The 47,144-nt window shown below is 61.4% G+C and carries 44 protein-coding genes and 1 tRNA gene (1 of these 45 cut by a window edge); 36 read left to right on the top strand and 9 right to left on the bottom strand.

Translation table 11 applies throughout. From position 1 onward, the window contains the following. The 5 genes from CTR53_RS04590 to CTR53_RS04570 all read left to right on the top strand — a co-directional run. Nucleotides 1–249: Crp/Fnr family transcriptional regulator (locus CTR53_RS04590; protein ID WP_290809619.1), on the top strand; the 249-nt coding region annotated here is incomplete at its 5' end. Then, nucleotides 249–737 (top strand): class I SAM-dependent methyltransferase, encoded by a 489-nt coding sequence (locus CTR53_RS04585; protein ID WP_290809618.1) that lies wholly within the window; start codon nucleotides 249–251, stop codon nucleotides 735–737. The genes CTR53_RS04590 and CTR53_RS04585, both read left to right, overlap by 1 nt. A 79-nt stretch (nucleotides 738–816) precedes the next feature. Continuing rightward, entirely contained in the window at nucleotides 817–2,952 is a 2,136-nt protein-coding gene (locus CTR53_RS04580) for an NAD(P)-binding protein (RefSeq protein ID WP_290809617.1), read from the top strand. Between the two features lie 3 nt (nucleotides 2,953–2,955). Beyond that, nucleotides 2,956–3,999: a P1 family peptidase gene (locus CTR53_RS04575; RefSeq protein ID WP_290809616.1), complete on the top strand. Its 1,044-nt coding sequence runs from the start codon at nucleotides 2,956–2,958 to the stop codon at nucleotides 3,997–3,999. A gap of 12 nt (nucleotides 4,000–4,011) precedes the next feature. Beyond that, a complete protein-coding gene (locus CTR53_RS04570) occupies nucleotides 4,012–5,499 on the top strand; it encodes an ABC transporter substrate-binding protein (protein ID WP_290809615.1) in 1,488 nt (495 codons plus the stop codon). Between the two features lie 76 nt (nucleotides 5,500–5,575). On the opposite strand, the gene CTR53_RS04565 is transcribed toward CTR53_RS04570, so the two are convergent. Further along, nucleotides 5,576–6,781: a hypothetical protein gene (locus CTR53_RS04565; RefSeq protein ID WP_290809614.1), complete on the bottom strand. Its 1,206-nt coding sequence runs from the start codon at nucleotides 6,779–6,781 to the stop codon at nucleotides 5,576–5,578. A 258-nt stretch (nucleotides 6,782–7,039) separates the two neighbouring features. On the opposite strand from CTR53_RS04565, the gene CTR53_RS04560 reads away from it, so the two are divergent. The 4 genes from CTR53_RS04560 (at nucleotide 7,040) to CTR53_RS04545 (ending at nucleotide 12,388) form a co-directional block, all read left to right on the top strand. Further along, nucleotides 7,040–7,116 (top strand) — tRNA-Arg (locus CTR53_RS04560). Between the two features lie 517 nt (nucleotides 7,117–7,633). Further along, nucleotides 7,634–9,727 carry a cyclic nucleotide-binding domain-containing protein gene (locus CTR53_RS04555; protein WP_290809613.1) on the top strand — a complete coding sequence of 698 codons (2,094 nt, stop codon included), beginning with the start codon at nucleotides 7,634–7,636 and terminating at the stop codon, nucleotides 9,725–9,727. A gap of 123 nt (nucleotides 9,728–9,850) precedes the next feature. Then, nucleotides 9,851–10,717, top strand: coding sequence for a hypothetical protein (locus CTR53_RS04550; protein ID WP_290809612.1), 867 nt, complete (start codon nucleotides 9,851–9,853; stop codon nucleotides 10,715–10,717). Nucleotides 10,718–10,726: 9 nt separating this feature from the next. Next, the gene (locus CTR53_RS04545; RefSeq protein WP_290809611.1) at nucleotides 10,727–12,388 is read left to right on the top strand and encodes a hypothetical protein; all 1,662 of its coding nucleotides are present in this window, start codon (nucleotides 10,727–10,729) and stop codon (nucleotides 12,386–12,388) included. 15 nt (nucleotides 12,389–12,403) lie between these two features. Here the strand turns inward: CTR53_RS04545 and CTR53_RS04540 are convergent, their stop codons facing one another. The 4 genes from CTR53_RS04540 to CTR53_RS04525 all read right to left on the bottom strand — a co-directional run bounded on the left by CTR53_RS04540 (nucleotide 12,404) and on the right by CTR53_RS04525 (nucleotide 18,785). After that, entirely contained in the window at nucleotides 12,404–14,098 is a 1,695-nt protein-coding gene (locus CTR53_RS04540) for a hypothetical protein (protein ID WP_290809610.1), read from the bottom strand. A gap of 26 nt (nucleotides 14,099–14,124) precedes the next feature. Then, the gene (locus tag CTR53_RS04535; protein WP_290809609.1) at nucleotides 14,125–15,858 is read right to left on the bottom strand and encodes a multiheme c-type cytochrome; all 1,734 of its coding nucleotides are present in this window, start codon (nucleotides 15,856–15,858) and stop codon (nucleotides 14,125–14,127) included. 10 nt (nucleotides 15,859–15,868) lie between these two features. After that, nucleotides 15,869–17,239 (bottom strand): multiheme c-type cytochrome, encoded by a 1,371-nt coding sequence (locus CTR53_RS04530; protein ID WP_290809608.1) that lies wholly within the window; start codon nucleotides 17,237–17,239, stop codon nucleotides 15,869–15,871. A gap of 502 nt (nucleotides 17,240–17,741) precedes the next feature. Further along, the gene (locus CTR53_RS04525; protein WP_290809607.1) at nucleotides 17,742–18,785 is read right to left on the bottom strand and encodes a TRAP transporter substrate-binding protein; all 1,044 of its coding nucleotides are present in this window, start codon (nucleotides 18,783–18,785) and stop codon (nucleotides 17,742–17,744) included. 251 nt (nucleotides 18,786–19,036) lie between these two features. Between CTR53_RS04525 and CTR53_RS04520 the strand changes: the two genes are divergently transcribed. The 10 genes from CTR53_RS04520 (at nucleotide 19,037) to CTR53_RS04470 (ending at nucleotide 27,452) form a co-directional block, all read left to right on the top strand. Beyond that, nucleotides 19,037–19,423 carry a cupin domain-containing protein gene (locus CTR53_RS04520; RefSeq protein ID WP_290809606.1) on the top strand — a complete coding sequence of 129 codons (387 nt, stop codon included), beginning with the start codon at nucleotides 19,037–19,039 and terminating at the stop codon, nucleotides 19,421–19,423. 719 nt (nucleotides 19,424–20,142) lie between these two features. Then, nucleotides 20,143–20,895, top strand: a complete 753-nt coding sequence (locus tag CTR53_RS04510) for an arylmalonate decarboxylase (protein ID WP_290809604.1) — start codon at nucleotides 20,143–20,145, stop codon at nucleotides 20,893–20,895. Between the two features lie 23 nt (nucleotides 20,896–20,918). After that, nucleotides 20,919–21,623, top strand: a complete 705-nt coding sequence (locus CTR53_RS04505) for a GntR family transcriptional regulator (protein WP_290809603.1) — start codon at nucleotides 20,919–20,921, stop codon at nucleotides 21,621–21,623. A gap of 29 nt (nucleotides 21,624–21,652) precedes the next feature. Next, nucleotides 21,653–22,852, top strand: coding sequence for a CaiB/BaiF CoA-transferase family protein (locus CTR53_RS04500; RefSeq protein ID WP_290809602.1), 1,200 nt, complete (start codon nucleotides 21,653–21,655; stop codon nucleotides 22,850–22,852). Between the two features lie 28 nt (nucleotides 22,853–22,880). Further along, nucleotides 22,881–23,807 (top strand): hydroxymethylglutaryl-CoA lyase, encoded by a 927-nt coding sequence (locus CTR53_RS04495; protein WP_290809601.1) that lies wholly within the window; start codon nucleotides 22,881–22,883, stop codon nucleotides 23,805–23,807. Beyond that, nucleotides 23,804–24,130: an NIPSNAP family protein gene (locus CTR53_RS04490; RefSeq protein ID WP_290809600.1), complete on the top strand. Its 327-nt coding sequence runs from the start codon at nucleotides 23,804–23,806 to the stop codon at nucleotides 24,128–24,130. Before CTR53_RS04495 ends, CTR53_RS04490 begins: the two co-directional genes overlap by 4 nt. Beyond that, nucleotides 24,127–24,954, top strand: a complete 828-nt coding sequence (locus tag CTR53_RS04485) for an aspartate/glutamate racemase family protein (RefSeq protein ID WP_290809599.1) — start codon at nucleotides 24,127–24,129, stop codon at nucleotides 24,952–24,954. Before CTR53_RS04490 ends, CTR53_RS04485 begins: the two co-directional genes overlap by 4 nt. A gap of 89 nt (nucleotides 24,955–25,043) precedes the next feature. Next, complete coding sequence (locus CTR53_RS04480) at nucleotides 25,044–25,535, top strand: TRAP transporter small permease subunit (RefSeq protein WP_290809598.1); 492 nt, start codon at nucleotides 25,044–25,046, stop codon at nucleotides 25,533–25,535. 1 nt (nucleotide 25,536) lies between these two features. Further along, complete coding sequence (locus CTR53_RS04475; RefSeq protein ID WP_290809597.1) at nucleotides 25,537–26,826, top strand: TRAP transporter large permease; 1,290 nt, start codon at nucleotides 25,537–25,539, stop codon at nucleotides 26,824–26,826. Then, nucleotides 26,823–27,452: an N-carbamoylsarcosine amidohydrolase gene (locus tag CTR53_RS04470; protein ID WP_290809596.1), complete on the top strand. Its 630-nt coding sequence runs from the start codon at nucleotides 26,823–26,825 to the stop codon at nucleotides 27,450–27,452. The genes CTR53_RS04475 and CTR53_RS04470 overlap by 4 nt, the downstream gene beginning before the upstream one ends. Nucleotides 27,453–27,776: 324 nt before the next feature. Here CTR53_RS04470 and CTR53_RS04465 read toward each other — a convergent pair whose 3' ends face one another. Continuing rightward, nucleotides 27,777–28,646, bottom strand: coding sequence for a MurR/RpiR family transcriptional regulator (locus CTR53_RS04465; protein WP_290809595.1), 870 nt, complete (start codon nucleotides 28,644–28,646; stop codon nucleotides 27,777–27,779). 172 nt (nucleotides 28,647–28,818) lie between these two features. Between CTR53_RS04465 and CTR53_RS04460 the strand changes: the two genes are divergently transcribed. From CTR53_RS04460 to CTR53_RS04410, 11 genes are all read left to right on the top strand, one after another. Continuing rightward, nucleotides 28,819–30,108, top strand: a complete 1,290-nt coding sequence (locus CTR53_RS04460; protein WP_290809594.1) for an ABC transporter substrate-binding protein — start codon at nucleotides 28,819–28,821, stop codon at nucleotides 30,106–30,108. A gap of 84 nt (nucleotides 30,109–30,192) precedes the next feature. Further along, nucleotides 30,193–31,113 carry a branched-chain amino acid ABC transporter permease gene (locus CTR53_RS04455; RefSeq protein ID WP_290809593.1) on the top strand — a complete coding sequence of 307 codons (921 nt, stop codon included), beginning with the start codon at nucleotides 30,193–30,195 and terminating at the stop codon, nucleotides 31,111–31,113. A 5-nt stretch (nucleotides 31,114–31,118) separates the two neighbouring features. Further along, entirely contained in the window at nucleotides 31,119–32,135 is a 1,017-nt protein-coding gene (locus CTR53_RS04450; RefSeq protein ID WP_290809592.1) for a branched-chain amino acid ABC transporter permease, read from the top strand. Continuing rightward, nucleotides 32,135–32,878 (top strand): ABC transporter ATP-binding protein, encoded by a 744-nt coding sequence (locus tag CTR53_RS04445; RefSeq protein WP_290809591.1) that lies wholly within the window; start codon nucleotides 32,135–32,137, stop codon nucleotides 32,876–32,878. The genes CTR53_RS04450 and CTR53_RS04445 overlap by 1 nt, the downstream gene beginning before the upstream one ends. Next, complete coding sequence (locus CTR53_RS04440) at nucleotides 32,878–33,573, top strand: ABC transporter ATP-binding protein (protein WP_290809590.1); 696 nt, start codon at nucleotides 32,878–32,880, stop codon at nucleotides 33,571–33,573. Before CTR53_RS04445 ends, CTR53_RS04440 begins: the two co-directional genes overlap by 1 nt. A gap of 3 nt (nucleotides 33,574–33,576) precedes the next feature. Continuing rightward, complete coding sequence (locus tag CTR53_RS04435; protein ID WP_290809589.1) at nucleotides 33,577–34,200, top strand: ATP-binding cassette domain-containing protein; 624 nt, start codon at nucleotides 33,577–33,579, stop codon at nucleotides 34,198–34,200. Further along, entirely contained in the window at nucleotides 34,197–34,514 is a 318-nt protein-coding gene (locus CTR53_RS04430; protein ID WP_290809588.1) for a cupin domain-containing protein, read from the top strand. The genes CTR53_RS04435 and CTR53_RS04430 overlap by 4 nt, the downstream gene beginning before the upstream one ends. Continuing rightward, nucleotides 34,507–35,514 (top strand): Gfo/Idh/MocA family oxidoreductase, encoded by a 1,008-nt coding sequence (locus CTR53_RS04425; protein WP_290809587.1) that lies wholly within the window; start codon nucleotides 34,507–34,509, stop codon nucleotides 35,512–35,514. The genes CTR53_RS04430 and CTR53_RS04425 overlap by 8 nt, the downstream gene beginning before the upstream one ends. Then, entirely contained in the window at nucleotides 35,511–36,332 is an 822-nt protein-coding gene (locus tag CTR53_RS04420; RefSeq protein WP_290809586.1) for an SDR family NAD(P)-dependent oxidoreductase, read from the top strand. The genes CTR53_RS04425 and CTR53_RS04420 overlap by 4 nt, the downstream gene beginning before the upstream one ends. A gap of 52 nt (nucleotides 36,333–36,384) precedes the next feature. Further along, nucleotides 36,385–37,824 (top strand): NAD-dependent succinate-semialdehyde dehydrogenase, encoded by a 1,440-nt coding sequence (locus CTR53_RS04415; protein ID WP_290809585.1) that lies wholly within the window; start codon nucleotides 36,385–36,387, stop codon nucleotides 37,822–37,824. 3 nt (nucleotides 37,825–37,827) lie between these two features. After that, the gene (locus CTR53_RS04410) at nucleotides 37,828–38,646 is read left to right on the top strand and encodes an aldolase/citrate lyase family protein (protein ID WP_290809584.1); all 819 of its coding nucleotides are present in this window, start codon (nucleotides 37,828–37,830) and stop codon (nucleotides 38,644–38,646) included. 282 nt (nucleotides 38,647–38,928) lie between these two features. Here the strand turns inward: CTR53_RS04410 and CTR53_RS04405 are convergent, their stop codons facing one another. Then, complete coding sequence (locus CTR53_RS04405) at nucleotides 38,929–39,093, bottom strand: hypothetical protein (RefSeq protein ID WP_290809583.1); 165 nt, start codon at nucleotides 39,091–39,093, stop codon at nucleotides 38,929–38,931. Between the two features lie 119 nt (nucleotides 39,094–39,212). Further along, complete coding sequence (locus CTR53_RS04400; RefSeq protein ID WP_290809582.1) at nucleotides 39,213–40,172, bottom strand: LysR family transcriptional regulator; 960 nt, start codon at nucleotides 40,170–40,172, stop codon at nucleotides 39,213–39,215. A 156-nt stretch (nucleotides 40,173–40,328) separates the two neighbouring features. On the opposite strand from CTR53_RS04400, the gene CTR53_RS04395 reads away from it, so the two are divergent. The 6 genes from CTR53_RS04395 (at nucleotide 40,329) to CTR53_RS04370 (ending at nucleotide 46,078) form a co-directional block, all read left to right on the top strand. Then, nucleotides 40,329–41,552: an MFS transporter gene (locus CTR53_RS04395; protein WP_290809581.1), complete on the top strand. Its 1,224-nt coding sequence runs from the start codon at nucleotides 40,329–40,331 to the stop codon at nucleotides 41,550–41,552. Beyond that, nucleotides 41,549–42,352, top strand: a complete 804-nt coding sequence (locus tag CTR53_RS04390; RefSeq protein WP_290809580.1) for a dihydroorotate dehydrogenase electron transfer subunit — start codon at nucleotides 41,549–41,551, stop codon at nucleotides 42,350–42,352. The genes CTR53_RS04395 and CTR53_RS04390 overlap by 4 nt, the downstream gene beginning before the upstream one ends. Next, on the top strand, nucleotides 42,349–43,296 hold the full coding sequence (locus tag CTR53_RS04385; protein WP_290809579.1) for a dihydroorotate dehydrogenase: 948 nt from the start codon (nucleotides 42,349–42,351) through the stop codon (nucleotides 43,294–43,296). The genes CTR53_RS04390 and CTR53_RS04385 overlap by 4 nt, the downstream gene beginning before the upstream one ends. After that, the gene (locus tag CTR53_RS04380; protein ID WP_290809578.1) at nucleotides 43,293–44,558 is read left to right on the top strand and encodes an allantoate amidohydrolase; all 1,266 of its coding nucleotides are present in this window, start codon (nucleotides 43,293–43,295) and stop codon (nucleotides 44,556–44,558) included. Before CTR53_RS04385 ends, CTR53_RS04380 begins: the two co-directional genes overlap by 4 nt. Further along, nucleotides 44,555–45,613, top strand: coding sequence for a dihydroorotase (gene pyrC, locus CTR53_RS04375; RefSeq protein WP_290809577.1), 1,059 nt, complete (start codon nucleotides 44,555–44,557; stop codon nucleotides 45,611–45,613). The genes CTR53_RS04380 and pyrC overlap by 4 nt, the downstream gene beginning before the upstream one ends. A 75-nt stretch (nucleotides 45,614–45,688) precedes the next feature. After that, nucleotides 45,689–46,078 (top strand): MarR family transcriptional regulator, encoded by a 390-nt coding sequence (locus tag CTR53_RS04370; RefSeq protein WP_290809576.1) that lies wholly within the window; start codon nucleotides 45,689–45,691, stop codon nucleotides 46,076–46,078. Here the strand turns inward: CTR53_RS04370 and CTR53_RS04365 are convergent. Then, nucleotides 46,065–47,144: the 3' portion of an ABC transporter ATP-binding protein gene (locus CTR53_RS04365; protein WP_290809575.1), read on the bottom strand. Its footprint extends 15 nt past the window's final position; only the last 1,080 of its 1,095 coding nucleotides appear in the window; its start codon lies beyond the right edge, outside the window — the gene reads right to left on this strand; the stop codon is at nucleotides 46,065–46,067. The genes CTR53_RS04370 and CTR53_RS04365 overlap by 14 nt on opposite strands.

Raw genomic sequence — 47,144 nt, 5'->3', positions numbered from 1 at the left:
CCGCTGAAGGTGGCGCATCTGCGCCAGAACGATTTCGTCGGCGAAATTGCTATCCTTTGCGATGTACCGCGCACCGCGACAGTGACGGCAACGCAGGAAACCACGGTGCTGCGGATCGAGAAGGATCTGTTTTTCCGCCTGATCGCCGATTTCCCGCAGATCGCCATTGAGATCATGCGTGTCCTCGCCCAGCGTCTGGACCGCACCACAGCCGATCTGCGCGAGCTTTCTGCCAAGCTGAAGACCTGATGAGCCGACTGGATAGTTTCATCGCGCGCCTGTCCGCGCAGCGCGAATTGCTGAACTGGGCGATCGACTGGGTGAAGCATCGGGAGGGACCGGTGCTGGAGATCGGCCTGGGCAACGGCCGCACCTACGATCATCTTCGCACCGGGCTGGGCGCAGACCGTGTCTATGCTTTCGACCGCGCGGTGAATGCCAATCCGCTGTCGATTCCGCCGGCCGACCGGCTCATGCTGGGTGAATTCGGCGACAGTCTGCCGGCTTTCGCTGTGCGTCATCCAGGTGGTGCTGCCATGGTACATAGCGATGTCGGCCTGGGCGATCCGGAGGCCAATGCGCGTCAGGTCGTGCAGATGAGTAATTGGGTGCCGCCGCTGCTGGCGAAGGGTGCGCTGCTGCTCAGCGACCAGAAACTGACGCATCCCGACCTGCTGCTGCAGCCGGTGCCCGTCGCGATTCCCCCGGAGCGTTATTTTGTTTACCTGAAGGCTTGAGCAAACTCCCTGACTACGCGTCAATAGGCGTATGACTGCCGGGGCATGGCGGCAGCGATAACAGGGGGATTGCCGACCGATGTCGGACGCCAGGAAAAAGAAGATTGCCATTCTGGGCGGTGGCGTTGCTGCGCTGACCAGTGCCTTTTATCTCGCCTCGCGGCCCGGCGCCGCCGATACCTACGACATCACCGTCTATTCAATCGGCTGGCGTCTCGGCGGCAAATGTGCCACCGGCCGCAACCCGGATTTCGGGCAGCGCATCGAGGAGCACGGTATCCACGGTTTCCTCGGCTCGTACTACAACACCCTGGCGATGATGACTGAGTGTTACGACATGCTCGGTCGTCCGCCGGGCCAGCCGCTGGCCACCTTCCAGGAGGCATTCTATCCGGTCGACAGCATCCTGTGCTGGGAGTTCCGCAACTATGGCTGGGTGAACTGGCCGCTCCACCTGCCGCGCAATTCGCTGGAGCCGTGGGATCCGACGTCGATGCCGACGCTGGAACACTGGATTACCGCGATCGTCAATTTCCTCAATCATTTCGCCGACCGTCATCCGGCCGGTACGACGTTGATGGAAAATACCCAGCTGAAAGCCGCTGGCGCCATGCTGAAAGGCCTCAGCGCTCATATGGAGGCGATGACGCGCGGCGACGCTGGCCCATTGCAGAAGGCCATCGAGCAGTTCCTCGATGTCTTCAAGAAATCTGTAGAGAATCTGATCGTCAACAACGATCCGCTGCGTCATCTCTACATCACGATCGACTATTTTCTCACCATGCTGCGCGGCGTCCTGGCCGACGATGTGCTCAACAAGGGATTCGACTTCCTGGACGACGAGAATTTCTCGGACTGGTTTGCCCGCCATGGCGGCTCGATGCTGATGATCTCGTCGCCGCTCAGCCTCAACACGCCGAACCTGTCTTATCAGTATCCCGATGGCGACACGACACGGCCGCCCCGGATGGCGGCGGGCGCCTATCTGCACTGGACCCTGCGCGAATTCGCCTATCTCGGTTCCTTTGGCTGGCTGTTCGCCGCCGGCACAGGCGACACCGTGGTGGCGCCGCTGTACCAGGTGCTGAAGCGGCTCGGCGTGAAATTCGAGCTGTTTCACAAGGTGCGCGAAATCACCGCCACGCCGGACGGCAGGAGTGTGGATGAAGTGGTGTTCGATATTCAGGCCACGCTGAAGGATCCGGCCGCAGGCTACGAGCCGCTGATCGATCTGCCGCTCAAGGCCTACGGCGGCAAGACGCTGCCGGTCTGGCCGGACCGCCCGCTCTATGATCAGCTGGTCCAGGGCGAGGCGATGAAGGCCGCCAAGGTGGATATCGAAAGCTACTGGACGCCGTGGCAGCCGGTTGCCGAGAAGCGCCTCAAAGTTGGCAAGGATACTGATACGGTAATCTGCGCCATTTCCATCGGCGCGCTGCCGATCCTGGCGCCACAGCTGATGCAGGCCAATCCGAACTGGCCGCCGATGGTCGATAAGATCAAGACGGTGCAGACCCAGACGCTGCAGATCTGGATGAACCGCACGCTCAAGGATATGGGCCTGCCCTTCGAGTACCAGAACTATGACCGGTTGATCGGCGCCACCTTTGTCAATCCCATTGACGGCGTGGCCGATTTCACCGACCTGATCCCGGTCGAGGACTGGCCGGAAGACCATATGCCGAAGTCGCTGCTGTATTTCTCGGGTGCGGCACCGCAATACGACGCGCAGCCGCCATTCAGCGATCACGATTACCCCGTGCGCGAGAAGGCTCGCGTGAAGGCTCAGGCGCAGCAGTACCTGCAGGCCTGCATGGGCGCACTGTTGCCGAAGTCGACCACCAACGCCGTGAATCCGCCGGGCGATATGATCGGCTTCGATTTCGGCCAGTTGGTCTGCCCCTATGACGATGCCAAGACACTCGGCGTTGCCCGGCTGGGCCAGCAGTTCTGGAAGCCGAATATCGATCCGACCGAACGCTACGTCACCTCACCGCCGGGCAGCACCAAGTATCGCCTCAAGGCCTGGGATTCAGGCTTCGCCAATCTGGTGATCGCCGGCGACTGGATTTACACTGGCCTGAATGTCGGCAGCTTCGAGGGCGCCTGCATGGGTGGCAAGCTTGCGGTGCATGCGGTCGACCCGGCCGCGATGCCGCTCGACAAGGTCTATGGCTACCCGCTCAACATGGGGCCAAAAGCGGAGAATCTGTAATCCATGGGAAAAGCCGGGCCGCTCAATCTTCTGACTGATGTGCCCGGCCTGCTGGTCGGCCATGTTGCCGACGACAGCCGGCGCTCCGGTGTCACGGTCGTGCTGCCGGAGCAGCGCGCGGCCTGTTCGGTCGATGTGCGGGGTGGCGGCTCGGGCACGCGGGAAACCGACCTGCTGCGTCCGGAAGCCACCGTGCAGGCGGTGGATGCAGTCTGCCTCTCCGGCGGTTCGGCCTTCGGCCTCGATGCCGCCTCGGGCGTGATGCACTGGCTGGCCGAGCGCGGGCGCGGCGTGAATGTGCGCGGCCATATCGTGCCGATCGTGCCGGCCGCCATCCTGTTCGATCTCCATAACGGCGGCGACAAGGCCTGGGGGGCCGAGCCGCCGTATCGTGGCCTTGGCCTGCAGGCCTGCGATGCCGCTGCAACCGGCACATTTCCGCTCGGCAATGTCGGTGCCGGTTATGGTGCCACGGCCGGCCTGATCAAAGGCGGGCTGGGCAGTGCATCCTGGGTAGAGCAAGATGGGCTGGTGGTTGCCGCGATGGTGGCTGTCAACGCGGTCGGCAGCGTGCTAACGCCGGGAAATCGCAGCTTCTGGGCCGCACCCTGGGAACAGGACGGCGAATTCGGCGGCGTACCATTTGCTGCCGCCAATACTGCGCATGGAGGTATCGATCTCGGCCTCGCCGCCGAGTCCCGGGTCGCCAGGCCTGCCGAAGGCAGTCATACCTGCATCGGTGTGATTGCCACCAATGCGGTGCTCGACAAAACCAGTTTGCGTCACGTTTTAGCCATGGCGCATGACGGCCTGGCACGCGCCGTTCGACCGGTCCATACGCCGTTCGATGGCGATACGCTCTTTGCCCTCGCTACGGCGACGTGGCAGGATACATCGGGCGCTGACCGGTCCTGGCTGGTTGCCAGGGTAGGCAGCATAGCCGCCGACTGCGTTGCCCGTGCGGTGGCGCGGGGCGTCTGGGCCGCCGAACCGTTGGGGCAGCTTCAATCCGCCCGCACAGTATTGGCGGCGGCAACGAAATTCTGAAGGAGGGAAGTCATGCAGGGTTGGAAACTATTTGCGGTCGCACTGGGTGCGACGGCAGCATCGCTTGTCGGCGGCCAGGCCGTCGCGCAGGGCAAGAATTCACTGGTCATAGCCATGACGCTGGAACCGCCCGGCCTTGATCCGACGATTGCTCCGGCCGCCGCAATCGGCGAGGTGGTGCATTACAACATCTTCGAAGGCCTGACCAAGATTGCCGAGAATGCCGAGGTGCAGCCGCTGCTGGCCGACAGCTGGACGGTGTCGCCGGATATGAAGGTCTTCATCTTCAAGCTGAAGTCGGGCGTGAAGTTCAACGACGGCACGGCGTTCGATTCTGCCGACGTGAAGTTCTCATTCGAGAAGTATGCCGGTGAAAAGAGCACCAACAAGCGCAAGGCGGTATTCACCAATATTGCTTCGATTGCGACCCCCGATGCGCAGACCGTAACGATCACGCTGAAGAAGACCGATCCGACCTTCCTGTTCAGCCTGGGCGAGAACACCGCAGTGATCACTGCGCCGGAATCGAGCGACGGCAATGCCACCAAGCCGGTCGGCACTGGCCCTTACAAGCTGGAAAACTGGGTGAAGGGCGATTCCGTCACCCTGACCGCCACTGACACCTATCGCAATGCATCTGCTGTAAAGATGAAGACGGTGAAGATCCGTTTCATCGCCGATCAGGGCGCCATGGTGGCCGCGATGCGCGCGGGCGATATCGATGCGATCCCGGTCGGCATCACCGGCGAGAACTTCCGTGGCTTCGAGAAGGACAAGCGCTACAAGACGACGGTTGGCTCGACCGAAGGCGAGACCATGCTGATCATCAACAACAAGCGCAAACCCTTCGACGACGTGCGCGTGCGCCGGGCTTTGACCATGGCGATCGATCGTGCGGGCGTGCTGGAAGCGGCATCTGCGGGCTACGGCAAGCTGATCGGCAGCCATTTCCCGCCGCACGATCCTGCTTATGTCGACCTGACCAAGCAGTATCCGTATGACCCAGCCAAGGCCAAGGCACTGCTGAAGGAAGCCGGCGTCAACAACCTGGAAGTCACGCTGCGCCTGCCGCCGCCGGCCTATGCGCGTCAGGCAGGCGAAGTCATCCAGGCCATGCTGAGTCAGGTTGGCATCAACGCCAAGATCGAGAATGTCGAGTGGGCACAGTGGCTGGACGGCACCTTCAAGAACAAGAATTTCGACCTGACGGTGATCAGCCATGTCGAGCCGAACGATTTCGTGAAATACGCGGATCCGGACTATTACTTCCAGTATGACAGCAAGAAAGCGCAGGAACTGATCGCCAAGATCAACTCGACGCTGGACAAGGCCGAGCGGACCAAGGCTCTGCAGGATCTGCAGCACCTGCTGGCTGACGATGCGGTGAATGTCTATCTCTACAACCTGCCGCGCCTGGGCGTGTACAAGCCGGGCCTGACGGGCTTCTGGGTGAATGCGCCGATCTTCGTCAACGACCTGACGGCAGTCTCCTGGCAGTAAAGCCAGGAGGCATCCGCCTCAAAGAAAAAGCCCGGCTGGAAAGCCGGGCTTTTTTATTGTGCTCTGGAAGAGCGGCTTAACGGACGAAGACCTGAACCTCGTTGGCGGCAGCCTGGCCGCTGCTGCCGGCCGAGACATTGACGCGGCTGGTCGGCAGGCCCATATCGGCCAGCGAGCGCACCACGCGGTCGGCGTTGCGGCGAGCCTGGTTCTGGTTGCTGGCCGTCTGTGCCTGCGTGCCGCCGGCAGCGACAGCCACCACGTCGAACACGGCATTCGGCTTGCGGGCCAGCGCCTGCGACACGGCATTGTACAGTGCCTGCTGATAGGGCACGTCGGCGCGGTCGAAGCGGATCACCACCAGCGGCGTACGGCCACCTGCAGTGAACGGAGCAGAAGCGGCATCGGCGGCGGCAAACTGCTGCGCACCGGCATAGAAGTTGGCGCGGTTGCCGAGACCCGGACCGAGCAGCTCGCCCTGCTTGATGGCGGCCGACAGCGTGGTCAGGTTGGCGCGCTCGGCGCCGATATAGTTGGTCTGGCGCGCGACGTCGGTGCTCAGCTCGCCCAGCAGGCGATCAATCAGCACGACGGTCTTCGAGGTTTCGTCTTCCAGCACCGAAAGCTGGCGATGGTCTTCGTCGATGGCGCCCTGCAGGCTGTAGGTCGACTTGATCGACTGCAGCAGGTAGGTCGACATGGCGGAATCGGCGGCGACCTGGTTGGCCAGGTTGCTCAGGTTGCCGGCATCGGCCGCCATGCGGTCGAGATCGGTCTGCGCCTGGGTCCACTGGCTGACCAGAATCGGGTTGCCCGGCGTGGTACCCATCTGCAGGCGGGTCGAGACCGCCGCGACGGTGCCGTGATAGCGCTGCGAATTCTGGGTCGCGTTGGTGCGTACGGCCTGCAGCTGCTGGTTCCGCTGGGTGACCTGCTGCTGGAGCTGCGACAGCTCACCGCGCATCTGCTGCACCTTCTGGCCGACGAGAGTGCCGGTGGAAGTCGCCTGGGTTACGCCCGGGACGACGAAATTGGTGTTGCCCATGGCCGGCTGGGCCTGCGGGCCCGGGCTGAGAGTCGGATTCGGATTGGCCTCGGCGGCCGAAGCCGGGATCTGCTGGCGGGCGACGGGCTCGGTTCCGGCTGGATCGGCGGCAGTCAGCGAAGGCCACAGTTCGTCGTTGACGTATGAGCAGCCTGACAGCATCAGGGCGAGCGTAAGTGTGCTCGCCGAAGCCAGAATTCGGCGCCTTTGCGCCGGATTACGAACTGGATGTGCCATGCCGCGCGGTCTCGTGTTAATTGTTCTGACGTCTGCTGGCCTGGAAGGCCCCCCCCGCTGCATCGATCAGCCTGACGGGAACTGCCGCCGCGGACCTTCTGCAGACTGTGGCATTCTAGGGGTCGGCATACCTGCCCGCAAGCGTCATCTGCCAGTAGAATCCGAGGCTTGCACGGCAGGGCGGTATTCCGGGCTTGGTACTTGCGCGGCCCCGGTGAATTGAGTAGGTTCCGCCCCCGTCGCGGTACCGCGGCTTGCGCGCTCGTAGCTCAGCTGGATAGAGCACCAGACTACGAATCTGGGGGTCAGGAGTTCGAATCTCTTCGAGCGCACCAGTTTTTAAAAGGCCGGTCAGTCACTTAGTGACAGCCGGCCTTTTCATTTTACAGTGCCATAGCCTTTGTCTGGGACTTTTTGAAAATTCCACTCAATTCCTTCACAGGAATTGATCTGATAGCAGGTGTTTCGAGCTTCGGGTGAGGGGCAGGGTCAGTAATTGCGCTCGCTTCCTGCGCGGCAATCCTCAAAGCCTTTGACTCGCCAGTCCTGTTCCGAAGGCCCTTTCCGTTTAGCGTCCGGATTATCGAACTCGCTTTGCCGCGGCGAGAATCCTCGCATTCCATGCCCTTTCCCCTCAACAGCATGTCTTATTGTATGAGGCTGAGCCCTGCGGGCGACCTGCAGCTTCAGCAACCTGTCGCACAGTCCGACCTGAATTTTCCCAACCACCTCCTCAAAGCGTCATAGCCTGCTTGATCTTCAGGCCTTGCGCTTGGACAGGTCGGCCGGCAAATTGACAGTGCACTAACGTAAAACTAGTATGAATCAGCGCGTTGTGCGCGAAGTGGGGGCATGGGGAACCATTATAAAATAGCCGTTATTGGCTCCGGTCCGGCGGGGCTGGCTGCTGCCGCGCGGGCGGCCCGAAGGGGCGTCGCTCATGTGCTGTTGGAACGCGCGGACCATATTGCAGACACGCTATTCCGGTTTCAGAAAGGCAAGACTGTCATGGCAATGCCTGACATCCTGCCGCTGCGTTCGGATATCGCCTTTGGTATGGGCCGGCGCGAGGAAGTTCTCGGCAAGTGGAACGAGCATCTTTCCGATGGCATCAACCTCCGACTCGGAACCGATATTGCCAGTGTAAACGGTCAGCAGGGCGCCTTCCGGCTGACCACATCGGGGGGCGAGGTCGTCGAAGCCGAAACGGTTATTTTGGCCACAGGCCTGCAGGGCAATATCAACCGTTTGTCGGTGCCGGGTGCAGATTCGGCAATTATCCAGTATCAGCTCGACGACCCGAGCGAATACTTCGGCGAGACGATTGTCGTCATCGGCGCCGGAGATGCCGCCATCGAGAATGCAGTTGCGCTGGCGCAGCAGAATACCGTCATCATTGTGAACCGCAGCGGCGAATTCGCCCGCGCAAAGCCAGGTAATCTCGATCTGATCACTGCCGCGATCACGAAGGGGCAGGTCGAGTGCTATTTCAACGCTGCGCCCGTTTCTGTCGGCCCGGACTCGATCACGCTGCAGACGGCGCGCGGCGATGCAGAAATCCGTTGCGACCGCATCATCGCGCGGCTTGGTGCCAGTCCGCCCCGCCGCTTCCTGCAATCCTGCGGCGTAGTCTTTCCGTCAGATAGTGCTTCTGCTCTGCCGGAAGTCAGCAGCACCTACGAATCCAACGTACCTGGCCTGTATATTGTTGGCGCGCTCGGTGGCTATCCGTTGATAAAACAGGCGCTGAACCAGGGTTATGAAGTCGTGGAGCATATCCTCGGCCATCCGGTCGAGCCGGCCGACGAACAGGTTCTGCGCGAGAAATTCGCGGTTCTAGGCAGCATCGATGTCGGTGCAATGATCGACCGCATTCGCGCCCGGGTGCCGATCTTCTCGGGGCTGAATAGCTTGCTGCTGCGTGAATTGTTGCTCGATTCCACGGTTCATGTCCTCGATCCTGGCAGCGTCGTCTTTCGCAGCAATGATTACTCGAACAGCTTCTACACCATCGTCGACGGTACCGTGGACATTCAGGTTGACCCGGCGCGCGCCGTTACGCTTGGAAGCGGTGAGTATTTCGGCGAGATGGGGTTGATATCGGGACGCCGCCGCACGGCGACCGTAGTCGTACGAGACAGGTGCCTGCTCATAGAGACGCAACGGCGCACGATGCTGAAGCTCAGGGCGTCGGTGGACGAAGTCCGTGACGCCATGGATCGCATTGCGGTGATGCGACAGATCAGCAGCTATCTTGCTCCCGGATTGCGCCCCGACAAGCTGCAGCACCTCGCTGCCACGGCGGTCATCCGCCATTTCGGCGCGGGAGAAACCCTGTTCCGACAGGGAGAGGAAGGCGACAGCCTTCACATTATCCGCTCTGGATCCGTCACGGTTTCGGCAGCGATCGGCGGCCGTGAAGTCGTCATGACTTATCTTCCCGCCGGCAACTACGTTGGCGAAATGGCTCTTCTGGCGAATACCCGGCGCACGGCTACGGTGCGTGCGGCGGTGAAGACAGAGACGATCTGCATAGACGGTGCGGCTTTCAAGACGATGATTGCCGATGAGCCGGCTCTGCGTGCTGAGATGGAGCAGAGATTCAGCGAGCGGATCGCCCACAACGAGCGGATGGCCAATTCGCCACAGGCCGGCAGCGTCATAGAATTCCTGGTCGCGCAGGGGCTGGGCGAAGCCACCGATGTGCTGCTGATTGACGAGGCACTTTGTGTCCGGTGCGACAACTGCGAGAAGGCCTGTGCCGAAACGCATGGCGGCGTTTCGCGGCTTGATCGTGAGGCGGGCCCAAGAATGGCATCACTGCACATTCCTACGTCCTGCCGCCATTGCGAACATCCGCATTGCATGACCGAATGTCCGCCAGATGCGATCCGCCGCAGCCCGAATGGTGAGGTCTATATNNCGCAAAACTGCCGTGAAATGTGACATGTGCAAAGACCTGACCGCTGGCCCGGCCTGCGTGCGGGCCTGCCCGACGGGTGCCGCGTTGCGCGCAAGCCCCGAGCAGTTCATGTCACTCGCGGCACTAACGCAGTTCCGGTAAGTCATATGAAACAACCCGGGCAAAAAGTAGGGGTGGGACTCAGTCGCGGCGCAGTGATGGCAGCGCACGACTTCCTGTTTCTGAAAATCAGCTGCGCTGTCACGATCCTGGTTTTGGGGGTCTACGCCTGGCATAACCCGGCTGGCGGACCAAAAGGCGACACCTGGCTGGGATACACGCTCGGCATCGGCTCCGCGCTTGTGGTTTGCTGGCTGGCATATTTCGGCATCCGGAAGCGACGCTATGCCGCCGGCAGTGTCGATTTGCGCACTTGGCTGGCCGCGCATATATATCTTGGCGTCCTGGTAATCATCGTAGCCACGCTGCATAGCGGCTTCAGGCTGGGCCTCAATCTGCATGGGCTCGCATGGCTGCTTCTGGTGCTGACATGTATCAGTGGAGTATTCGGCCTGCAGGCCTACATCCGCTACCCACGGCTCATGGTTGCGAACAGGGGCGGCATCGCATTCGATGCGTTGCTGGGACAAATTGCCGACGCCGATCGTGAGATGCAGGCAACGGCCATGCCGATGGGAGATGATCTCAGTCGATCCGTCCATGCGGCCATCACCGGAACGACACTATCCGGGACGGCCTGGCAGAGACTGAGCGGCCGCTTTGCGGCCTGTCCGACCGCAAAGATGCGACAGACAGTAGAAACCATGTTGCGGTCGCCAAGTGTCGACGAAGTGCCGGCACTGCGTCAGTTGCTGGCGCAGGTGATCCGGAAGGAAGCATTGTTGGCCAGGGTGCGGCGAGAACTGCAGCTCCTTGCCTGGCTGCAGGTGTGGCTGTTCTTCCATATCCCACTAAGCTGCGCGTTGCTCGCGGCGATAACCGCCCATGTGACGGCGGTTATGTTCTTTCTCTGAGGTGCGCTGATGCGCGCGACTCTGATATTTCAAACCCGTCGTGGCGACCATGCAGTGCTGCGCCGCGAGAAAGTGGTCAAAACGGAAATTCTGCGGATCGGTCGTGGTGCGGATTGCGAGTTGTATCTGCCAGACCCCCGGCTTCTGCTGCTGCACGCCACGGTTCATCGGCGCCCCACCGGTTTTTGGATCGAAGCAGCTGGAGAGGCACTGATCGGAATCGGCGATGCCCAGCTGCAAACGGCGGCATTGCAGCCGGGGACTAAAATCAGGGTGGGGCCGTATTCCGTATCGGTGGAGGCGGTTGATGGCGGGAATATCAGCCTGACCGTCGAACTGGTCGACCGGCTCGGAGATGGTCTTGAACGCCTGCGCGGCAGTGCCAGCGCCAGTTTGCCAAAGCTGCTGCTAAGCCGCAGGCAATGGGCATGGGTGGCGACGTGCTGTGTTCTGCTGCTCGGACTGCTTGCGCCGCTGGCGCAATACTACCTTGTCTCATCCAAGACGCCGCCAACCGGGCGCGAACTGGCCCTGCGCCACGGCGTCACGCCTGGCTTCGACAGGCTGTGGCTGACCGGTCCAACCTCGTCTGCCCACAGTCGCTTTATCGGCAATTGTACGGCGTGCCATGCCTCGCCGTTTTCGCCGGTAGCCAATGCGTCGTGTCAGCAGTGCCATGGTGAAGTGCATCAGCATGCCGATCCGGCAATTCATCCGGCGGCCGATCTGGCCCAGCAGTCCTGCACCAGTTGCCATTTCGAGCACAAGGACAATGCCGGGCTCATGGCTGCCGGCAGCGGCACCTGTGTAGCCTGTCATGGCAGCGGAAAGACTGCCGTCACCGACTTCACGTCGGCCCATCCGTCATTCCGGGCCACTGTTCCTGACGGGAAGGGTAATATGGGCACCACGCGCGTGGCGTTGCATGGCGCGGGTCCTGCCCTCGAACATTCAGGTTTGAACTTTCCGCATGATCGGCATCTGAAGCCGAACCTTCGGACCCCTGCAGGAGAGATGGTGAACCTGGAATGCGGGTCGTGCCATCGTCGCGGCGTCGGCGACGCAGGTTTTGCACCGATACGGTTTTCCTCGGATTGCCAGGGATGCCACCAGCTTTCCTTTGATGCCGCTCTGCCACGGCGCAAACTACCGCACGCCGAGCCGGATGCCCTTCGCAGGTTCCTCGAAGACACCTATGTGGCTACCGTCGTAAGTGGCGAATATGCCGGGGCCGACCTGCCGGCGCGGGACGTCCGGCGGATTCCCGGCGGCCCATCTGCTATGGAAGTGCCTGAAAGACTAATGTTGCGGGACTGGGCCGTCGCTCGTGCCAGGGAGACCCTCAATAGCCGGCTGGTGCGAGGCCAGTGCGGCGAATGTCATACCGTAACTGACGCTCCGGCTGGCGCCTTCTCGGTTGCCCCTGTGCAGATGATGGACCGGTTCTTCCCGGCGGCGCGCTTCGACCATGGCCGTCACCGCGGCGTTGCTTGCGAAAGCTGCCACGCCGCCACGCAGTCATTCACGGCACGTGACGTATTGCTGCCGGATGTAGGCACCTGTCGAACCTGCCATGGCGGCGAGTCGTCATCGCAGAAGGTGCCTTCAACATGCTTGAGCTGTCATAGCTTCCACCACCAGTCGGCACCGTTGGCGGCTCAACGGCCCTGATGATGGGCCGATGGGTTAGAATTTGACGCGGATTTCAAACCGGATGCCCGCCGTGTCGGCATCTTCACTGCGCCAGGCCTGAATGACATCGGCCCTGAAGATCGTGGCCATCGACAGCGGAATCTGGTACCGCGCGCCTATGGCGTACTGATCGCCTTTAGCTGTGCGGCCGGGTTTGTTGTTGCCGCCAATGACCTGCGCCGAGGCCACTTCGACAACGACCTGCTGGTCGAGATTGAACAGATACTGAATCCCCACAGCGCCGCCATAGGTGTCGTTGGCGGTATCGTCGAGCTTCGGGAAACCAGTCAGGCCGTCGGTTTCGAAGTTGATGCCGACCGTCTTGAGGATACCGCCGGCGCCAAAATCGCGTGCCAGCGATTGTGGCCGGTCGCGACCGACGAAGAAGTTGGCATAGGGCACAAGAGTCAGCGGTTTGCTGGTGATGAGCGAGTTCTCCATCACCAGCAGATAGCCATCGGCAGTTTGCCGGTGGCCCAGTGCAGGCTTTTGGCCGAAATTCCAGACGCCACGTACGGAATTCGACAACCAACCGCCATAGCGTCGTGTGAATGCCAGCGTGGCATTGTGGTAGTCGAAATCGAAAGCGCTGCCGCGCCTGTCATGGGTGTAGCCGTAGCCGGCCTCCAGATAGCCTTCCTGCAGATCGGCGAAGGCAGCGACGCCGAAGATGCTGGCGCTGTTGTCGTCCTGGATGTTTCTCGCGGTCTCGCGAATAGCCTGAGTGGTGACTTTATCGCTGCCAGCAAAGAAAGTGAGGTCTATATTGCTGATGTCCAGTAACCGGCTGTTCCGTGCCGGAATCGTCATGGCGCCGCCAAGGAAGGCGTCTTCAAGCCACAAACCATTCTGGAAAAGCAGGGGCATCAGACCGAAAGCGATGGGAATATCGTACGCATTGTATTCCCCGGTTAAGCCGGCAGCCAAAGCGCCCAGATCTCCCTCAAAGAACAGCGTTTCTATATTCCCATCAACCTGAAGATCTCCCCGCTTGCGATCGTCACCGAAGAATTCGTAGCGGGTGAACTGTCCTTTGTTGCCCTTGTCGAAAGGACGGACGAACATGTGGATTCGTTCGGTCGACGTGAGCTTGAGGTCAACATCGACATTAAGTCGGGTTGCGACGAGGCCAGTTTCCGTATTGCCGTTGTCGTTCCACGCGACAGCCGTGCGCCAGTCGCCGTAGACCAGCAGTTGCGGTCGGGCGAGGTTCTTTTCGCCGAAGAGGTTAATGGAATCCGGGAGAGGCCCCTCCTGATACATTGGATGGCCGAGTTCCAACGGGGGGCGCGGACCGTTGACCCGGCTTTTGCCGCCGTAGATATCAATCTGGCTTTTGGTATCGTAGGGGCCGGCAGGATAGACGGGGTCACCGCTGAACTTGTCACGCTCGTAAGTTGTCGCCGTGGCTCCGGGTGACATGCTTGGCGGTGCCTGCTTTTCAGGATGATAGGCAGGTGCCCTGGTGGGCTCCGTCGTGGCTGGGTCGACACGACGCAGTGTTGGCGAGCCTCCGGTCTGAGCGATAAGCGGAGGAGTGTCGTGTTCCACCGGCTTTTCCTGCGGCAGGGGTGTGCGTCTCAGCGTCGAGGCGCGATGCCCGTCCAGGGAATCGGCCGCAAATGCAGTGCCAGCCGCAAAGCATGTCGGTGCCAGAAGCAGGCCAACGGCGATGACCGTGCGCCGCATCACACGTCTGGTGCTGTGCCGCATTCTCATTTGATCTCGAATGTCACCGCATAGGGATGAATATCGATCATCCACTCGTTGATACTTTGCTCCATGTCTCGCGTGGCGCCGACGAATTTCATGAAATAGATGGGCTCTGCGCGGCTGCGCATGCGCACCTGGAGCGTATAGCGACCGGGTTTAGTGATCTTGTTCGCGTCGACCTTGTAGCGGGCATCGCGCCAACCCAATGGCGGAAGGGAGCGGGATTCCATGCGAATGAACGGTGGATGATTGAGCACGGTCGTTGGTACGCCGGACGGGCGGATATGCGGAATTTGGTCAATGTCGAAGTTCACCGGAAGGTACATTTCCCTGTCCGTGCCCTTGACATTGGTGGTGAGAAACTTGCTCTGCAGATTGAACAGTTGGTCGTCCAGTTTGATTTTCCCGGCCGCGACCTCGAGCGAGTGAAGGTCTGCCATATCGCCATTTCCGTCGACATAGCCGCTCTCGAAGACACGTTTGCCGTCCGGATCAAGCAGGACGACGTTGAGCCAGATTTCGGGCTGGGCCCCGAGGGAGCCGGATGGAAGATTGTGACCGGTATCGACATTTGTCACGCGGTACCGGAACTTCAGTCTTTCTCCGAGCTTTGGCGGCGAGTCGAAGAACGGACCGTCGATGCGCGATCCATTTTCCATCACAGCGATGCGCGACTGTCGTTTGTCCTCCAACATAGCGACATTCTGATCGAGCACTTCACGCGCGGCAGTGCGGGATTCCTGAGTCTGCCAGGGGGCCGGAAAGGCTGGTGATGCAATTTCGCGACCGGCCAGTTTCTTTTCCCAGTCCGGCTTGCCCCATTCAGACCGGTAATCGAAGGCAAGCCATTCGCGGATTTCCCAGCGCAGGGATTTCGGATTGAACGGAAAGAGCCCAGGATGCGCGATCGGGTAGCCCGGGCCATGGAACATATGGTTCGAATGTTTCTGATCGGTGCTGCCCACGACCTTGCCGTTGACGATGGCAATCGGCCAGGTGTCGAACCCCTTGGCTTCGCCCGGAACCTTACCCATGTGGCATTCCTGGCACGTCACGCCGCTGCGCGCTGCGGGAGAGTCTCGATACTGATCCCAGACCACTTCCAGCTTGATACCAGGATGCACGGCGACCTGGTGGCAGGAGACGCAGAACTCCGACTTGCTGATCTGCTCGAATTTGACCACAGGACCGTGAATCGGACGGCCCGGCTGCCCGGGTTTGGTTGAGACGCCGTATTCATCTGGATCAGCGAGTACATTCGCCAGCTCATTGCCGGTTCCGGCATTGTAGATTGGCTTGTTTATATCGCCAGGAACGATCTGTCGTTCACCATTCACTTTTCCGAATTGGTCTTTCACGCGATGGCAGGTAATACAGGTCACGCCTTCGCGTGCGATGGCGGAGCGCTCCCACAGTGGTGTTTCGCGAGGCTCGCCGCGTTGCGTGCCGACCTGCTGATGGCAGCGGACGCAAAACGAGCCGATAGTACCCGAAGCCAAGGTATTGATGGCTTGCTCGAACTTGTGAAACATCGGCGAGATCGACGCATATGCATGATTTGAGGCAGACCATTCCGAAAACACCTTCGGATGGCAGGCCCCGCATTGCACGGCACTGGGATAGGACGTCGTAGCGAACAGATCGGCATGAGGATCGTCCGCTGCCTTGCCTGCCGTGGTGACGGACAGACAACCAGAAACCACCATTGCCATCACGGCCAGATCGACGTACCTCATCGGCGCCTTCTCAGAGAATGGGAAGCGACTTTTTCAGTTCCTGGATGGCCGAATCGAAAGCGGCAATGCTGTATCGGGCATCGTTCTCGACGCACTTGTAGACGCGTTCGAGCGCCGTTGCGGCCTTCTGATGTTGCGCGTCAGTGACCAGGTTCTGCTGACGCAGATGCGCCAGCATCGAGCCGAACGCCATCGTTACCTGTTCGGCGGTCTCGAAACTCCGGTACCCTGGTTTGCTGGCCAAGGCGAACAGGCGATCAAGCAACTGCTGCACCTGAGCCTTGCTGGGCTCCTGTTGCAGACGCGGTAGAGCACGGTTCACATCGGACCGGAGAGCACGTGCTGCTCCGGCCTGGTTTGAAGTTTGGCTGGCGGTCACTTCATGGAGACGCCCCAGATTCCGGGAGAGCTGGCTTGCCAGATCAGCATCCATGACCTCGGTGGCGATTTGCAGCAGCACCAGGCTGATATCCTGCAGGCGTGGCATACCTGGCGGCACGCTACCGTCCACAGCCCGTTCGAATTTCCGCTCTGTCATCGAGTGGTGGCAGGAATGACAATTGTAGAATACCAGTTCCGGGAACAGTCCTGGTTTATTGCGGCGCGAATCGCTCAGGCCATCCAGGAAGGTCGCAGCGGCAAGGGCCTGGCCAATCATCCATGTCTTGGCTGGACTGGAGACCTGCTTGCGCTTCCTGTAGTCGGCATCGACGCGGAAGTGTGCTGGCTGCGCGGAGGTGAAGGTGTCCAGTTCGAAGCGAAGGCGCGGGTGCCCGGCGCCCATGATGCGATGATCCAGCCAGCGTTCCGAGTTGCCCATATGGCAACTTAGGCAGCGTTCGCCACGGGCAACCGGATCGTCCATCGGGTACATGCCGCTGGCGACATTCTGAGCGTGGCTGCTGGCACCGGAAACATGCAGGCCTAACCACTGCTGCGCTCCACCGTGGCAAGTCTCGCAACTGACGCCGTCGGCGATCGAGAAGGCGCGTCCTCGTTGAGCCAACGGGACATTGTCTGCATGACAGTTCAGGCAGGCGGGCGCTTCGTGGGCATTGGGCAGCCCGAGGTTGCGGGCAATCTGCTTTGCCTGATCGGAAAGCAGGGTCTTGTAGGCATTAGCGTGTGGATCCTGCTTGATCCAGATCAGAAACTCGTTCTGCTGAATGGGCGAGTTGCGCCAGGGCTGGGCCGCCCCATGGCAGACCGAACTGCCGCAGGTTGTCGCGCCCAGATGCCCGGCTGCAGACGCGCCTGTGGTATCAGCCGCAGTCGCTGGGGCTGAACCAAATGAAATCAAGAAGGCAATTGCAACGATGGTTGCAAGCCAAGCCTTAGCGCCACACAGCCACCTCACGGTGAAGCCGGAACGCAATAACATACCCCCGCTCACAACGACGCCCCCCTCGCATCGCAATTCCAGATTGATCGTGAACGGACGCTAATAAAAACACAAGTGCGTTTTGTGATTGACGGTGTTGTTTCGGCAACTAAGCGAGGGGAGTTTGCCAGGCCCGCGGCGTCAGGCCTCGCGTAGACTAGTCTTCAGGCGCAAGTCATCCAAAGCTTCATGCGCTTGATACCTATGATGGCGGCGACGGGAAGCCAGAAGCTGTGAGAACCGGCGCTGCAGTCTTTAAGTATCGCCTCTACGCTCCTTATCGCTAAAGATGATGCGTAATTCTGAGTATGAATAGAATTTAGACTCAGTCGATTTGTCGAGTTTGGTACTGGTGAGGAGACGTTTGGGCCGTGGTCATTCTGGCCGAGATGGGTTCACTGTACCGAATGGCTAAAAGAGGACAGATCCTCGTCTGACGTATAAAAAAGCCCCTGCAAGAGCGTTGTCGCTCTTGCAGGGGCTTTGCTTAGGGAGCTCAGACTTAGTTTGCGGCAGCCGTCAGGTTGACCAACTTCCCCACGCTGTTGTTCCACGCCGTGGCGCACTGCGCGCCACACCGCTTCGCCCAGGCCGGCAGAACCGCCTTCACCATGGCTTCGCGCCGCAGTGCCTCGTCTTCTGCCGTGGGCGTGATCAGCTTCATGCTGCCCGTCTTGCCTTCGCTGCACTCTTTGCCGGTGTTGCAGTCAATGCCGAGCTGATGCTCCTTGTCGTTCAGCGCCCAGATATCATCCTCAAGCTTCTTGATATTGGTAGTGAGGAAGGACTGGACCTTGGGGTCGAGGCCATCCCACTTCTTCTTGTTCATGGTGAAGGCGATGCTGCCCCAGGTGATCGGCAGCGAATACACCGCCTTGGCGCCTTCGCCCCATTTCAGCTGATAGGCGCCGAGCGTGCCGACGATGCCGCAATCGATCACCCCGGTGACCAACGCCTGCTGCGTTTCGCCGATCGGCATCGGTACGCCAGAGCCACCGAAATACGAGACGAAATCAGCCTGCGTCGCGCTTGAGGTGCGGACCTTGCGGCCCTTCAGGCCGGCCAGGCCGCTGATCGGCTCGCGGCAGAACAGAACCTGAGCCTGATACGACCAGACGCCCAGCATCTTGAGGCCAAGTTCCTTGTCGTAATGTTCGGCCAGCACCGGGCGGAATGTGTCCGACACTTTGCGGAACAGCTCGTAGGACGGGCTCAGGCCCGCCAGATCAATGCCTTCGTTGATCGGCACGTCGCCGGCCATATGACCCAGGAACGGCGTGCTGCCATCGGCCACGTCACGCTGCACGAGGCGCAGCACCTCGGGGCCTTTCAGTCCGATTTCGTTGAAGGGTTTGAAATCGACCTTGATCTGGCCGCCGGACAGCTGCGGCACTTTCTCGGTCCAGAAGGGGCGTTCCAGCAGCTTGCTCTGCGTGGTGACGCTCAGGCCACCGATCAGCTTCAGTTGCGTGGCCGGCAGTTGCTGGGCCAAAGCGGGACTCGACAATGCGGCCGTCATAGCCAGGCCGATCAGCAGGTTTCGCATATCCTCTCCTCCATGGTTTAGCGCTCCTGAATCATCGTATACAATCTGAAGCGTGGCCGGCAATCGGAATCCGCTGGTCTGCATGTGCGCGCCTCCGGATTACAAGCATATTTAAGTGTAAACTATTGATTTTGAATAATGTTATTTTGAATAAACATTGGTCGGCAGATTTTCCGGCCGGTCCGTCATTAAGGTGATTGCGCCATTTATTGGATACCAGTATACAATCCTCATCAGCACAGGAGGGAAGCATGACTGCTGCCGACCGTCATTTGGACAAAACGAACCGCTATTTCGTGCGCTCAGCCGACGTGGCGCCCGAGCACATCACCTCTGTGGAAGGCGTGCTGGAGCAGGGCCATCTCGAAGTGCGCAAGATGATGGTGGGAGACGAGATTTTGCTGCTCGAAGTGCAGCGCGGCAAAGGCCTGATCGACCCGGTTCACAAGCACATGGACCATGAATCGATGGGCTATCTCATCAAGGGCCGCCTCAAGCTGGTGATCGGCGGCCAGGAATTCATTGCGGAAGCCGGATCGTCCTGGATGCATCCGGTCGGCGTCGAGCATTACAGCGAGGCGCTCGAAGACTGCCTGCAGATCGAGATCAAGTCGCCGCCGCGCAAGACCTGGAAGTAAGTCCGCCGTTACGCCCGATCCAGCCGGAGTAAATTGATCATGGCATCGTCTGCGACCTGGAAGAAACTCGAAGAAGCCCCCCTGACCGCCGAAAGCCTGCAGGCGGTGCTGAACAATGAGATTCCGGCACTCCGGATTCCGAATTTCGCCACCTCCGAGGAATGCGATGCTTTTGCCGACGCAGTGGAAGCGGTGGGCTACAAATTCTACAGCGTGGCGCGCAAGATCGGTTACATCGGCCTTGCCCAGTATGAATATCGCTGGGATCGCCCCAAGAGCGATTATTTCCGCGATGCCANNGGCCGCTACTATGCCGGCATCGCGCGTGTCGCCGGCGAAGGCGTCGACCTGCATGCCGACTGGGCGCCGCTGAATTCGCCGACCTACGATATCTCGCGCATCGACGGGCAGCTGGGCTGGAATTTCTACGCCCAGGAACTGGTCAGCGGCGGTGAGACGACGGTGCATAACGCGCCCTGGAGCCCGGACTGCGCGCCCGGCGAAATCCCCAAGAGCTACGGGCTCGATGCCGCAATCGTCGAAGGCGCGCCGAAATACACCTTCACGCCCAACAAGGGCGATGTCGTGATCTTCAACACGCGAAATCCCCACGAGATTGCCGGCGGCGTCGGCGGACCGGGACGGAACCGGATATCCATCGGTTCCTTCATCGGCCGGATGCCGAATCGCGACCTCGTCCTGTGGTCGTGAGGCAGATCATGAACAACAGTACCGACAGTCTTGGCTGGCGAGCGAAATTCGGCGTTCTGGTGCCATCGACCAACACCAGCGTGCAGCCGGAATTCGACGGCATGCGGGTTCCCGGCGTCACCAACCATATCAGCCGCATCGCCATCCCGAACATCGCCCTCAACAACGACGACGATTTCAACCGCCTGATCGAGCTGATCGCGGCGGCACAGATCCAGGCCGTCGATTCCGTAATGTCCTGCGAACCGGACCGGATCGTGCTGGGCATTTCGGCGGAGACCTTCTGGGACGGCTATGCCGCCTCGCTGCGGCTGAAGGCCGAGCTGGAGCAGCACACGAAACTGCCGGTGTCGATGGGATCGGATGCCTGCCGCCGTGCGCTGGACCTTTTCAATGCGAAGACCATTGCGGTGATTACGCCCTACCAGCCGGTGGGCGACCGCAATGTCGTGCGCTTCTTCGAGGAATACGGCTACAAGGTGGCCCGCATCGTCGGCTTGAAATGCGAGAGCCCAGTCAAGATCGCCCATGTCAGTGAGGCGCGGCTGAAAGAGGCGATTCTGGAGGTCAACCAGCCCGACGTGGATGCCATCATCCAGGTCGGTACCAACCTGGCGATGGCCCGGCTGGCGGGAATCGCGGAAACCTGGCTGTCGAAGCCGGTTATCGCCATCAATACTGCGATATACTGGGATGCATTGCGTGCCAGTGGAATCGAAGACCGGATCGAAGGCTGGGGCAGCCTGCTGTCACGCTACTAGGGGTGAAGCGGAAGGAATGACGCATGTTCCGACAGGGCGCGCCGCGCATGGCTAGCAGTGCAGTCGAGAAGGCCTATTCGGAAATCCGCGCGCGGATCATCAGTGGCGTGCTGCCGCAGGGCGCCCGGCTGATCGAGGAAGACCTGGCGGTCGATGTCGGGGTCAGCCGCACGCCGGTGCGCGAAGCGGTCCGCCGTCTGGCCCAGGAAGGCATGGTGGAGCTGACTCCCAATATCGGGGCCGTGGTCGCGAAGTGGTCGGTGGACGATCTGGTTCAGTTGTTTGATCTACGCGCGACGCTGGAAAGTTCGGTCGCAGCCCTTGCCGCCGAGCGGATCAGCGATGCCACGGTGGCGACGCTACGCACCTTGGCTAGAACCATGGAAGTGACGCTCAACGAAGGCGGCAGTCAATTCCTCGAGCGCATCGCCCAGCTGAACGACAATTTTCACAAGTCCATTCTCGCCGCGGCCGACAGCCCGCGCCTCAGCCGTCTGATGGGCCAACTGGTCGAACTGCCGATCGTGCTGCGGACCTTCAACTGCTATTCGGAAGATCAGCTGCGGCGCAGCCTGGGCCACCATATCGAACTGGTCGCGGCTTTTGAGGCGCGCGATCCAGCCTGGGCCGAAGCGGTGATGAAGGCGCATGTGCTGTCTGCCAAGCATGCCCTGGTAGCCGCGCAGCGGAAGCGCGAAGACCAGCCGCCGCTGGCAGCGAATGCCTGATGATTTTCAACCTGTGCGTTGAGTGACAAATGAAGCCGCTTTCAGATCTGATCGTTCTCGATTTCACACATATGCTCTCCGGGCCTTACGGCACCATGCTGCTGGCCGATCTGGGAGCGCAGACCATCAAGATCGAGCCTCCGGGCACCGGTGAGGGCACGCGCAAGCTGCTGGCCCGCGACCCGGAGAATTCCCGCGATGGCATGGGCGCCTATTTCCTGACGTTGGCGCGCAACAAGCGCAGCGTCTGCATCGACATGAAGTCGGAAGAGGGGCGGGCGGTGTTTTATCGCCTCGTCCGCAATGCTGATGTGATCGTGGAGAATTTCAGCCCCGGCGTCGCCAAGCGTATCGGCATCGACTACGAAACCGTGTCCGCCATCAATCCGCGCATCATCACCTGTTCGATCAGCGGTTTCGGCAATGACGGCCCCGGCAAGAACCGACCGGCTTTCGACATGGTCGCGCAGGGTATGGGCGGCGGCATGTCGCTGACCGGCGAAGCCGACGGTCGTCCGCTACGCGCCGGCATACCGATCGGCGATCTGGGCGGCGGCTTGCTGGGCGCCATCGGAATTCTGTCGGCCGTGCATGCCCGCGCGACCACCGGCCGCGGCCAGCATGTCGATATCTCGATGCTCGATGCCCAGATTTCGATGCTGAACTACATGGCGACCATGTATCTCCTGTCGGGCAAGAGCCCGGGCCGCGCTGGCAACGGGCATTTCGTCCATGTGCCCTACGACACCTATCGCACGGCCAGCCGCGACCTGATCATCGCTGTGATCACTGACAATTTCTGGACCGCGCTGGTCGACATGTTGGGCGATCCGGATCTCGCCGATCCGAAATTTGCCGGCCAGCCCGCCCGCCTGGCCGACAAGGATTTCATCAACGGCCGGCTACAGGAACATTTCATGCGGCATCCCTGCGAACACTGGCTCACCCTGCTGGAGCAGCGCCGCATCCCCTGTGCGCCGGTCAACGACCTGTCGCATGCGCTCAACGACGAGCAGGTGCGCGCCCGCAACATGGTGGTTTCGGTCGCGCTCGGTTCGGGCAAGGTTGTCGAAATGCCCGGCAACCCGGTGAAGATGAGCGACTATGCGGAAGAGTCCTATAGCTCGCCGCCGACGCTAGGTGCGGATACCGATGACGTGATGCAGACGCTTGGCGGCATGTCGTCGGCCGAAATCGCCGCGCTGCGCCAGCAGGGTGTGATTGCCTGACCCGCGGCGAGGCGATGGAGAAGCGGACATGCAGAATCGGGTAATCATCAACGAAGTTGGTCTGCGCGATGGCCTGCAGAACCATCCGAAGCGCCTCTCCGTAAAGGAGAAGCAGACGCTTTATCTGGCGCTGCGCAAGGCGGGCGTCGCGGATTTCGAGCTGACCAGCTTTGTCAGCCCCAAGGCCGTGCCTGCCATGGCGGATGCCGCGGAGCTGGTGGCCGCCATTCCGGCCGACCCGGCGGTGCATATCACGGCGCTGGTGCCGAACCGGCGCGGCTATGCCCGCGCTCGTGAAGCGGAAATGAAGGGAGTCGCCGTGGTGCTGTCCGCCACCGAAACCCTGAACCAGAAGAATATCGGCATGTCGCTGCAGACGGCGACCGATGAATGCATTGCCGTCATTCTCGCGGCGAAGCAGGACGGCATCTTCTGCCGCGCCTATATCGCCGCCGCCTGCGCCTGCCCCTATGAAGGGCGCACCGATCAGGCCGTCGTGCTGCATCTGGCGCAGAAAATGGTCGATGCCGGTGCGGACGAGATCGCGTTGGCCGATACGATCGGCGCCGGCAACCCGGCCCAGGTCGAGCGCCTGTTCGGCGCCGCGGTTGAGCAGTTCGGCGCGTCGCGGCTGGCCGCTCATTTTCACGACACCCGCGCCATGGGCCTCGCGCTCAGCTGGGTGGCGCTGAAATCCGGTGTCCGGAAATTCGACGCTTCTATCGGCGGGCTGGGTGGCTGCCCCTTCGCACCGGGCGCCTCGGGCAATCTGGCGACCGAAGATCTTGCGTTGATGCTGGAGCAAAGCGGTTACGAGACCGGGCTCTCGCTCGCGGGACTGGTCGATGCGGCGGCGCTGGCGCGTGAGATGCTTGGCGGTCAGGTCGGCGGTCGGGTTCTGCCCTGGTACAGCTCAGACCGGGCGCGCAAGGAGCGCGAGCGGGGCGCCGCATGATCGTCGAGATGCGTACCTACACGATCAGGGTCGGCGGCATGCCGGCTTTCCTGCGCCATTACGAACAGGAAGCCCTGCCTATCATCCGGCCGATCCTCGGCAACCTGCTGGGCTATTTCACCACGGATATCGGTGAGCTGAATCAGGTCGTCCATCTCTGGGGCTATGCCGATATGCTGGATCGCGCAACCCGGCGCGCCACGCTGAATGCGAATGCAGACTGGATCGCCTTCACGCCGAAGATATTGCCGCTGATCGAGCGCATGCAGAATCAGATTCTGCAGCCCACGGCATTCAGTCCAATCGGTAAGGGAGCAGCATGATGAGGATCGGACTGGTCGGCACCGCATTCCGGCGCGACAACCCCACCGCCATTCCGGCGGAACTGAAATCCGTGCTGGCAGCGGGCACCGACATCCGCATCTATCCGCCGCGCCTCGGCATGTTCCCGAACAATCCGCTTGATCTGGCGATTCAGGAGATCGGCTATCTGGATGCCGGCATTGCCGCGGCGCAGGATGGCTGCGACGCCGTCGTGCTCAACTCTGTTGGCGATTACGGCGTTGCCGCCCTGAAATCGGCGACGCGCAAGGCCGTGGTCGGCGCCGGCGATTGCGGCTTGCGGGTTGCTGCCTCCCTCGGGCGGCCTTTCAGTATCGTCACCATCTGGCCGGCCACCACCGCATTTCTCTACCGCAAGCTGCTCGTCGAATCCGGAATGACGGCGGAATGCCGCGATGTCCTGCATGTCGGAACCGACAGCGAGCAGTCGGCCCTGGGCAGCGAGGGCGATTATGTCGCCCGCATGCAGAAGGGCGATACCGACCTGCTGGGCCGCATCGTGAAGAGCTGCCGCGCGACGATCGACCGGGGCGCGGCAGCGATCCTGCTGGGCTGCACCTGCATGTCGCCCATCGCCGACAAGATCCAGGCCGCGCTGGATGTGCCCGTCGTTAACCCGCTGACAACGGCGGTGAAGCAGGCGGAATTGTTGGTGTCGCTCGGCCTGCGCCAGAGCAGCGTGAATTTTGCCGCCGCCAACCCGCAGCACGGAGGCGTGATCTCCGGCATGGCGGCGGCCGGTGCGGCACTGGCCGGGGCGGCAGACTGTGACTACTGCGTCGTTGGCGAAAGCGAGATGGCATGAACGGCCCTGAAGATATGATTGCAAAGCCCACGATGCTGATGCGAATCAGCATCTGGATGGCTCGCCTGGGCGGCGCTCTCATATTTCTGATGGCCTTTCCCATCACCATTGACGTGGTGACCCGCAAAATCTTCAGCATCTCCTTTCTGGAGAGCTACGAGATCAGCACATATATTTTTGCTATCGCCGTGCCGCTCGGCTTCGGCTATGCGCTGTTCGCCGGCGCGCATATCCGCATCGACGTGGTCTTTGCTCGTCTGAAGGGCGGTTCGCGAGCCGCGCTCGATATTCTCGGCCTGCTGCTGCTGACCGGCGTGGTCTGCGTGTTTTCCTGGCAAGCTCTCCGCACCGCCTATGAAAGCTTCAAAATGGGCGCGCGCTCGAACAGCACGCTTGGAACACCACTGGCCCTGCCGCAGTCGCTCTGGGCCGCGGGTCTCGCGCTGTTTGCGCTCATATGTCTGGTCGTCACCATCCGCGTGATCATCCTCGCCGCGCGCCGGCGCTACGACGCGGCCGAAGCCCTCACCAACGGTAAACAGATCGCGCCGCTGGAAGTGCGCACGGAGAGCGAGACCTGACATGCTGATCTCCGTTGCACTCTTCGTTCTCTTCCTGCTGGTCATCGCCGGTGTTCCCGTCGCCGCAATCCTGGGCGTCGTCGCGCTAGTAATTTCGGAATTCTTCGCTTTCTTCCCGCTGACGGCGGCGGTCGGCGAGGTCTCCTGGTCGGCTAGTTCGGAATTCACCCTGCTCGCCGTCCCCATGTTCATTCTGATGGGCGAAGTCCTGACCAAGTCGGGTATGACCGATCGCATGTATACGGCGCTGGATGCATGGTTCAATCGCCTGCCCGGCGGCGTCATGCATACCAACATCGCGGCGGCCACGATGTTTGCCGCTACCTCCGGCTCCAGTGTCGCCACGGCCGCCACCATCGGTACCGTGTCGCTGTCGAATATCGAACGCTACGGCTATAACCCGCGCCTTTTCCTCGGCAGCCTGGCGGCCGGCGGCACGCTTGGCATCCTGATCCCGCCCAGCATCAACATGGTGCTGTACGGCATGCTGGCGAATACCTCGGTCACCGACCTCTATATGGCCAGCTTCATTCCGGGCTTGGTGCTGGCTGGCATGTTCTCGCTGGCGATTTTCCTGGCCTGCGTGATCAAGCCGTCCTGGAGCGGACGCGTCCAGCGCTACACTTGGCAGGAGCGCATCCTGGGCCTGCGGCATCTGCTGCCGCCGCTGCTGCTGTTCCTCATCGTTGTCGGCACCATCTACGGGGGCATCGCCACGCCCAGCGAGGCGGCGGCCATGGGCGTGATTGCCGCCCTGGTGATCTCGCTGGCCGGTCGCGGCCTTACGGTCACCCGACTGATCGCTGCCTTCGAAGGCACGATGCGGACCACATGCATGATCATGCTGATCATCCTGACCGCCATGTTCCTAAATTTCTGTCTTGGCAGCCTTGGTGTGACAGACTCGGTGCTTGGCCTGGTGAAGGGCCTGGAGCTTGGGAAATACGAACTGCTTGCGATTCTGGTGGCAATTTATCTGGTGTTGGGCTGCTTCATGGACCCGATCTCCATGATGGTATCCACGGCACCCATTGTGATTCCACTGGTGGTCGCCGTCGGCTTCGACCCGGTCTGGTTCGGCGTGGTATTCATGATTCTCAGCGAGGCTGCGATGATCACGCCGCCCATCGGGGTCAATCTGTTCGTCGTGCAGTCGCTACGGAAATCCGGAGAGTTCCGTGATGTCGTGATCGGCAGTCTGCCGTTCCTGACCATGATATTGGCATTCATTCTGGTCATCACCATCTGGCCTAAAATCGTGCTTTGGCTTCCGGGGGTACTGGCGAAATGACGTCCGACGCATTGGAAAGCAACTACAAGAATGTCTTCGATGGCGCGAGCGGCTTCGGAAAGCGGCCGGCGATTCTGGTCATCGATTTTGTCCGCGCCTATACCACGCAGGGGTCGCCGCTCTATGCGCCCGCCGTCATCGACGCTGTGCGGGAAACCACCGGCCTGCTCAGGGCGGCGCGTCGCGCGAAGCTGCCGATCATTTTCACCCGCGTCGAATATCACCCCTCTGGCATCGACGGTGGCATCTTCGTGCGCAAGGTGCCGGCGCTTCGGATGCTGATTGCGGGGCAGCCGATGGGTGAACTGCATCCCGACCTGCAGGTGCAGCCGGACGAACTGGTTCTGGTGAAGAACTATGCCAGTGCTTTCTTTGGCACCACGCTGGCGGCGACGCTGACGGCGCAGGGCGTCGATACGGTGGTGATTACCGGCTGCTCGACCAGCGGCTGCGTGCGCGCCAGTGCGGTGGATGCCATGCAGCATGGATTCCGCGTGGTCTTGCCACGCGAATGCGTCGGCGACAGGCACCCGGCGCCGCATGAGGCCAATCTGTTCGACATCAATGCCAAATACGGCGATGTTTTGCCGTTAGCGGCGGTGCTGCAGTTGATCAATCAGATGTGATTCTGCCTGCGCGATCGCGAGCGGTGCATGGGGAGCGTAGCGGTTCTTCTCAGGGTTCGGATGGGTTCAGGCTCAGTGGTTGTACTTCCTTTGGGGCAGCAAAAATTATCGGGCGGCCTGCCGATTTAGGAACAAGCTGCATTGGGTATGGCCCCAGTATCCCGTGGCTGAAATTCCTTGCCGCGAATACTTCCCAAGCAAATAGCTCTTGCGAGCTTTTCTTTGGCGAGGCGACGATTTGGGCCAAGCCTAACGAGGCCTCAGCGATTTTTTGTCGAGTGGCTGGCGAAACGGCGACGGCCTCGGCCTGATTGTTAGTAGAGTTTAGCCAGATTTAGGGACCCAGTTCAGCGCGGTAATAAGGGTTTGCATCAGGCCAATGGCACCGGAAATGGGTTGGAATGCAGAAGCGGCACCGGCATCCACGTATAGTGACAGGTGAGCGTTCTTCGCGAGCGGACTGTCCGGGCCATCCGTGATGACGAGAACTCTGCGACCGCTCACATAAGCATCGAGCACGATGTCAACGACGGGCCGCGAATAGGGCGGGAAGGCGATCGCGACCAGAACATCGTCCGGGGCAATGGTCGCAATCTGTGGCCCCGCCATCCCACCAGCAAAATCCAACAGGCTGCTGGCGCGTTCCGAACGCGTCAGCGCATAGGCGAGATAGGCAGCGATCGGGCGTGAGCGGCGCAGGCCGGCGATATAGACATGCCGCGCATCCCGCAGCATTTCCACGGCCCTGGCGAGATTCGCCGTATCGCAATTTTTCAGCAAGTCGTTCAGCGCGGCGACATGGGCGGTGACACAGGTCTTCAGCAGATCGCCAATATTCGGCGGTGCCGGTCGCGCTGTTTCCTCCGAATAGACCCGCTCCCGCACTGTCGGTTCGCCCTCGATCAGGCGCTGCCGAAATACCCGCTGCAAATCCGAAAAACCGGAATAGCCGAATTCCTTGGCAAAGCGGATTAGGGTGGAGGGCTGGATTTCCAGGTCGGCGGCAATTTTGGCCGTGGTGTTCAGGGCGAAGCCGTTGGGCTCTTCCAGCGAGGCACGGGCAATACGCTGCAGATGCGGGCTCAAGCGGGCAAAACGATCCCGGATTCGCTGTCGGAGACCATCAAAGGTCTCTGAATCGGCAATGATCCGGGCGGGAGCCGGTGAACTGTTGTTGGTCGCGGAATCGCTCATGTCTTTGTGTTTACAACTTTTTCTCGGGCGACGTCATTATAGAAAAAAGAATATTCTCTCAAATAGAATAAATATTCATTGACTGTGATTGAATTTATATTCAACCTTCCCGAAACGGCATTCAATTGGATGCCGATAGGCCCGACAAGAGTGCCACCTGGGAGGAAAGACCATGTCTCAATCGAAAATCAGTCGCCGTCGTTTACTGACGTCTGCCGCCGCCGCGGCAGGCGGTGTGGGTTTCATGGGGCCGTGGGCGCATAACCGCGTCTATGCCCAGGCAACGGCTAAGCCGATCAAGATCGGCATCACGTCCGATGCCAGCGGTCAGTATGCCAATTCGGGCGCCGAGGACCGACGCGGCATGATGATGGCCATCGCCGAAGCCAACGCCAAAGGTGGCGTGCTCGGCCGCAAGATCGAAACTTTCCACCTTGATACCGAGACCACGCCGGCGACCGGTAGCCGCGTCGCCGAACGCATGATCACGCGCGAGAATTGCGGCTTCCTGATCGGCGCTATTCATTCCGGTGTCGCCAATGCCATCAGCCAGGTGGCCCAGAAATATGGCGTCATCTACCTGAACACGAATTCAAGCGCGCCGTCCGAAGCGGGCCAGAACTGCCACCGCGTTAAATTCGTCTGGGACGCCAACGGCTCCAATTTCTCCAAGGCGGCGGTGAAAGCAGCGGTCGAGAAATTTGGCAAAAAGTGGGTGCTGTTGACCAACGATTATGTCTGGGGGCATTCCACCGCAGCGGCCACCAAAAACTTGCTCAGGAATTATGGCGGGCAGATGGTGGAGGAAATCCTGGTGCCGCAGGGTACACGCGATTTCTCATCGCAACTGCTGAAAATCCAGCAGATCAATCCAGGCGTGGTGTCGGCCGCGATTGGCGGGGACGACCTGAAAGCGATGCGCCAGCAGATCGCCCAGTTGAAAATGGGCGACAAGCCGGCCTGGATCAACAACCAGCAGGACTGGGCCGATGTGTATGGCTTGCCGCTGGACAACCTCTTCGGCGTGTTCGGTACCACCTGGTATTACAATCTCGACCTGCCAGGTGTTTCTGATTTCGTGAAGCGGTACCAGGCCATGTATCCCGATACCTATATGAAAGTGCCGGGCAACGTCTTCTATAACGGCTACTGGGCGACGCGCGAATTGTTCGCCGCCATCGAGCGCGCGGGTTCAACCAACAACATCAAGGTGATCAAGCAGCTTGAGAATCTAAAGGTCTCGGCACGCGACCGCATGCAGCACCATGACGCTTGGATGGATCCCAACACACATCAGATGCAGCAGACGATCTATCTGGCGACTGCGAATGTCGGCACAAAGGATCCGGACGACATGTTCAAGATTCTCGGAAACAGTGCACCGAAGGATGTGATGGACGTCGACTCCGCGCCGGCCTGCAAGCTGGAAACCTATGAGGCAACGTCGACTTTCGACGCATAAAGCCTCCAGATGATGCGGGGACGTTACCGCACCGTTACCCGCATCATCTGAATGCCTGTTTTTGCCGTTAACAACGTGCTGCACATGACCAGTCTTGTTCCTCATATCGTCAATGGCCTGACTCTTGGTCTGTTGTTCGCCCTGATCGCCCTGGGCTTCACTCTCATTGTCGGAGTGATGGAGGTGATCAATCTGGCACATGGCTCTCTGTTTACACTGGGTGCCTATCTGGCCATGTCCACCATCGGCGCCAGCTGGTTTGCCGGGACGCCGTTCGGCATCTGGTGGCTCGAATTCCCGCTGAACGTCCGTTATTTCCTCGGGCTTGCGCTGGGGCCCGTACTGGCCGGTGCGGTTGGCATGCTGCTCGAACTCTGTCTGCGTCCCACCTATGGCAAGGCGCCGCTCTACGGCCTGTTGCTCACCTTCGGTGCGGCCATCGTGGTGGAAGAGGCTATCCGTCTTGTCTGGGGCACTGGCGAGCAAAGTATGCCTGTGCCGCAGATGATCAGTGGGGCCTTCCTGATGGGTGGGTTGATCTTCTCGACCTATAAATTCTACGCCGCAGGCTTTGCCATCGTTGCCATCCTGATGGTCTGGCTGTTCCTGGAACGCACACCATACGGTGCGATCATCAAGGCCGGTGCGCATGACAGCGAAATGGTGCGTGCGCTCGGCTACGACCTCGGCCGTCTGCGGTTGCTGGTCTTCGGTTTCGGCTCCGCGCTGGCAGGCATCGCCGGCATGGTCATGGCTCCGATCTGGGGTCTGCGTCCGCATCTCGGCATCGATGTCGTGATACCGGCGTTCCTGATTATCGTGATCGGCGGCGTCGGAAGTTTCTGGGGTGCGGTCGCGGCCGCCATCCTGGTCGGTCTGGCCACCGGCATCACCGGCGCCTATGCGCCCGCCTGGTCGCTGATGTCGATGTATATCCTGCTGATCGCGATCGTCGGTTTTCGTGCACGCGGCCTTCTGGGACGCAGAAGCGCGCTGGAGAACTGAATGCCATGATCACGTTGTCCGATATCCCGGCCCGCAGCCAAATGCCGCTCACGCTGCCCATGGGCATCTTCGTTGTTGTCATGGCAACTGCGCCGTTTTGGCTCGCGCGCGTTGGCCTCTATCAGTATCTCGGCGTCGAGATCGCCATCTGGGTCCTGTTCGCCATGGGATTCAACCTGCTGTTCGGCTATACCGGCCTGCATTCCTTCGGCCATGGTGCCTATCTCGGGATCGGTGCTTATGCCTTCGGTCTGTTCCAGCATCATGCGGCTATCAGTCTTTGGGGCGGTCTGTTCGCGGCCATTGCAGCGGCGTCTGTTGCCGGCGCCGTCGTCGGTGCTTTCCTGTCACACCGGCGCGGCATCTATTACGCGTTGCTGACCATCGGCTTTGGCCAGGTCTTCTGGTTCTCAGCGATGAAACTGCACTGGCTGACCGGCGGTGAAGACGGCCTGCTGAATATTCCCCGTCCGGACCTGGTAATCGGTCCCTGGCGTTTCGACCTGAACGACAATGCCGTTTTTTATTGGTTCGTTGCCGCCATCACGATAGCAGCCGTGCTGCTGATGTGGCGCGTTGTGAATGCTCCGGTTGGCCGCGTGCTGCAGGCGATCCGGCAGAATGAGACGCGCGCGCGTTTCGTCGGTTACGACGTCTGGCGCTGGAAATGGCTGGCCTTCACGATCTCGGCGGCCTTTGCCGGCCTTGCCGGCGGGCTATTCTCCATGGCGCAGCAGAGTGCCTATCCGGATGTGATGAGCCTGCACCAGTCCGGCATCATTGTGATGATGGTGCTGGTCGGTGGCGGTCTGGTGAGTTTCTGGGGCCCGGTACTGGGGGTTGTCCTCTATTTCGTTGCCCGCGATGTGCTGGGTGGCCTGACCGAAGCCTGGCTGCTCTGGTATGGCCTGCTCTTCGTCATCATGGTGATGGTGCGGCCGGAAGGCATGGCCGGCCTGCTGCACGTACTGCTTCGGCGCACGTCCGGGCAAGTCTCCACCGTCAAGCCGGAAAAAGCGTGATGGCACTCTTCGAGGCCAGGGGCATCCAGAAGCGGTTCGGCGCCCGCGTCGTGCTGGAGAATATTTCGCTAGCCATCGAGGCCGGCACGGTCCACGGCATCATGGGGCCGAATGGTGCCGGCAAGACCACCTGTTTTCATGTGCTGACCGGCCATCATCCACCGGACGCCGGCAGCATTCTCTTCGATGGCAATGATATCACCGGGCTGAAGCCGCATGTGATTGCGCGGATGGGAGTGTCCAGATCGTTCCAGATGATGAATCTGTTCGACGATGCAGTAGTGATCGAGAATGTGATGCTCGCTTTGCCGGCTTTCCGCGCCGTCAGCGGCAGTCCGTTGCGGGAAACCTTCGGCGATCGGCACCTGGTCGATCTGGCCCTTACAGTGCTCGATCAGGTCGGCCTTGCTGGCCGGGCCTGGGAAAAGGCCAAAGACCTGAGCTACGGCGACCGCCGCGCACTCGAGATCGCCGTCGCGCTGGCAGCCGAACCCCGCATCCTGTTTCTGGATGAACCCACGGCGGGTCTTGGCGCCCAGGCGACGCAGAATCTGATACGACTGATCCAGAAGCTGCGCCAGCACTACACCATCTGTGTCATCGAACATGACATGCGGTTCCTCTTCGAACTCGCCGATACCATATCGGTGGTGCATTGGGGCCAGGTCATTGTCGAGGGCACACCGGCGGGGCTCAAGGCCAACAAATGGGTCGCACGGTCGGCTCTGGGCGAGGTGGCCTGATGCTCAGTATCTCCGGCATCGAAACCTTCTATGGTGAGACCCAAGCGCTGTTCGGTGTCTCGCTCGATGTGGCGCCGGGCGAGGTTGTCGCGCTGCTTGGCCCCAATGGTGCGGGCAAGACCACTACCATCCGTTCCATTCTCGGCCTGTCGCCGCCGCGCAGCGGCCATATCCGTTTCGACGACCATGACATCACGCAGATGCCGACGCATCGTATCTCGCGGCTGGGGATTTCCTGGGTGCCGGACGACCGCCGGGTGTTCCCGACGCTGACCGGTGCCCGCAACCTGCGCCTCGGCACCCGCAGGACCCGGTTCCGCGCCTGGTGCCAGGACGAGATGTTCGGGATCTTCTCGGCGCTTGAGCATCTGATGCGGCGGGAATGCGAGAACATGTCTGGTGGCGAATTGCAGATGGTGGCCATCTCGCGCGCACTGCTGGGATCGCCCGGGTTGGTGTTGTTCGATGAGCCGAGCCAAGGGCTTGCGCCCAATATCGTGCAGGGCGTGATGCGCACGATCCGTCGCCTGCGGGATGAAGGGATTTCCGTGCTCGTGGTTGAGCAGAATGCATTGGCGGCGCTAGAGGTGTCAGATCGCGCCTATGTGATGGATCGCGGTCGCATCGCATATGAGGGTCGTGCGCAGGAGCTGCTGGAGAATCCGGTGCTGCGTCGCCGGATGATCGGAGTGTGAGCGATGGCGGCGATGCTTGAAGTGACTGCGCTGGAAAAGGTCTACACCAAGGGTGTTCTGAACCGGACTCCGACTTTCCGCCTGACCGCCGATTTCGGGATCGAACGACCGGCCGTGGTCGGCATGATGGGGCCGAATGGCTCGGGCAAGACCACCCTGTTCGAACTGATCACCGGTTCGAATGCGCCGACCTCGGGCGAGGTGAAGGTGCTGGGCCGCAATATCCATCGCGTGCGCACCGATCAGCGCGACCGCCTCGCCATCCATTATCACCAGTCCTACCAGGTGCGGCATTTCCGTTCCTGGATGCCGAATGCCATGATGCAGCCGGCCGGATCGGATTACCCCATGGTGCATCTGTTTGACGAGCCGCAGTTCAACACGCAGGACGGTTATATCGGCTTCATGCTCGATTTCTTCCGCCGCCTGCGCGCAGAAGGGCGGTTGGTGTTTCTCTGCGTTCATCCGAACGAGAAGTTTCATCTCGAAATCCTGCAAGAAATCTGCGAGCAGTTCATTTTTGTGCAGAAGGGCGTCGTGACGTCGATCCCCGATTTCGACGCCCTGATGGCATTCGAGCCGGCGCGCAGCTATCTCGGCGGCCTGCTGGCGGATCGCGCGGCATGAGCCTGTTCCAGCCCAGTCTCTACGCCGTGCCGGTTTCGACCGACGCCGTGAAAGCGGATTTTCCCGGCTTTACCTTCGATACCTATCGGGATCCGCCTGGGCAGGTCTGGGCTGATTTCGTACATGCCCATGACGAGTTCGTCGTCGTGGCGGCAGGACAGGTGGAAATCGAGGTCGGCGGCGCGCGCGCCTTGTGCCGTCCTGGCGATCTGGTGCGCATTCCCGCCGGTATGCGGCACACGCTGCGCACCGGCCCGGATGCGGGCAGCACCTGGCATTACGGCTATGGCTGGTTCGAGGTGCGCCATGGCTGAGGGCAAGCTGCGCGTTGCGCTGATCGGATGTGGGCTCATCAGCCTGTATCATCTCCGTGCATGGATGGCAGCCGGGGTGGACATCGTGGCGGTCTGCGATACCGACCGCGCCAAGGCAGAGGCGCGGGCCAAGGAATTCGGTGTCTCGCGAATCTATACCCAGGCCACCGACATGTTTTCCCATGGCGGCTTTGACGCCGTCGATATCGCGGCTTCGGTAGGCGCGCATGCGCCGATGACGCGGCTGGCCGCCAGCTTCGGCGTTCATGTCATGCTGCAGAAGCCGATGTGTCCCACGGTCGCCGAAGCAAAGTCGCTGGTTGCCGAGATCGGTGAGCGCGTCCGTTTCATGGTGCATGAGAATTACCGCTTTCGCCCGCATTATATGACGGTGCGGCGCTGGGTGGATGAAGGCCGCATCGGCAGGATCCGGCATGCCGCGATTTCCTGCCGCGGATCTGGGCTGTGCGAGCGCGACGGTACCGTGCCTTTCCTGATCGAACGGCAACCGTACCTGAAGTGGTTTCCCCGCAATCTCGTATTCGAGACGATGATCCATCATCTCGATGTGTTGCGCTGCCTGGTCGGGCCGCTACGCGTGGTGTCGGCCCGCCTGGGCCGTCTGGCGCAGGGCCTGCCCGGCGAGGATACCGCCGCCATTCTCATGGAAGGCGAAGACGGGCTGATCGCCACGGCCGATGGCAGCCTCTGCGCGCCCGGCTATCCGCAGTTGCATGGCGACCGTCTTGAACTGATTGGCACGCGCGGCACCATTGTCATGGAACTGAACCGTATATTTCTGGTCGGCCAGGAAGCCGAAACGGTCGAGGCCGTCGATCTGCTCGGCCGCTACCAGGAATGTTTCGATATTGCCATCCGCGCATTCATCGCCGGCATCCGCGATGGCACCCCGTTTGAAACCGACAGGCTCGACAATCTGGAGACACTGGAACTGATGGAGAGCGTCTACCGAGCCGCTGGAGTGGAGGTGCATCCATGAACATCCAGCCCGAAAGTCTTACGCCGCAGATCGAGCTGGAGCGCATTGACAGCCTGTTCAGCATTCGGGATCTGCGTGTATTCATTCCCGGCGGCTATGGTGCAATTGGCGAAGCCATTTCGGTCGCCATGGCACGGCTGGGGGCAACGGTCTGTATCGCCGGCCCCAACCTGTCGAAGGCGGAAAGTCTGGCTGGCCGCATTGTGGACACTGGTGGCGCGGCGCATGGTCTGGCGCTCGATGCCCGCAAGGAACAGTCGATTTCCGCTGCGGTGGAGCGAGCCATACAGTATATGGGCGGCGTCGATGTACTGGTGAACTGCGTTGGTATCCAGCGAGAGCAGACCATCCTCGAAGTGACTCCGGAAGCCTTCGACGAGGTCTACGCCACCAATATGCGCTCCGCCATGTTCCTGGGTCAGGCGGTCGCACGGGACCAGATCCGGCGCGGTCGGGGCGGTCGTCAGATTCATCTGCTGTCCGTCCGTTCGCAGCTCGCTTTGCGGGGCAGGGGCTATTCGGCCTACTGCGCCACCAAGGGCGCGCTGGTCATGCTGGTGAAGCAGCATGCCATGGAACTCGCATCCCACAACATCACCGTCAACGGTGTGGCGCCTACTTTCATTCAGTCGGACAGAATCCGTCCGCATCTGGATCGGCCGGCCTTCAAGAATTTCATTCTTGAGCGCAATCCGCTGGGCCGTATCGGCGAACCCATCGAAGTGGTTGGCCAGATCATCACCTTCGCCTCGGCGGCCGGCAGCTATATGACCGGGCAGGTCGTCTACATCGATGGCGGCGTCACTGCGTCGCAGTGACCGGTCCGGTCGTCGTCTTTTTCTCAAACTCAACGTCCAAAGGAAACCAGCCATGTCGGTTGACCAACCCCTCGCGCTGATCGGCGGCGAATTTCGCAAGGAAACCCGGAGTCCGTCGCTGCCGGTTGTGGATCCCTGCACGGAAGAGGTTCTCTGGCTGCAGCCGGCCTGCGGTCCTGCCGAGGCGGCCGAGGCACTGGGCCATGCGAGCAAGGCACTGGCGACCTGGTCGGCGGTGCACGGCTGGGAGCGCGGCAAGGTACTGCGGCGCATTGCACGCGAGATGGAAGCGCGTCGTCCGGCCATTGCCAGGGCGCTGTCGCTTGAGATCGGCCGCCCGATTTCGCAATCCGAAGGTGAGGTGAATGCCGCCATCGAGCAATTCGACTGGTTTGCCGGCGAGGCCGAGCGCCTGTTTGGTGAAACCATCCGTTCGCGTCAGGGCGGCCGTCTGATCGTCACGCCGGAGCCCGTCGGTATCGTCGCAGCTTTCTCGGCCTGGAATTTCCCGGTCAACCTGCCGGTACGCAAGATCGCGCCGGCATTGGCTGCTGGCTGTCCGGTGATCGTGCGGCCGTCGGAACAGGTGCCGATGACGACGACATTGATCGCGCAGGCCTGTGTGGCCGCCGGTGTACCGGCTGGCGTGGTACAGGTTCTGACCGGTCGGGCCAATGACATCGTGCCAAGCCTGATGGCGGCCGAAGAGGTGCGTAAAATCTCGCTGACCGGTTCCACGCAGGTCGGTAAGATGCTGCTGGCGCAGGCTGCGGAAACCGTGAAGCGCTGTTCGATGGAGTTGGGTGGTCATTCGCCTGTCGTTATCTGCGCCGATGCGGATGTCGATGCGGCGGCTGTGCAATGCGCCACCTTCAAGTTCCGCAATGCGGGTCAGGTCTGCATCGCGCCGAACCGCTTCTATGTCGAGGAAAGCGTGGCAGAGCGGTTCGTCGATCGCATGGTGGCCGAAGCACGCGCCCTGAAGCTGGGCGACAGCCGCGATCCCACCACCACGATGGGACCGCTCACCCTGGCCTCGGGCCGCAACAAGGTCGAGGGTCTGATCGCCGATGCCGTGCAACGGGGCGCGAAGATTCGTGCTGGCGGCCGGCGGCCCGATGGACGCAACAAGGGCTTCTTCCTCGAGCCGACGGTGCTCTCCGACGTGTCGGATGATGCCCGCATCATGATCGAAGAGCCTTTCGGTCCGGTGGCCCCTGTCGCGACCTTCCATAGTCTCGATGACGCCATCGCGCGCGCCAACAGCACGCCCTATGGCCTGGCGGCTTATGCCTTTACCGGCAGTTCCTCGAAGGCCGAGAAACTATCGGCCGGCTTGCGTGCCGGTATGGTCGGCATCAACTCTTTCCTGGTGGCACATGCAGAAGCGCCCTTCGGCGGCATCGGCCATTCCGGCATGGGACGCGAGGGTGGGCGTCAGGCGATTCAGGATTATCAGAATATCAAGCTCACCAACATGACCTGGGCCTGAACAGTGGCGTTCCGGAATCCGCTTCGCCAAATCTGGGGCATCGGCGGAAAAGTCCTGAACGGCTGGATTGCATTGCCATCGCCGCTTGCAGCGGAAGCCATGGCGCAAGCCGGCTGGGATAGCCTGACGATCGATATGCAGCACGGTACAGCTGATTATGCCGACCTGCTGACACTTCTGCCGATCATCGAGAAGGCGGGCGCAGCGCCGCTGGTGCGCGTGCCCTGGCTGGATGAAGCCATCATCATGCGGGCGCTGGATGCCGGGGCGCTAGGTATCATTGCACCGATGATAGAGTCTGCAGAAGATGCGCGCCGGCTGGTATCAGCCTGTTTGTATCCGCCACAAGGTACCCGCAGCTTCGGTCCGACTCGTGCGCGTTTGGCTCGCGGCGACACTTATGCTGATACGGCAAATGCCGAGGTGTTACCTATTGCGATGATCGAGACTCGTGCTGCAGTGGAGAGTATTGAATCTATCCTGGCGGTGCCGGGACTGGGCGGGATTTATGTCGGCCCCGCCGATCTTTCATTGTCCTACGGTTTTGCACCTGGATTTGATCGTGAGGAACCGGAGATTCTCAAGGTTCTCGATGACATCCTGGCCCACTGTATTAGCGCGGGATTGCCATGTGGGTTGCATTGTGGGTCTTCCATCTATGCAGCTCGCATGGCGCGACGCGGGTTTTCCTTATTAACGGTAAGCTCGGACGCTCGAGTCCTGGAAAGTGGCGCGAAGACGATAGTTTCTTCCTTTGGCTCTGCCTGTGGCGAATTCTGTTTGCCGGATACGAAAAATGTCGGAAAGAGTACAGCCTACTGATCCGCCGAACGTTCGAACACGCGGTTCAATTCTGACAGCCGGATAATTCGCCTGCATGAAAATACTTGGCTGGCAGATTCTTCGAAAAAGCCTCCACGGCGAAGCATCCTCAGGCCAGTAGCTTTGTCGAGCTGGTTTCGGCCAGTGATGCCGCAGCACGAAACGCTCCTGCCGCGCATACGCCCAGAGTCCAGCAGGGCATGGCCGGCCGGTGTATCGAGGGTTTCGACCCGCCGATTGAGCGTGCGGCCGAGGAACAGCGCGGGCTTGCCGCTTAAGGGTTCACTGCGCGCCACCGGCTGTCGTATTGGTGCGCACCGTGCCGGCGCTGGTATAGCCGGTATCGTGGAAGATGCGATGCCGCGCGATTGTGGATTTCAACCCGAATGGCAGCGCCTCATAGGTGCCGACCAGGTCGAGGAACCAGGTATCGCCACTTCCATCCAAGGGGAGTTCACGAGCAAGAGGGCGCATGCGACCGGCGGGGTGCCATGCGCGGCTGGCATTAACGGCATCGGAGAGAGGATCCAAGAGACTGGCTCAATAGAAAACACGTTGGCCAGAATCTACCCGCGCTTCGAAACAGTGTTACGCCGGGCACGGTCCGCCTTCTCCGATGTGGCCATCAACCCTGTCAGGATATTCGCAAAAGCTTCGACGGCAATCGGGCGGGCAGAACCACGGCGCGCATACAATCCCAATTCGCTGACAATCGGCTTGCGGCCGGCAAACAACGGGATGTGGACCAGCCGTCCCGTTTTCAGCTCATCCTCGATGCCGATGCGGGTCATGAAGGAGATGCCGACACCGTTTAGCACGAGCTGCTTCATCAAGGTGATGGAGCCGGCATCAACCAGCATGCGGCCGCGGACATCGGACTCGCTCAGAGTCGATATCAGCTGTTCGCGATTGGCGAAGTTGGCGCGCGGCAAGATCAGCTGGTGATCGCTGCAGTCGCGTAGCGTCAATGCAGCCTGCCTGGCCATCGGTGACTTCGCCAGCACGACGACACCCAGTTGCAGACGTACGGAGGCCAGTTTCTGCAAATCGGCGCGTGGCCGCACCTCAAAGGCCAGACCGAGGTGTGCGTTGCCGGCGGCGACGGCATCGGGGATATCCGCGGTCGGCATCACATCGACACCGACTGTAATGCGGGACCCTTGCAGTCCCAGTATCTTGATGGCGGACGGGACGATGTCCTGGCACAGGCCTTCAAGGGTTGCGATCTCGATATGGCCGGTGCGCAATCCTGCCAGTGCATCCAGCGCGGAGCGCGTCCGCTCAGCATCCTGCAGTACCGTCGTGACATGCTCGGCCAGGATCTCACCGGCGGCAGTCAGGCGCAGGCCGCCCGGCAGACGATCAAACAGGCGCGTGCCCAACTCGGTTTCCAGATTCAGGATCTGCCGGTTCACGGCCGATGAGGCAACATTCAGCCGGCGCGCAGCACCGCGGATCGATGCGGCGCTGCGCACGGCATCAAAATAGAGAATGGCTGAATCGTGAATGCGAAACCGGGTGCTCATCATGCTGCTCCGATCGCCTGATGCCGAAACGGCAACGCGACGCTCGAATACTTCTGCTATCGCGAATAACAAGGCAAGCAAATAATCCTTACTTCGTTTTTGTCGAACGCCGGTTCGGCAACAACCAGAAATCCAATCGCAAGGGGAGCGTGCGAGATGACGACGGCTGATTATTCTGTTTCCGACAGTGTTGGGCCCGCGGCCAGGAAAGCGCTTTGGGGTTCTGCGCTGGGCTATGCCATGGACGGCTTCGACCTGCTGATCCTCGGCTTCATGCTGAAGGCGATCTCGGCCGACCTGCAGCTCAATACGGCGCAGGCGGCATCGCTGGTGACGGCGACGCTGGGCGGCGCGGTCGTTGGCGGTCTGCTGTTCGGCATGCTGTCCGATCGCCTGGGTCGTGTGCGCGTGCTGACCTGGACGATCATACTGTTTGCCGTCTTCACCGGTCTGTGCGCCTTCGCCCAAGGCTACTGGGATTTGCTGATTTACCGCACCATCGCCGGCCTCGGGCTGGGCGGTGAATTCGGCATCGGCATGGCGCTGGTGGCGGAAGCCTGGCCGGCGTCGAAGCGCGCGCGTGCGTCGTCCTATGTCGGTATCGGCTGGCAGGTCGGCGTGCTGGCGGCGGCGCTGGCAACTCCGGTACTGCTGCCGGAAATCGGCTGGCGCGGCATGTTCCTGGTCGGCGTCTTCCCGGCCGTGGCTGCCTACATCATCCGCCGTGCGCTGCATGAACCCGATGTCTTTGTCGCCAACGTCAGGAAGTCGGGTGGCGCTTCGCCGCTGCGCCTGCTGGTGAAGGATTGGGAGACCACAAAATCCAGTATCGGTCTGGTCGTGCTCTGCTCGGTGCAGAATTTCGGCTACTACGGCGTAATGATCTGGTTGCCGAACTATCTGTCTTCGCGGTTCGGCTATGGCCTGACCCAGTCGGCGCTGTGGACGGCGACCACCATTGTCGGCATGGCCGTCGGCATCTGGGCTTTCGGTCAGATCGCGGATCGCCTCGGCCGTCGCCCCACTTTCCTGATGTATATGGTCGGCGCCGCCGTCATGGTCGTGGTCTATTCCAGGCTGACCGACGCCAGCGCGCTTTTGGTGGCTGGTCCGGTGATGGGCTTCTTCGTCAACGGCATGCTTGGCGGCTATGGCGCGCTGATGAGCGAGCTTTATCCCACCGCCGCGCGCGCCACGGCGCAGAATGTGCTGTTCAATATCGGCCGCGCGGTGGGCGGCTTCGGTCCGCTTACCGTGGGTGCGGTGGCGCTGGCCTATGGCTTCGAGATTGCTATCGCGCTGCTGGCCGTTCTCTATGTCATCGATATCGTGGCGCTGTGGCTGCTGATCCCCGAACGTCGCGGAGCAGAGCTGGAATGAACGCGATCTGCACGGCGGAACGGCTGGCGGATGTTGTCCGCAACGACTGGCTGAACGCCGAGTACAAGCATCTGGTCGTGCGCTGCTCCGGTCCTGCATCGTCGGCTCACCCAGGGCAGTTCTTCCAGTTGCTCTGCCCGCAGCCACCCGGTGAAGAGCCGTATCTGCGGCGCCCGATGAGCGTCTACGACGCCGATCCGGCTGCCGGGACCGTCAGCTTCCTGTACAAGGTGGCGGGTGCCGGCACCCGCGGCCTGGCTGGGCTCGGGACCGGCGATCGTCTCGATATCTTCGGGCCGCTGGGTGTTGGCTTCACGCTCGATCCCGCATGGAAGAGCATCGTCGTGGTCGGCCGCGGTGCCGGGCTGGCCACTCTGGCGCCGCTCGCGCGTGCCGCGCAGGCGGCGGGCATCAAGGTCACGGCCGTGCTGAGCGCCCGGCGACCGGAACTGCTGGTCTCGGTCGATGTCTTCCGCGGCTTCGGCGCCGAAGTTCTGACTGTGACCGATTCCGAAGGCACCAGCGGCCCGGCCCATGTCGAGCGCCTGCTGCGCGGCCTGATCGCTGCCGGAGGCTGCGATGCCTTTCTGACCTGCGGGTCCAGCCGCCTGATGCGGGTGCAGCAGCGTCTGGCCCGGGAATTCGATCTGCCAGGTCAGGTGGCGATGGAGCAGCAGATGGCCTGCGGTCTCGGCATGTGCTTCTGCTGCGTGCTGGATTTCAACAGGAACGGCGAGATCGTGCACAAGCGGGTCTGCTGCGACGGTCCCGTCTTCGACTTGATGGAGGCTTTGCCGTGACCGACCTTTCCGTCGAGATTGGCGGAGTGCGGCTTGCCAACCCGGTCATGCCGGCGTCCGGCACCTTTTCCGAAGAAATGGAAAAGGTGATCGACCTCAATCGGCTCGGCGCTTTTGTCACCAAGACGATCACCCGCGAAATCCGTGCCGGCAATCCGCTGCCGCGTGTGGCGGAAACCCGCAGCGGCATGCTGAACTCCATCGGCATCCCGTCGAAAGGCGTGGCGAGTTTCATCAAGGAGACGATGTCGCGTTATGCCGATTATCGCCCGCCGCTGGTGGTCAGTATCTCGGCGCCCACCGCCGAAGGGTTCGCCAGCCTCGCCGAGCAACTGACCCTGCCTGGCGTTGCCGCGATTGAGGCGAATATCTCCTGCCCGAATCTGGAAGAAGATGGCAAGGCTTTCGCCATGACGGCGTCCTCGACGGCCAACGTCGTGCAGAAGCTGCGTGCGGCCACCCGGCTGCCGCTCTGGGTCAAGCTGACTCCGAATACCGGCGACGTCGCTGGCGTGGCGCGCGCTGCCGAGAGCATGGGCGCCGATGCGCTGGTGGTGGCGAATACCATCCTGGCCATGTCGATCGATATCCATACTTTCCGGCCGCGGCTGGGCAATGTCATGGGCGGCCTGTCGGGTCCGGCGATCAAGCCCATCGTGCTACGTCAAGTTTATCAATGTGCCCAGGCGGTCGGCATTCCGATCGTCGGCTGCGGCGGCATCGCCACGGCGGAGGATGCCGTGGAGTATCTGCTGGCGGGCGCTTCCGCTGTGCAGGTCGGGACGGCGACCTTTGTGCAGCCCGGTGCGATGCTGCGGATCATCGATGGCATCGACCGTTTCTGCGAGAGCCGCAGCTTGCCGTCGGTCCGCGGTCTGATCGGCGCGGTTCTGAATGAGGAAGCCGACGTACCGGACCTCGCCTGGGTGGAGCCGGTGTCATGACCGCCTTCGATGCCCACGACCGCGCATTGGCCGAACAGCTGTTTGCCGATCTGCAGGCGGCCAGCGTCGATACGGTCGGCATCACGCGCGAAAGCTATGGACCGGGCGAGACGGCTGCGGCCAGGATCATCGCGGATTGCGCACGTCGCCACGGTCTCGAAGTGAGCTACGACGCGGCCGCCAATCTGACGGTGACGCTGCCGGGCAGGGATGCCGGACTGCCGTTCCTGGCCTGCGGGTCGCATCTCGATTCCGTACCGCAGGGCGGCAATTACGACGGCGCCGCCGGCATCATCGCCGGCCTGATGGCGCTGATTCGCTTTCGTCGCGATGGCCTGACGCCTGCGCGGCCGGTGAAACTTCTGGCACTGCGCGGCGAGGAAAGCGCTTGGTTCGGCAAGGCCTATACCGGCTCGCGCGCCCTGTTCGGCCGTCTGCTGCCCGCTGATCTGCAGGCGCAGAACGCTTTCAGCGGCCGCACCCTGGGCGAAGCGATGGCCGCCTGTGGTGCCGATATCGAGCAGCTCGCGGCCGGCGAACCCGTCGTGACCGCCAACCAGATGTCCGGCTGGCTGGAACTGCATATCGAGCAGGGGCCGATCCTGGTGGCAGAAGAGCTGCCGGTCGCCATCGTCACCGGTATCCGCGGCAATATCCGGCATCGCAACATCGCCTGTATCGGCGAGGCGGGTCATTCCGGCGCCGTACCGCGCAACCTGCGCCACGATGCGCTGTTCGCCACCGCCGAACTGATCACCCGCATGGATGCCTGTTGGAAAGAGATGCTCGACCGGGGCGAGGATCTGGTGCTCACCGCCGGCGTCATCGGCACGCTGCCGGAGGAGCACGCCATTTCCCGCATCCCCGGCCAGGTCGGCTTCAGTTTCGAGGCCCGCAGCCAGCATCAGGCCACCCTGCAGCGGGTGCATGACCGGCTGCAGGAAGAATGCAAAGCGATTGCCGCACAGCGTGGCGTGCGCTTCGAATTCGACGCCCTGCTGAAATCCAGTCCGGCGGAACTGAGCCGGGACTGGGTGGACTCGCTGGAGCGTATCGCAGCAGACATGAAGATTCCGGCACGAACCATGGCCAGCGGTGCCGGCCATGATGCCGCCGTGTTCGCCAATATGGGCGTACCCAGCGCCATGATCTTCGTGCGCAATCAGAACGGCTCGCACAATCCGCATGAAGCCATGGATATGGAAGATTTCTTTGCTGGCGCGTCGCTGCTGCATGCGGCCCTGGCGCAGGCCGCGCAATGAGCGCAGCCGTCGACATCACGATCCGCCGGCCGGATGACTGGCATGTGCATCTGCGCGATGGCGATATCCTGAAGGCGGTGCTGCCTTACACGGCCGCGCAGTTCGGCCGTGCCGTCGTGATGCCGAATCTGAAGCCGCCCGTCACCACCATCGCGCAGGCTGCCAGTTACCGCAGCCGTATTCAGGCCGCGATACCGGCGGGTCTCCGCTTCGAGCCGCTGATGACCTGCTACCTGACGGATGCAACCGATCCGGCCGAGATTGCGCGTGGTTTCTCGGAGCAGGTTTGGGTGGCGGCCAAGCTCTACCCGGCCGGCGCGACAACCAATTCCCATTTCGGCGTGACGGATATCTCACGCATCTATCCCGTGCTGGAAACCATGCAGCGCATCGGCATGCCGCTGCTGGTGCATGGCGAGGTTACTGACCGCGAGGTGGACATCTTCGATCGCGAGCAGGTGTTCATCGACCTGATCCTGTCGCGCCTGCTGCGCGATTTCCCGGAGCTCAAGGTCGTGTTGGAACATATCACCACGGCCCAGGCGGTGGATTTTGTCAGCCAGGCCTCCGGGCGCCTGGCGGCCACCATCACGCCGCATCATCTGATGATCAACCGCTCATCGATCTTCGAGGGCGGTGTGCGGCCGCATCTCTATTGCCTGCCGGTTGCCAAGCGCGAGCATCATCGTCTGGCGTTGCGCCTGGCGGCCACGTCGGGCGCGCCCCGCTTTTTCCTGGGGACTGATACCGCACCTCATCTGGCGCATACCAAGGAAGCGGCCTGCGGCTGCGCCGGTATCTTCAATGCGCCGACGGCGATGCAGAGCTACGCGCAGGTTTTCCATGAAGAGGGAGCGCTGGACAGGCTGGAGGCCTTCGCCTCCCTGAACGGCCCGCGTTTCTACGGTCTGCCGGCCAATGCGGACAGGCTTCGGCTGCGGTTGCAGCCAAAATCTTCGGAAACGTTGCCTGACCTGGCCGTGGGGGATGATCGCATCGCGGTCTTTGCCAGCGAGATGGCGACGTCCTGGCAGATTGAAACGCTGGCCGTCTGACGGCGTCTGAGCGGCATGCGTCTCTCTGTCAGAAAGACGGGCGATCTCTGCGCATTCGCAGGAAACAGCGCCTCGATGAGCCGTCTGATCCGGATGGTGGAGATGCGCGTGTCATCTGCCATTCGCAGCCGTCTTCATGGCACTGGCGTATCGGCGGCCGAGCTGGCCATGCTGCGTATTCTGCGCAAGGCACCGGCCTGTCGCCCCAGCGATATCGCTGAGGCCATGGGTGTCGGCCTGCCGACAGTCTCGAAGATTATGTACAGACTGCTGGCGCGTTCATGGGTGCGCCAGACTCCGGCGGCCACGGATCACAGATGCAAATACCTGCAGCTGACTGCGGATGGCCACCGGATGGTCGAGGAACTGGGTGCAGATGCTGATCTGGCGGGCGAGCATGTTTTTGCGAAGCTGAATGGAGAAGAGCAGCAGCAGCTGATGCGACTGCTGCTCAAGCTGGTCTGACAGTCACCTGCCCACGATCTGCCTCGGGCAGAAGGGTGGCGCCTGCCGGGTGAACAGTGATCTTCACTGTCGAGCCAATGCTCCGCGGCTGCGCCACATCGGCATTCACCACGAAGAACACGCCGGCAGGTGTGCGGATGCTGTATTCCATATGGCTGCCAAGATACGCGGCCTTGATGACTTCGCCGTCGAGACTGTCCTGACCGTCCGTTGCCATCGATATGGCCTCCGGTCGTATCGCAAGTTTGGCCGGGCCTGTGCCGAGACCGCGATGCGGCAGTCGCAATGACAGGTTTCCAATGCGGATATCGGCCATTCCGTCGCGGACGGCGGTGATCCCGGCATCGACGATATTGGAATCGCCGATGAAATCGGCCACGAACAGGCTGCTCGGCTGCTCGTATAATTCGCGGGGACTGCCGTCCTGCGCGATGATGGCATTCGCCATCACGATGACGCGGTCGGAGACGGCAAGCGCCTCTTCCTGATCGTGCGTCACATAGGCGACGGTCAGGTTCAGGCGCTGCTGCAGCTCGCGGATATCCTCGCGCACGCGGCGCCGCAGCTTGGCGTCGAGGTTGCTGAGCGGTTCGTCGAACAGCAGGACACGTGGCTCCAGCACCAGGGCGCGCGCGACGGCCACGCGCTGCTGCTGGCCGCCGGAAAGCTCGGACGGCAGGCGCTTCTCGAAGCCGCTCAATCCCATCAGGGCGAGCTTCTCGGCTGCCATCGCCTCAGCCTGCTTGCGCGGCAGGCCGCTGACGGTCGGGCCATAGGAGGCATTTTCCAGCACGCTCATATGCGGGAACAGCGCATAGGACTGAAACACCATGCTGACGCCGCGTTCGGCAGCCGACAGCCGCGTGACATCCTCGCCGCCGATCAGGATATGGCCTTCGCTCGCCATCTCCAGGCCGGCAATGAGGCGCAGGGTAGTGGTCTTGCCGCAGCCCGACGGCCCCAGCAGGGTCACCAGCGTGCCGGGCGCGATGGTGAAGGACACGGCATTCACCGCTGTGACCTCGCCATAGCGCTTCGATACCTGGCGGAACTCGACCGAGGCCGG

This window comes from Ferrovibrio sp. (genome assembly GCF_002796975.1).
Taxonomy (GTDB): domain Bacteria; phylum Pseudomonadota; class Alphaproteobacteria; order Ferrovibrionales; family Ferrovibrionaceae; genus Ferrovibrio.
Note: the sequence above shows the minus strand (reverse complement) of the source record. Positions and strands in the feature narration are given on the sequence as shown.

Bases quoted from the DNA above. Each gene is read 5' to 3' on its own strand.
- CTR53_RS04425 (WP_290809587.1), top strand. From the start codon at position 34,507: ATGGCTGAGGGCAAGCTGCGCGTTGCGCTGATCGGATGTGGGCTCATC.
- CTR53_RS04585 (WP_290809618.1), top strand. From the start codon at position 249: ATGAGCCGACTGGATAGTTTCATCGCGCGCCTGTCCGCGCAGCGCGAA.
- CTR53_RS04445 (WP_290809591.1), top strand. From the start codon at position 32,135: ATGGCACTCTTCGAGGCCAGGGGCATCCAGAAGCGGTTCGGCGCCCGC.
- CTR53_RS04480 (WP_290809598.1), top strand. From the start codon at position 25,044: ATGGCCTTTCCCATCACCATTGACGTGGTGACCCGCAAAATCTTCAGC.
- CTR53_RS04430 (WP_290809588.1), top strand. From the start codon at position 34,197: ATGAGCCTGTTCCAGCCCAGTCTCTACGCCGTGCCGGTTTCGACCGAC.
- CTR53_RS04575 (WP_290809616.1), top strand. From the start codon at position 2,956: ATGGGAAAAGCCGGGCCGCTCAATCTTCTGACTGATGTGCCCGGCCTG.
- CTR53_RS04530 (WP_290809608.1), bottom strand. From the start codon at position 17,239: ATGTTATTGCGTTCCGGCTTCACCGTGAGGTGGCTGTGTGGCGCTAAG.
- CTR53_RS04485 (WP_290809599.1), top strand. From the start codon at position 24,127: ATGATGAGGATCGGACTGGTCGGCACCGCATTCCGGCGCGACAACCCC.
- CTR53_RS04500 (WP_290809602.1), top strand. From the start codon at position 21,653: ATGAAGCCGCTTTCAGATCTGATCGTTCTCGATTTCACACATATGCTC.
- CTR53_RS04440 (WP_290809590.1), top strand. From the start codon at position 32,878: ATGCTCAGTATCTCCGGCATCGAAACCTTCTATGGTGAGACCCAAGCG.
- CTR53_RS04505 (WP_290809603.1), top strand. From the start codon at position 20,919: ATGTTCCGACAGGGCGCGCCGCGCATGGCTAGCAGTGCAGTCGAGAAG.
- CTR53_RS04475 (WP_290809597.1), top strand. From the start codon at position 25,537: ATGCTGATCTCCGTTGCACTCTTCGTTCTCTTCCTGCTGGTCATCGCC.
- CTR53_RS04390 (WP_290809580.1), top strand. From the start codon at position 41,549: ATGAACGCGATCTGCACGGCGGAACGGCTGGCGGATGTTGTCCGCAAC.
- CTR53_RS04395 (WP_290809581.1), top strand. From the start codon at position 40,329: ATGACGACGGCTGATTATTCTGTTTCCGACAGTGTTGGGCCCGCGGCC.
- CTR53_RS04535 (WP_290809609.1), bottom strand. From the start codon at position 15,858: ATGAGGTACGTCGATCTGGCCGTGATGGCAATGGTGGTTTCTGGTTGT.
- CTR53_RS04510 (WP_290809604.1), top strand. From the start codon at position 20,143: ATGAACAACAGTACCGACAGTCTTGGCTGGCGAGCGAAATTCGGCGTT.
- CTR53_RS04545 (WP_290809611.1), top strand. From the start codon at position 10,727: ATGCGCGCGACTCTGATATTTCAAACCCGTCGTGGCGACCATGCAGTG.
- CTR53_RS04520 (WP_290809606.1), top strand. From the start codon at position 19,037: ATGACTGCTGCCGACCGTCATTTGGACAAAACGAACCGCTATTTCGTG.
- CTR53_RS04550 (WP_290809612.1), top strand. From the start codon at position 9,851: ATGAAACAACCCGGGCAAAAAGTAGGGGTGGGACTCAGTCGCGGCGCA.
- CTR53_RS04495 (WP_290809601.1), top strand. From the start codon at position 22,881: ATGCAGAATCGGGTAATCATCAACGAAGTTGGTCTGCGCGATGGCCTG.
- CTR53_RS04490 (WP_290809600.1), top strand. From the start codon at position 23,804: ATGATCGTCGAGATGCGTACCTACACGATCAGGGTCGGCGGCATGCCG.
- CTR53_RS04460 (WP_290809594.1), top strand. From the start codon at position 28,819: ATGTCTCAATCGAAAATCAGTCGCCGTCGTTTACTGACGTCTGCCGCC.
- CTR53_RS04420 (WP_290809586.1), top strand. From the start codon at position 35,511: ATGAACATCCAGCCCGAAAGTCTTACGCCGCAGATCGAGCTGGAGCGC.
- CTR53_RS04450 (WP_290809592.1), top strand. From the start codon at position 31,119: ATGATCACGTTGTCCGATATCCCGGCCCGCAGCCAAATGCCGCTCACG.
- CTR53_RS04580 (WP_290809617.1), top strand. From the start codon at position 817: ATGTCGGACGCCAGGAAAAAGAAGATTGCCATTCTGGGCGGTGGCGTT.
- CTR53_RS04380 (WP_290809578.1), top strand. From the start codon at position 43,293: ATGACCGCCTTCGATGCCCACGACCGCGCATTGGCCGAACAGCTGTTT.
- CTR53_RS04400 (WP_290809582.1), bottom strand. From the start codon at position 40,172: ATGAGCACCCGGTTTCGCATTCACGATTCAGCCATTCTCTATTTTGAT.
- CTR53_RS04565 (WP_290809614.1), bottom strand. From the start codon at position 6,781: ATGGCACATCCAGTTCGTAATCCGGCGCAAAGGCGCCGAATTCTGGCT.
- pyrC (WP_290809577.1), top strand. From the start codon at position 44,555: ATGAGCGCAGCCGTCGACATCACGATCCGCCGGCCGGATGACTGGCAT.
- CTR53_RS04415 (WP_290809585.1), top strand. From the start codon at position 36,385: ATGTCGGTTGACCAACCCCTCGCGCTGATCGGCGGCGAATTTCGCAAG.
- CTR53_RS04525 (WP_290809607.1), bottom strand. From the start codon at position 18,785: ATGCGAAACCTGCTGATCGGCCTGGCTATGACGGCCGCATTGTCGAGT.
- CTR53_RS04470 (WP_290809596.1), top strand. From the start codon at position 26,823: ATGACGTCCGACGCATTGGAAAGCAACTACAAGAATGTCTTCGATGGC.
- CTR53_RS04570 (WP_290809615.1), top strand. From the start codon at position 4,012: ATGCAGGGTTGGAAACTATTTGCGGTCGCACTGGGTGCGACGGCAGCA.
- CTR53_RS04465 (WP_290809595.1), bottom strand. From the start codon at position 28,646: ATGAGCGATTCCGCGACCAACAACAGTTCACCGGCTCCCGCCCGGATC.
- CTR53_RS04540 (WP_290809610.1), bottom strand. From the start codon at position 14,098: ATGCGGCGCACGGTCATCGCCGTTGGCCTGCTTCTGGCACCGACATGC.
- CTR53_RS04435 (WP_290809589.1), top strand. From the start codon at position 33,577: ATGGCGGCGATGCTTGAAGTGACTGCGCTGGAAAAGGTCTACACCAAG.
- CTR53_RS04455 (WP_290809593.1), top strand. From the start codon at position 30,193: ATGACCAGTCTTGTTCCTCATATCGTCAATGGCCTGACTCTTGGTCTG.
- CTR53_RS04370 (WP_290809576.1), top strand. From the start codon at position 45,689: ATGAGCCGTCTGATCCGGATGGTGGAGATGCGCGTGTCATCTGCCATT.